General features: G+C 38.0%; 56 protein-coding genes and 1 tRNA gene (2 of these 57 running past the window's edge). 34 read left to right on the forward strand and 23 right to left on the reverse strand.

Going from position 1 to position 57,671, the window contains the following annotated elements; genetic code table 11:
- A protein-coding gene (locus tag A5482_RS07645; protein WP_446684743.1) for a CHAT domain-containing protein crosses the window boundary here: on the forward strand, positions 1 to 988 show its 3' end. Its footprint begins 3,230 nt before the window's first position; 988 of the gene's 4,218 nt are visible here — the last part of the coding sequence; its start codon lies off the left edge, out of view; the stop codon is at positions 986 to 988.
- A gap of 113 nt (positions 989 to 1,101) precedes the next feature.
- Complete coding sequence (gene hrcA, locus A5482_RS07650; RefSeq protein ID WP_069791907.1) at positions 1,102 to 2,199, forward strand: heat-inducible transcriptional repressor HrcA; 1,098 nt, start codon at positions 1,102 to 1,104, stop codon at positions 2,197 to 2,199.
- Between the two features lie 9 nt (positions 2,200 to 2,208).
- On the opposite strand, the gene A5482_RS07655 is transcribed toward hrcA, so the two are convergent.
- Both A5482_RS07655 and A5482_RS07660 read right to left on the reverse strand, forming a co-directional pair.
- On the reverse strand, positions 2,209 to 2,394 hold the full coding sequence (locus A5482_RS07655; protein ID WP_069791906.1) for a hypothetical protein: 186 nt from the start codon (positions 2,392 to 2,394) through the stop codon (positions 2,209 to 2,211).
- Between the two features lie 73 nt (positions 2,395 to 2,467).
- The gene (locus A5482_RS07660; RefSeq protein ID WP_446684744.1) at positions 2,468 to 4,663 is read right to left on the reverse strand and encodes an amino acid permease; all 2,196 of its coding nucleotides are present in this window, start codon (positions 4,661 to 4,663) and stop codon (positions 2,468 to 2,470) included.
- A gap of 228 nt (positions 4,664 to 4,891) precedes the next feature.
- Between A5482_RS07660 and A5482_RS07665 the strand changes: the two genes are divergently transcribed.
- Entirely contained in the window at positions 4,892 to 6,112 is a 1,221-nt protein-coding gene (locus tag A5482_RS07665; RefSeq protein WP_069791905.1) for an NAD(P)/FAD-dependent oxidoreductase, read from the forward strand.
- A 107-nt stretch (positions 6,113 to 6,219) separates the two neighbouring features.
- Here the strand turns inward: A5482_RS07665 and A5482_RS07670 are convergent, their stop codons facing one another.
- Together A5482_RS07670 and A5482_RS07675 are read right to left on the reverse strand one after the other, a co-directional pair.
- Positions 6,220 to 6,456 (reverse strand): NifU family protein, encoded by a 237-nt coding sequence (locus A5482_RS07670; RefSeq protein WP_069791904.1) that lies wholly within the window; start codon positions 6,454 to 6,456, stop codon positions 6,220 to 6,222.
- 92 nt (positions 6,457 to 6,548) lie between these two features.
- Positions 6,549 to 6,635, reverse strand: a tRNA-Ser gene (locus A5482_RS07675).
- A gap of 167 nt (positions 6,636 to 6,802) precedes the next feature.
- Between A5482_RS07675 and A5482_RS07680 the strand changes: the two genes are divergently transcribed.
- Entirely contained in the window at positions 6,803 to 8,077 is a 1,275-nt protein-coding gene (locus tag A5482_RS07680; protein ID WP_069791903.1) for a serpin family protein, read from the forward strand.
- A gap of 37 nt (positions 8,078 to 8,114) precedes the next feature.
- Here the strand turns inward: A5482_RS07680 and wecB are convergent, their stop codons facing one another.
- Entirely contained in the window at positions 8,115 to 9,224 is a 1,110-nt protein-coding gene (gene wecB, locus A5482_RS07685) for a non-hydrolyzing UDP-N-acetylglucosamine 2-epimerase (RefSeq protein ID WP_069791902.1), read from the reverse strand.
- A gap of 115 nt (positions 9,225 to 9,339) precedes the next feature.
- Entirely contained in the window at positions 9,340 to 12,159 is a 2,820-nt protein-coding gene (secA, locus tag A5482_RS07690) for a preprotein translocase subunit SecA (RefSeq protein WP_069791901.1), read from the reverse strand.
- Positions 12,160 to 12,365: 206 nt separating this feature from the next.
- Here secA and sixA point away from each other — a divergent pair, with 206 nt between their 5' ends.
- From sixA to acnB, 5 genes are all read left to right on the forward strand, one after another.
- On the forward strand, positions 12,366 to 12,872 hold the full coding sequence (sixA, locus tag A5482_RS07695) for a phosphohistidine phosphatase SixA (RefSeq protein ID WP_069791928.1): 507 nt from the start codon (positions 12,366 to 12,368) through the stop codon (positions 12,870 to 12,872).
- A gap of 133 nt (positions 12,873 to 13,005) precedes the next feature.
- On the forward strand, positions 13,006 to 14,148 hold the full coding sequence (locus A5482_RS07700) for a citrate synthase (RefSeq protein WP_446684745.1): 1,143 nt from the start codon (positions 13,006 to 13,008) through the stop codon (positions 14,146 to 14,148).
- A 539-nt stretch (positions 14,149 to 14,687) separates the two neighbouring features.
- Positions 14,688 to 15,059 (forward strand): AAA family ATPase, encoded by a 372-nt coding sequence (locus A5482_RS07705; protein ID WP_069791900.1) that lies wholly within the window; start codon positions 14,688 to 14,690, stop codon positions 15,057 to 15,059.
- Between the two features lie 92 nt (positions 15,060 to 15,151).
- The gene (locus tag A5482_RS07710; RefSeq protein WP_446684839.1) at positions 15,152 to 15,526 is read left to right on the forward strand and encodes a DUF3226 domain-containing protein; all 375 of its coding nucleotides are present in this window, start codon (positions 15,152 to 15,154) and stop codon (positions 15,524 to 15,526) included.
- Positions 15,527 to 15,633: 107 nt separating this feature from the next.
- Entirely contained in the window at positions 15,634 to 18,237 is a 2,604-nt protein-coding gene (gene acnB, locus A5482_RS07715) for a bifunctional aconitate hydratase 2/2-methylisocitrate dehydratase (RefSeq protein ID WP_069791898.1), read from the forward strand.
- Positions 18,238 to 18,281: 44 nt separating this feature from the next.
- Here the strand turns inward: acnB and A5482_RS07720 are convergent, their stop codons facing one another.
- The 3 genes from A5482_RS07720 to A5482_RS07730 all read right to left on the reverse strand — a co-directional run bounded on the left by A5482_RS07720 (position 18,282) and on the right by A5482_RS07730 (position 20,761).
- Positions 18,282 to 19,415, reverse strand: coding sequence for a hypothetical protein (locus A5482_RS07720; RefSeq protein WP_141712721.1), 1,134 nt, complete (start codon positions 19,413 to 19,415; stop codon positions 18,282 to 18,284).
- Positions 19,416 to 19,452: 37 nt separating this feature from the next.
- Positions 19,453 to 19,755, reverse strand: a complete 303-nt coding sequence (locus A5482_RS07725) for a hypothetical protein (RefSeq protein ID WP_083260499.1) — start codon at positions 19,753 to 19,755, stop codon at positions 19,453 to 19,455.
- An 835-nt stretch (positions 19,756 to 20,590) separates the two neighbouring features.
- Positions 20,591 to 20,761 carry a hypothetical protein gene (locus tag A5482_RS07730; RefSeq protein WP_161486853.1) on the reverse strand — a complete coding sequence of 57 codons (171 nt, stop codon included), beginning with the start codon at positions 20,759 to 20,761 and terminating at the stop codon, positions 20,591 to 20,593.
- Here A5482_RS07730 and A5482_RS07735 point away from each other — a divergent pair.
- The 4 genes from A5482_RS07735 (at position 20,749) to A5482_RS07750 (ending at position 25,460) form a co-directional block, all read left to right on the forward strand.
- Positions 20,749 to 24,381, forward strand: a complete 3,633-nt coding sequence (locus A5482_RS07735; protein WP_446684746.1) for a hydantoinase B/oxoprolinase family protein — start codon at positions 20,749 to 20,751, stop codon at positions 24,379 to 24,381. The two genes, A5482_RS07730 and A5482_RS07735, sit on opposite strands and share 13 nt — an antisense overlap.
- Positions 24,382 to 24,519: 138 nt before the next feature.
- Complete coding sequence (locus A5482_RS07740) at positions 24,520 to 24,774, forward strand: SemiSWEET transporter (protein WP_069791895.1); 255 nt, start codon at positions 24,520 to 24,522, stop codon at positions 24,772 to 24,774.
- Between the two features lie 4 nt (positions 24,775 to 24,778).
- Positions 24,779 to 25,114 carry a hypothetical protein gene (locus tag A5482_RS07745; RefSeq protein WP_069791894.1) on the forward strand — a complete coding sequence of 112 codons (336 nt, stop codon included), beginning with the start codon at positions 24,779 to 24,781 and terminating at the stop codon, positions 25,112 to 25,114.
- Positions 25,095 to 25,460, forward strand: a complete 366-nt coding sequence (locus tag A5482_RS07750; RefSeq protein WP_069791893.1) for a hypothetical protein — start codon at positions 25,095 to 25,097, stop codon at positions 25,458 to 25,460. Before A5482_RS07745 ends, A5482_RS07750 begins: the two co-directional genes overlap by 20 nt.
- A gap of 111 nt (positions 25,461 to 25,571) precedes the next feature.
- On the opposite strand, the gene A5482_RS07755 is transcribed toward A5482_RS07750, so the two are convergent.
- Together A5482_RS07755 and A5482_RS07760 are read right to left on the reverse strand one after the other, a co-directional pair.
- Positions 25,572 to 26,516 (reverse strand): glutathione S-transferase family protein, encoded by a 945-nt coding sequence (locus tag A5482_RS07755; RefSeq protein WP_069791892.1) that lies wholly within the window; start codon positions 26,514 to 26,516, stop codon positions 25,572 to 25,574.
- An 11-nt stretch (positions 26,517 to 26,527) separates the two neighbouring features.
- A complete protein-coding gene (locus A5482_RS07760) occupies positions 26,528 to 27,142 on the reverse strand; it encodes a 2-dehydropantoate 2-reductase (protein ID WP_242412026.1) in 615 nt (204 codons plus the stop codon).
- A 119-nt stretch (positions 27,143 to 27,261) separates the two neighbouring features.
- On the opposite strand from A5482_RS07760, the gene A5482_RS07765 reads away from it, so the two are divergent.
- The 3 genes from A5482_RS07765 to A5482_RS07775 all read left to right on the forward strand — a co-directional run bounded on the left by A5482_RS07765 (position 27,262) and on the right by A5482_RS07775 (position 30,304).
- A complete protein-coding gene (locus A5482_RS07765) occupies positions 27,262 to 28,908 on the forward strand; it encodes an acetolactate synthase large subunit (protein WP_069791890.1) in 1,647 nt (548 codons plus the stop codon).
- 278 nt (positions 28,909 to 29,186) lie between these two features.
- Positions 29,187 to 29,918: a sirohydrochlorin chelatase gene (locus tag A5482_RS07770; protein ID WP_069791889.1), complete on the forward strand. Its 732-nt coding sequence runs from the start codon at positions 29,187 to 29,189 to the stop codon at positions 29,916 to 29,918.
- Positions 29,915 to 30,304 carry a hypothetical protein gene (locus A5482_RS07775; RefSeq protein WP_069791888.1) on the forward strand — a complete coding sequence of 130 codons (390 nt, stop codon included), beginning with the start codon at positions 29,915 to 29,917 and terminating at the stop codon, positions 30,302 to 30,304. The genes A5482_RS07770 and A5482_RS07775 overlap by 4 nt, the downstream gene beginning before the upstream one ends.
- 146 nt (positions 30,305 to 30,450) lie before the next feature.
- On the opposite strand, the gene A5482_RS07780 is transcribed toward A5482_RS07775, so the two are convergent.
- From A5482_RS07780 to ndhC, 3 genes are all read right to left on the reverse strand, one after another.
- Positions 30,451 to 30,981, reverse strand: a complete 531-nt coding sequence (locus A5482_RS07780) for an NAD(P)H-quinone oxidoreductase subunit J (RefSeq protein ID WP_069791887.1) — start codon at positions 30,979 to 30,981, stop codon at positions 30,451 to 30,453.
- 6 nt (positions 30,982 to 30,987) lie between these two features.
- Positions 30,988 to 31,731 carry a photosynthetic/respiratory NAD(P)H-quinone oxidoreductase subunit K gene (gene ndhK / locus A5482_RS07785; RefSeq protein ID WP_369816760.1) on the reverse strand — a complete coding sequence of 248 codons (744 nt, stop codon included), beginning with the start codon at positions 31,729 to 31,731 and terminating at the stop codon, positions 30,988 to 30,990.
- A gap of 149 nt (positions 31,732 to 31,880) precedes the next feature.
- Positions 31,881 to 32,243 carry a photosynthetic/respiratory NAD(P)H-quinone oxidoreductase subunit C gene (gene ndhC, locus A5482_RS07790; protein ID WP_069791885.1) on the reverse strand — a complete coding sequence of 121 codons (363 nt, stop codon included), beginning with the start codon at positions 32,241 to 32,243 and terminating at the stop codon, positions 31,881 to 31,883.
- 204 nt (positions 32,244 to 32,447) lie between these two features.
- Here ndhC and A5482_RS07795 point away from each other — a divergent pair, with 204 nt between their 5' ends.
- Positions 32,448 to 34,385, forward strand: coding sequence for a transglycosylase domain-containing protein (locus tag A5482_RS07795; protein ID WP_069791884.1), 1,938 nt, complete (start codon positions 32,448 to 32,450; stop codon positions 34,383 to 34,385).
- A 74-nt stretch (positions 34,386 to 34,459) separates the two neighbouring features.
- On the opposite strand, the gene A5482_RS07800 is transcribed toward A5482_RS07795, so the two are convergent.
- Complete coding sequence (locus A5482_RS07800) at positions 34,460 to 35,416, reverse strand: RNA polymerase sigma factor, RpoD/SigA family (protein WP_069791883.1); 957 nt, start codon at positions 35,414 to 35,416, stop codon at positions 34,460 to 34,462.
- A gap of 298 nt (positions 35,417 to 35,714) precedes the next feature.
- On the opposite strand from A5482_RS07800, the gene ribD reads away from it, so the two are divergent.
- Together ribD and A5482_RS07810 are read left to right on the forward strand one after the other, a co-directional pair.
- Positions 35,715 to 36,797: a bifunctional diaminohydroxyphosphoribosylaminopyrimidine deaminase/5-amino-6-(5-phosphoribosylamino)uracil reductase RibD gene (gene ribD / locus A5482_RS07805; protein WP_069791882.1), complete on the forward strand. Its 1,083-nt coding sequence runs from the start codon at positions 35,715 to 35,717 to the stop codon at positions 36,795 to 36,797.
- A gap of 272 nt (positions 36,798 to 37,069) precedes the next feature.
- Positions 37,070 to 37,597 (forward strand): phycobiliprotein lyase, encoded by a 528-nt coding sequence (locus tag A5482_RS07810; protein WP_069791881.1) that lies wholly within the window; start codon positions 37,070 to 37,072, stop codon positions 37,595 to 37,597.
- A 227-nt stretch (positions 37,598 to 37,824) separates the two neighbouring features.
- Here A5482_RS07810 and A5482_RS07815 read toward each other — a convergent pair whose 3' ends face one another.
- A complete protein-coding gene (locus A5482_RS07815; RefSeq protein ID WP_069791880.1) occupies positions 37,825 to 38,403 on the reverse strand; it encodes a DUF3727 domain-containing protein in 579 nt (192 codons plus the stop codon).
- Between the two features lie 256 nt (positions 38,404 to 38,659).
- Between A5482_RS07815 and A5482_RS07820 the strand changes: the two genes are divergently transcribed.
- The 4 genes from A5482_RS07820 (at position 38,660) to A5482_RS07835 (ending at position 40,585) form a co-directional block, all read left to right on the forward strand.
- Positions 38,660 to 39,397 carry a response regulator transcription factor gene (locus A5482_RS07820; RefSeq protein WP_069791927.1) on the forward strand — a complete coding sequence of 246 codons (738 nt, stop codon included), beginning with the start codon at positions 38,660 to 38,662 and terminating at the stop codon, positions 39,395 to 39,397.
- Positions 39,398 to 39,435: 38 nt separating this feature from the next.
- Positions 39,436 to 39,552, forward strand: coding sequence for a photosystem II reaction center protein I (locus tag A5482_RS07825; protein WP_069791879.1), 117 nt, complete (start codon positions 39,436 to 39,438; stop codon positions 39,550 to 39,552).
- A gap of 159 nt (positions 39,553 to 39,711) precedes the next feature.
- Positions 39,712 to 39,936, forward strand: coding sequence for a DNA-directed RNA polymerase subunit omega (locus tag A5482_RS07830; RefSeq protein ID WP_069791878.1), 225 nt, complete (start codon positions 39,712 to 39,714; stop codon positions 39,934 to 39,936).
- The gene (locus tag A5482_RS07835; RefSeq protein WP_141712720.1) at positions 39,929 to 40,585 is read left to right on the forward strand and encodes a hypothetical protein; all 657 of its coding nucleotides are present in this window, start codon (positions 39,929 to 39,931) and stop codon (positions 40,583 to 40,585) included. The genes A5482_RS07830 and A5482_RS07835 overlap by 8 nt, the downstream gene beginning before the upstream one ends.
- A 282-nt stretch (positions 40,586 to 40,867) precedes the next feature.
- On the opposite strand, the gene A5482_RS07840 is transcribed toward A5482_RS07835, so the two are convergent.
- A complete protein-coding gene (locus A5482_RS07840; RefSeq protein ID WP_069791877.1) occupies positions 40,868 to 41,161 on the reverse strand; it encodes a hypothetical protein in 294 nt (97 codons plus the stop codon).
- A gap of 496 nt (positions 41,162 to 41,657) precedes the next feature.
- Between A5482_RS07840 and A5482_RS07845 the strand changes: the two genes are divergently transcribed.
- The 5 genes from A5482_RS07845 (at position 41,658) to psaD (ending at position 46,564) form a co-directional block, all read left to right on the forward strand.
- Positions 41,658 to 42,788, forward strand: a complete 1,131-nt coding sequence (locus tag A5482_RS07845; RefSeq protein WP_069791876.1) for a quinone-dependent dihydroorotate dehydrogenase — start codon at positions 41,658 to 41,660, stop codon at positions 42,786 to 42,788.
- A 143-nt stretch (positions 42,789 to 42,931) separates the two neighbouring features.
- A complete protein-coding gene (gene purB, locus A5482_RS07850) occupies positions 42,932 to 44,227 on the forward strand; it encodes an adenylosuccinate lyase (protein WP_069791875.1) in 1,296 nt (431 codons plus the stop codon).
- Between the two features lie 225 nt (positions 44,228 to 44,452).
- On the forward strand, positions 44,453 to 45,067 hold the full coding sequence (gene hisH, locus A5482_RS07855) for an imidazole glycerol phosphate synthase subunit HisH (protein WP_069791874.1): 615 nt from the start codon (positions 44,453 to 44,455) through the stop codon (positions 45,065 to 45,067).
- Positions 45,068 to 45,138: 71 nt separating this feature from the next.
- Complete coding sequence (locus tag A5482_RS07860) at positions 45,139 to 46,020, forward strand: DUF6625 family protein (protein WP_069791873.1); 882 nt, start codon at positions 45,139 to 45,141, stop codon at positions 46,018 to 46,020.
- A gap of 109 nt (positions 46,021 to 46,129) precedes the next feature.
- Entirely contained in the window at positions 46,130 to 46,564 is a 435-nt protein-coding gene (gene psaD / locus A5482_RS07865; protein ID WP_069791872.1) for a photosystem I reaction center subunit II PsaD, read from the forward strand.
- Between the two features lie 38 nt (positions 46,565 to 46,602).
- Here the strand turns inward: psaD and A5482_RS07870 are convergent, their stop codons facing one another.
- The gene (locus A5482_RS07870; RefSeq protein WP_069791871.1) at positions 46,603 to 47,448 is read right to left on the reverse strand and encodes a hypothetical protein; all 846 of its coding nucleotides are present in this window, start codon (positions 47,446 to 47,448) and stop codon (positions 46,603 to 46,605) included.
- A gap of 247 nt (positions 47,449 to 47,695) precedes the next feature.
- Here A5482_RS07870 and A5482_RS07875 point away from each other — a divergent pair, with 247 nt between their 5' ends.
- Positions 47,696 to 48,136, forward strand: coding sequence for a YbjN domain-containing protein (locus tag A5482_RS07875; RefSeq protein WP_069791870.1), 441 nt, complete (start codon positions 47,696 to 47,698; stop codon positions 48,134 to 48,136).
- A 96-nt stretch (positions 48,137 to 48,232) separates the two neighbouring features.
- Entirely contained in the window at positions 48,233 to 48,736 is a 504-nt protein-coding gene (locus tag A5482_RS07880) for a hypothetical protein (RefSeq protein WP_069791925.1), read from the forward strand.
- A gap of 24 nt (positions 48,737 to 48,760) precedes the next feature.
- On the opposite strand, the gene A5482_RS07885 is transcribed toward A5482_RS07880, so the two are convergent.
- The 3 genes from A5482_RS07885 to A5482_RS07895 all read right to left on the reverse strand — a co-directional run bounded on the left by A5482_RS07885 (position 48,761) and on the right by A5482_RS07895 (position 51,437).
- Positions 48,761 to 49,417, reverse strand: a complete 657-nt coding sequence (locus A5482_RS07885) for a cofactor assembly of complex C subunit B (protein WP_069791869.1) — start codon at positions 49,415 to 49,417, stop codon at positions 48,761 to 48,763.
- Between the two features lie 309 nt (positions 49,418 to 49,726).
- Entirely contained in the window at positions 49,727 to 50,473 is a 747-nt protein-coding gene (gene rpaB, locus A5482_RS07890; RefSeq protein ID WP_069791868.1) for a response regulator transcription factor RpaB, read from the reverse strand.
- Positions 50,474 to 51,038: 565 nt separating this feature from the next.
- Positions 51,039 to 51,437, reverse strand: coding sequence for a hypothetical protein (locus A5482_RS07895; RefSeq protein ID WP_069791867.1), 399 nt, complete (start codon positions 51,435 to 51,437; stop codon positions 51,039 to 51,041).
- 93 nt (positions 51,438 to 51,530) lie between these two features.
- On the opposite strand from A5482_RS07895, the gene A5482_RS07900 reads away from it, so the two are divergent.
- Together A5482_RS07900 and A5482_RS07905 are read left to right on the forward strand one after the other, a co-directional pair.
- The gene (locus A5482_RS07900) at positions 51,531 to 52,229 is read left to right on the forward strand and encodes a DUF3318 domain-containing protein (RefSeq protein ID WP_069791866.1); all 699 of its coding nucleotides are present in this window, start codon (positions 51,531 to 51,533) and stop codon (positions 52,227 to 52,229) included.
- Positions 52,230 to 52,340: 111 nt separating this feature from the next.
- Positions 52,341 to 53,075, forward strand: coding sequence for a 2-phosphosulfolactate phosphatase family protein (locus A5482_RS07905; RefSeq protein WP_069791865.1), 735 nt, complete (start codon positions 52,341 to 52,343; stop codon positions 53,073 to 53,075).
- A 99-nt stretch (positions 53,076 to 53,174) separates the two neighbouring features.
- Here the strand turns inward: A5482_RS07905 and A5482_RS07910 are convergent, their stop codons facing one another.
- A complete protein-coding gene (locus A5482_RS07910) occupies positions 53,175 to 53,981 on the reverse strand; it encodes an ABC transporter permease (RefSeq protein WP_069791864.1) in 807 nt (268 codons plus the stop codon).
- Between the two features lie 190 nt (positions 53,982 to 54,171).
- Entirely contained in the window at positions 54,172 to 55,395 is a 1,224-nt protein-coding gene (locus A5482_RS07915; protein ID WP_069791863.1) for a CCA tRNA nucleotidyltransferase, read from the reverse strand.
- A gap of 67 nt (positions 55,396 to 55,462) precedes the next feature.
- Here A5482_RS07915 and A5482_RS07920 point away from each other — a divergent pair, with 67 nt between their 5' ends.
- Both A5482_RS07920 and ileS read left to right on the forward strand, forming a co-directional pair.
- Positions 55,463 to 55,711, forward strand: coding sequence for a Ycf34 family protein (locus A5482_RS07920; RefSeq protein WP_069791862.1), 249 nt, complete (start codon positions 55,463 to 55,465; stop codon positions 55,709 to 55,711).
- A 176-nt stretch (positions 55,712 to 55,887) separates the two neighbouring features.
- Positions 55,888 to 57,671, forward strand: partial view of an isoleucine--tRNA ligase gene (gene ileS, locus A5482_RS07925; protein ID WP_069791861.1) — the 5' portion only. 1,150 nt of this gene lie beyond the right edge of the window; only the first 1,784 of its 2,934 coding nucleotides appear in the window; its start codon is at positions 55,888 to 55,890; the stop codon falls past the right edge of the window.

A 57,671-nucleotide genomic window follows, 5' to 3' on the forward strand; every position in this document is an offset into this window, starting at 1 on the left:
GAGTAATTCGGTGAATAGTTTATGGCTAAATGTCTCCGATATTTTTGATCAAAACGATCGCTACAGGGCCGATGCTACGCAGATTTATCAATGGTTGATGGAGCCTTTGGAAGAATTGCTATCTGAGCGGGAGATTGAAAATTTGGTGTTTATGTTACCCAATGAAATGCGCTTTTTGCCTTTGGCGGTGCTATATAATCAAAAAACTGATGAGTATTTAGTCGAAAAATATAGTCTTTCCCTTACTCCTAGTATTAACCTTAATGATAATGATTATAGTCCTCTGGGCGATCGCAATTTACTCGCCATGGGTGCGTCCACTTTTGAAGATCAGTTAATTACCCCTCTACCAGCAGCTGGTATAGAATTACCCACCATCTCCCAAGTATGGCAAGGAGAAGACCAACTCAGACAAGATTTATTTACCAGTGATAGTTTTACCCTCGATAATATCCGCCGTAATCTCAGCCAAAATTCCTATGGCATAGTTCACTTTGGCACCCATGGAGAATTTAACACGATACAAGCCGATCTGAGTTATATTCAACTATACAACGATCGCCTTAACTTGAATGAACTACGTACCCTAGGACTCAATGACCTTGGAGTAGAACTATTAGTATTAAGCGCCTGTAACACTGCTTTTGGTAATGAAATGGCGGAACTAGGATTTGCAGGGTTAGCTGTCCAAGCAGGGGTAAAAACCGCCCTCGGTAGTGTGTGGCAGGTAAGCGATACTGGCACTCTAGCTCTGATGACCAGTTTTTATGGTCAGTTAAGGAATGATACCATCAAAGCAGAAGCCCTACGCCAAGCCCAATTGAACCTATTACGGGGTGATACACGCAAAACTGACGATGGAGATACCATTGTTACTCCTTCCGTTAATATTTCCCTAGGGGAATTGCCAGAAGTATCTCAACAGTCAGAAGATTTTTCCCATCCTTTCTACTGGGCGCCTTTTACTATGATTGGTAGTCCTTGGTAATTCATCATCAGGACGCACCCAAGCAGATCAAAAAAAGATAGAAACGCTATACTAGCAAAATATAAATATTTTATTAAACTCAGTTTTGTTCACCATAAACCAATGTTTAGAAGATGACTGTTCAAGTTAACCTTAATGAACGCCATCAAAGAATATTACAGGCAACCGTTAAGCATTATATCGCCACTGCCGAACCTGTTGGCTCAAAAACCTTAATTCAAGAATATGATTTTAGTGTAAGTTCTGCTACTGTCCGTAATGTGATGGGCAAATTAGAAAAGGCTGGTTTTTTGTATCAACCTTACACCTCAGCAGGGCGTATTCCCTCTGACTCTGGCTATCGTATTTATGTTGATAGGCTTTTACCTTCTCAGAAACCTCTTAAGAAGTCTTTGGCACAAAGTTTAAATAGTAAAGTTGGTTCAGTACAAAAAAATTATGAGATTCTTTTCAAGAAAATTACTCAGGTTTTATCAGATTTAAGTGGTTGTATTGCTTTGGTTACTCTCCCTCAAACTACTAGCAATATTATCTATCATCTACAATTATTGAGAATTGCGGAACAAAAAATAATGTTGGTGATGGTGATCGACAATTATCAGACAGAGTCGGTATTATTTGATCATCACGATTTTAATTTAGATCATGATAACCACATAGGGGAGGTAATTGATCAACAGTTGCAAATGTTATCTAATTTTCTTAATCATAAGCTCAAAGGGCGATCGCTCTTCGACATAGATGATTTAGATTGGAGTGAATTGGAACAAGGATTTAAGCAATATGCCCATTTTATTAACCATCTCTTGGAGAAAATTACCGAAAATTACCGCATTTCTAGCCATAGCCCCATTATGGTACAGGGTATCGCCAAAATGGTGCGCCAACCTGAGTTTGCCCAAATCGAACATCTGCAAATACTTTTACAATTATTAGAAGAGGAACAGGAGCAACTTTTTCCCGTAGTATTTAATTTAGATGAGCCACAAAAATCTTTTTCTAAAGTAAAAATTACCATCGGCTCAGAAAATCCTTTGCAATCTATGCACTATTGCAGTCTCATCTCCTCCAATTATTATCAAGGTACTTACCCCGTAGGCAGTGTGGGCATCATCGGACCTACTCGTATAGCCTACGAAGATGCGATCGCCCTTGTGGAATCCACCGCCGATTATCTTTCTCAAAATCTCAGTAACGTAATGGATAATTAATCAAACTTTTTAGTTACTTCTACCAGGAGGAATAAAACGAATTTCCATGCGTCTGCGTGTATCATCTTGACTACGATTTACAGAGGCAAAACTACCAGATGGCAAATATAATTGAGCTCCCGAATAGGCTCGAAACTGGACATTTTTAAACTCCCCTTGTCGTTGCAACTCCTGCACCACAGCTAAAGCTCTCATTAACGCCAAATCAGCATTAATTAATTTAAAATTTCTAGTTTAGATGGAGAATCAAAAATTAAGGTGAGCTTAATCATCCTTCTTTTTGTAAGACTTCCTCAAAGGGAAAATCATTAGCCGCCATGACAAAGGCAATGGTAGGTAAATTTTCCGTTCTTTTCAACCAACTATGATAGTATTGGGCAAAATTTTCAGCGGGAGAGGCTAATCCTAAAAATATTAAATCAGCACCTTGAGAGTTTTCTTTTAAAATAGTCTCAAAGGAGCTTTCATCACTAACAATAATTTCGGGGATTAATTCTATATTTAATTTTTCAATAAGTGCTTTAATGTTATTTTTGGTTGATTTTAAGGCATTAGGATTACGGACGACTAATTTGAGGTAAATGTTTGCCCGTGACCAATCCCAGTCATTTTTGAGCAGGTAGGCGAGTAAAATCATCAGACTACCATTAGCTTGAATTCCGCCCCACCACACATCAATGCGACGATATTTTTTCAATTGCTGTTGGGGGTTTTGTTTCAAGATAAGAATATTTCTTTTTAGCTCATGGATTTGAGTTACCATCTGACTATATTGTTGATGGGTTTCCCAATCTTCTTTTAACCAAGCGGTGCTACTGCCAAGGATGATTGTATTAGGAATTAAAGCACCGATACCGTAGCTTTCTACTAATTGAGGGATTACCCCAAAGGTGTCATCAGAGCGAATAATTTTGACTAATCCTTGTACTTGATTTTTGGTTAAATACTCTTTGACTGTATTTTCCAAGTTTTGTTTACTTTGATAGTCTCTCCTTTGGGGAATCACACTGGCAACGGTTAAGAAGCCTTTATGGTTAAAACTATCGGCTAGTTTGACTAATGACCAATTTTTTTGGGGGGAATGGAAGAAGGTAAGGATATGGGGGCGCCAATTTTTGGGATCGGCAATTTCTTCTTCTACTTGATAAATGCCTGTGCGTAGAAGTGCCATCCACATTCCCCTACGGCTGTCTCCCCATGTTACTTCTAATTCTTGTCGTTGCAGATATAGGTAAATGCCTAAGACGATAATGGCGGCGAAAATAGTGGCGATCGCATTTATGAGAAACATTACTCCCAAACAACCCAAAGCACCCATCACCGACAAACTCCAATGTACTTTAAAGGTTGGACGAAAGGAGGGGGAATCAAGGAAACTTTCAATACCTGCGGAGGCATTCAATACTAAATAGGTGGTAAGAAAAAACATGGTGAGGATAGGGGCAATCAAATTTAAATCCCCCAAACATACCGCCGCCACCGCAATGCCCAAAGTAACTGCTGTACCTAGTCTCGGCTCATCATTTTTACCTGCCCCTTGCCCCAGAAAACTGAGGGATTTAGGAAAAATATTATCTCTGACGAGAGCTTGTAATACCCTCGGCGCCCCTAAAATACTACCAATGGCACTACTTAATGTCGCTCCCCATACTCCAAGGGCGATCGCCCCTCCCCAAAAAGACATCCTCGCCATGATAAAGGGTTCATCAATTAAAGTTTGAGCATTAGCCCTCAAGCCCAGAAAAATGGGAATAATCATATAAATAAGAAAACCAGTACCCACAGCGGCTAAAGTGCCAATGGGTAAGGCTTTGGTAGGATCTTTTAAATCCCCCGACATATTCACCCCCGCCATGATGCCCGTCACGGCAGGAAAAAAAACCGCAAATACTTGCCAAAAAGATTGATCTGTGCTTCTCCACCATTCCAGTTGAGTTTCTTCTACGGGTTGCCCAAAAAAGAAGGATAGCAAGGAAAGGGCGATCGCCACCATAATAAAATATTGAGCCTTGATAGCAATTTCAGCACTGGTGAGGGCTAAGATACCCACACCAATGGTGATAGCCAAAGCGATATACAGTTGATAATCTGCCCAAGCAGGAAAAATTTGCACCACACTTTCAGCAAAACCAAGGGTATAGAGGGCGACAGATAACGCCTGAGCCAGATATAAAGGAATACCTACCGCCCCCCCTGTTTCAATGCCCAAAGAGCGACTAATCATATAGTATGCACCCCCTGCCCTAACTACTCGATCCGTTGCGATCGCACATACCGAGAAAGCCGTTAAAAAGGTAATCAGACTTGAAAGGATGACAATTAAAAACGTTCCCAACAAGCCCACATTACCCACTACCCAACCAAAGCGGAGATACATAATTACCCCCAAAATGGTCAAGATAGAAGGGGTATAAACACCACCAAAGGCACTTAAACCAGAGTTTTTTTGCTCGTTAACATTCATGAAAAATTTTTATAGTGACTAATCCAGTGTTTTCCTATCCTAGTCTATTGTCTTTGAGCATTTTTTTGACCATAAAAACCATTAATCGTTCATGGTTTTATCCATATTTTGATCATTAAATCTCAAAGAAATATGAAGAAATAACCACCTATTTGGGGGGATCTTTTACACTAAAAGAAAGTAAATATGATTAACTAGCCTGTTGCTTCGGCAACTTTTTTATTTTTTATGAGTAACAAGTCTTTTCAAATATTAATCATTGGCGGAGGTGCCGCAGGAATTACCGTTGCATCTCAACTGATGAGGAAAAATAATAGTCTTAATATTGCTGTCCTTGAACCATCGGAAAATCATTACTATCAACCCGCATGGACATTGGTAGGCGGTGGAGAATATGAATTTGAAGACACCGTCAAACATGAGGATAAGTTAATTCCCCGTGGAGTAACTTGGATTAAAGATTTTGCTGAAAATGTTGACCCTGAAAACAATCAAGTAACCACCAAAACTGGTCAGGTTTTTAGCTATGATTATTTGGTAGTATGTCCCGGAGTGCAAATAAAATGGGATAGTATTGCTGGTTTTAGGGATACTGTGGGCAAAAATGATGTCACCTCCAACTATGTCAAAGAAGTAGTTAATTACACTTGGGAAACCATTAATAATTTCAAAGGTGGTACGGCGATTTTTACCTTTCCTGCCGGGGCAATTAAATGTCCAGGTGCTCCCCAAAAAATTATGTACATGGCAGAAGAAACCTTCGCTAAAAATGGGGTTAGGGATAAAACAAAAATTATTTATGCCAATGCAACGGGTAAAATGTTTGGTGTACCTGCCTACTGTAAACCCTTGGAAGAAATTGTCGAGCGCAAAAATATTGATGTTAAATATGGTCATAACCTTATCGAATTAAAACCCGACACCAAAGAGGCTGTTTTTGCTGTTAATGGGAGCGAAAATGTCACTATTAAATATGATATGATCCATGTATCTCCTGCCATGAAAGCTCCTGATTTTATAGCTTCCAGTGCGATCGCCAATGACGGTGGATGGGTCGATGTAGATCAATACACCTGTCAACACCATAAATATCCCAACATATTTGCCCTCGGAGACGCTTCCTCCATTCCCACCTCCAAAACCGCCGCCGCCATTCGTAAAGAAGCCCCTGTCGTGGTCAATAACCTTCTATCATTAATGGCAAAACAAAGCCCCGCTGATAAATATGCAGGTTATGCCTGTTGCCCCCTCATTACTGGGTACGGTAAAACCATCATGGCAGAATTTGACTACACCAAAGAGCCTACCCCTAGTTTTCCCCTCGATCCTACCAAAGAAAGAGCTAGTATGTGGATGGTCAAAAAATATGCCTTACCTTGGATTTATTGGAATAGGATGTTAAAAGGTAAACCTTTTGAAGCCGATAGTTGGCGTTTCTTGCTCAAATAGCAAGTTAAGACACCCATTGGCTTTTAACCACAACTCCTAAAAATTAATTTGCGATCAAAAAAAATACCCTCGCCTTTTTGGGGATGAGGGTGAGGGTATTAGAAGTGCTATATAACCTGTTCTACTTCTGCAATTTCGGGGATATATTCCCTTAAACGACGCTCGATGCCCATTCTTAAAGTCATAGCAGAACTAGGACAAGAGCCACAAGCCCCTTGTAATCTTAGTTTTACCGTAGGACCATCAATTTCGACTAATTCGACATTACCACCATCCGCCATTAAATAAGGGCGCAAATCATCCAAAACTTGTTCTACATTGTCATTGGTCAAAGCTAAAGCCATAAATATCTCCTTTAATAAAATTCGATCCAATATATACTCATCATAACTAATTTACTCGCACCCGACTAAAACTAAAATGTCGGACTAATAAACGGAGAGGGGGGGATTCGAACCCCCGAAGGGTATTACCCCTTAACAATTTTCGAGACTGCCGCATTCAACCACTCTGCCACCTCTCCATGTCCAACCATCAATTATAACAAAAAGTTAAATTATTGGGAACTCAATCTATAATTAATGAGTCTTAGTAATAGTATATATTGTACAATTTTATGGTTTTATCAAAACTATTTTGATGTTAGGATATTAACTATTATTATGAATAATAATTAACCAAAAAAAGACTATGCTAAACAATAATCAAGGCAAAATATTACTAGCAACTTTTTTACTATTAACCGCTAGTTTCGTGGCAATTAATCCTAATTTAGATAAAATTTTTACCACTAATAACGCTGTCTATGCAGAAAGAGATAATTCCAGTATGACCGAATCTGAAACTGAGCAGTTAGATGAAAAAATTGTCAATGCTAATCGTAATTTTGCTTTCAAGTTGTTTTCGGCCATTCGAGAAAAAGATGATACGGAAAATATTTTTATTTCTGCTCCCAGTATTTCCATTGCTTTAAATTTGTTAAATAATGGTGCAGATGGTGACACTAGGGAAGAAATTAAGCAGGTTTTAGAGTTGCAAGAAATTAGCCTCCCTGAAATTAATCAGCAATATAAAATTTTACAAAAACTATTACAAAATCAAGAAGAAAGTACCCTTTCTATTAATAATTCTCTTTGGATTCGTGAGGGTTTTCCTGTTAAGCCAGACTTTTTGAGCCAAAATAGGGAATATTATGAGAGTGAAGTTTCAGCCCTAGATTTTGATAGCCCTGATGCGGTAGATACCATCAACAATTGGGTGAGTGACGCTACGGAAGAAAAGATTACCAGTATCATTGAATCTATCTCCCCTGAAGATGTTTTATTTCTGATTAATGCTATTTATTTTAACGGAGAATGGCAACAAGCATTTGATCCTGAATTAACCCGAGAGATGGATTTTACCCAATCTAATGGGGAGGTTATTCAGCATCCTCTCATGAGTCGAGAGGGGAATTTTACTTATGTAGAAAATGATGATTTACAAATGATTCGTTTACCCTATGGTGAATCGGAGGATTTGGCGATGTATGTGGTTTTACCCCAAGAAGATTCTAGTTTAGATGCTGTGATGGGAGAATTAAATGCGGATACATGGCAGGAGTGGACTGCTAGTTTAAACCGTCGGGAAGGGACTATTCGTTTGCCAAGATTTACCGTGGAATATGATATTTCATTGAATGATGTGCTTCAAAAGTTAGGCATTTCTAAGGCTTTTACTAATGAGGCTGATTTCACTAATTTAACTGATGAACCTGTCTCCATTGATCAGGTAAAACATAAGACTTTTATTGATGTAAATGAGGAGGGTACGGAGGCAGCAGCTGTTACTTCTATTGGTGTTAGAGTTACTTCTCTCCCCGTAGATCCTCCTTTTGAAATGTCAGTAAATCGTCCTTTCTTTTATGCAATTCAGGATGAAAAAACTGATACTATTTTATTTATGGGAACAGTTAATAATTTGTAGTTTTTATTATTAATTAATGGGAGCAAATGGCTCCCTTTTAACTTAAATAATTTCTGGTAATTTGTAAAATGCGATCGCCCGCTTTACCATCCCCAAAAGGATTAATTGCCCCCGCCATTTCTTCATAACTGTTTTTATTAGTTAACAATTCTTGGGCTGATTTAAAAATTGTATCTGAATTTGTACCGATCAGTTTAGCTGTTCCTGCGGTGACAGCTTCTGGTCTTTCCGTCGTTTCCCGTAAAACTAACACAGGTTTTCCTAAGCTGGGGGCTTCTTCTTGTAAACCGCCAGAATCAGTTAAAAGGAAAAAACAACGCTTAATTGCTCCTACTAATTCTTGATAGTCTAAGGGTTCGGTTAAAAATACCCTTTCATGGTTATCAAAAGCCTGTTTGATGGGATTTCTCACCGTGGGATTACGATGGAGGGGAAGAATTATGGCAACATCAGGAAATCGATCTAAAATTAACTGCATTCCCTTAATAATGTCCTGCAAAGGTTCGCCCCAATTTTCTCGGCGATGGACAGTCATTAGCAATACCCTATATTGACCCCAATTTAACCCCTCCACATCACAGGGAGGATTTTTGTCCGCCACGGATAACAAAGCATCAATAACCGTGTTGCCCGTATGGTGAATTTCCCCCGTTACCCCCGAATTTTTCAGGTTTTCCACCGCTAGGGTAGTGGGAGCAAAATGGAGTTGGGTAATTTGGGAAATTAGGCGACGGTTGGCTTCTTCGGGGAAGGGATTATAAATATTATTAGTACGCAATCCTGCTTCCACATGACCTATGGGTATTTGTTGATAAAATGAAGCGAGGGCAGCGGCAAAAGCGGTGGTAGTGTCCCCTTGGGCAATTACCAACTGAGGTTGTATTTTTTGAAAGATTTTTTCTAATCCCTGCAAACTGCGACAGGTGATGTCGCTGAGGGTTTGATTAGGTTGCATTATATCCAAGTCTTCATCGGCACTCAAGCCAAAAATGTCCATTACCTGAGCAACCATTTCCCGATGTTGCCCTGTCAAAATTACTTTGGTGTCAAAGTCAGAGGCTTGTTGAAAGGTTTGAATAACGGGAGCTAGCTTGATGGCTTCTGGCCTTGTACCGAGGGTAATACAGATAGTTTTTTGGGCGGACATTTTAAATCGTCTTTTTATCTTTTGTGATTATATTATTGCTCATGTTATCAATGTTTGCCCCCCAAATCCCCCAATACTGGGGGACTTTTATTCGGAGTGTTAATCAAAACTGAGATTATACAGCTTGGGGTTGGGCTTGGGGTTGGAATTGGAAAAGAGAATAAACGACGTTACGACGAATATCAATCATCATTTCCAAGAACATTTCGTAACCCTCTTGTTTGTATTCAATGAGGGGATCTTTTTGTCCATAACCCCTTAAACCAACGGCTTCGCGTAATCCGTCCATGTTTTGTAAATGTTCACGCCAGAGGGTGTCGATTTGTTGGAGGATAAAGAAGCGCTCGGCTTGACGCATTAGGCCTGGTTGTAGTTGTTCGATTTGATTTTCTTTTAAGTCGTAAGCCTTGTGGACTTCTTCTCTTAAAAAGGTTTTCATTTCGTTTACGGTCATGTCTTCTAAGTCTTTGACGGTGACATCTTGGAGCAGATAAATAAATTCTTTGGCTTTATCTACTAGGGCTTCCACGTTCCACTCGTCGGGGGGTAATTCTGGATTGACGTAGGCATCTACGATTTCATCCATGGTTTTTTCGGCATATTGGATTACCTGATCTTTTAAATCTTCCCCTTGTAATACTCGGCGACGTTCGGCATAAATGGCTCGTCTCTGGTTGTTCATGACTTCGTCATATTCAAAGACGCTTTTACGGGCATCGTAGTAGAAGGTTTCTACTTTTTTCTGGGCGCCTTCGAGGGAGCGGGTTAACATTCCAGACTCGATGGGCATATCTTCTTCTACTCTAAAGGCGTTCATGAGTCCAGCCACACGATCGCCCCCAAAAATCCGCAGTAAATTGTCTCCTAAGCTCAAAAAGAAGCGAGTAGAACCGGGATCCCCTTGTCTTCCTGCTCTACCTCTTAATTGGTTGTCGATACGGCGAGATTCGTGTCTTTCTGTACCAATTACGTGTAAACCCCCTGCTTCAATTACTTCGTCATGTTCTTTGGAGGTAAGGGCTTCATATTCCCCATGGATGCGTTTGTATGCTTCCCGAAGTTTGATCAAAACGGGATCTTCGATGGGAGCTTTTTCCGCTGCGATCGCAATTTTTTCATCAGCATCTAACTCTGATAAACTTTGGAAACCGTAATTATCAACGGCCAACTTCACCGCTTCTTTTAAATGAGCTTCTGTTTCAGGGGATAATTCACAGGGAAAAATATCGGAAGTGGCTTTCCACGTTTTGGGTTTTTTACCACTGCCATTACTATTAAACCCTTGTCCTTTAGCTTTTTTGCCCGTATCAATACCAGCAACACTAAATTTTAATTGATCATCCTCTGGACGCACCACCTGGGGCATAAAATATTCCCGAATTTTCAGCCTTGCCATATAGTCAGAGTTACCGCCAAGGATGATGTCCGTACCACGGCCTGCCATGTTGGTGGCAATGGTTACAGCGCCTTTTCTTCCTGCCTGAGCCACAATTTCCGACTCCCTTTCCACGTTTTCAGGACGGGCATTGAGGAGGTTATGGGGAATCTTTTTCTCTGCCAACAGGGCCGATAATAATTCAGATTTTTCTACGCTGGTAGTACCAACCAATACAGGGCGCCCCGTTTCGTGCATTTCTGCACATTCTTCCGCCACCGCTTTCCATTTAGCCTCCTCGGTTTTATATACTACATCGGGTAAATCGTTACGGTCATTTGGTCTATTGGTAGGGGCGATGGTTACTTGTAAGTTGTAAACCTTCTCAAATTCTGTTTCCTCAGTTTTGGCGGTACCCGTCATCCCTGATAACTTTTCGTATAGAAGGAAGAAATTTTGGTAAGTAATACTGGCAAGGGTTTGGGTTTCCCGTTGAATTTCAACCCCTTCCTTGGCTTCCATGGCTTGGTGCAAACCATCGCTCCATCGTCTTCCAGCCAATACCCGCCCCGTAAATTCATCAACGATTACCACTTCATCATTACGAATCATGTAGTTAACATCACGGGTAAATAATTCCTTGGCTTTAATGGCATTGAAAACATAGTGAGCCCAGGGGTTTTCCTGATCATACAAGTCTGTGACCCCTAAAAGCTCTTCCGCCTTAGCAAAACCTTCATCGGTTAGCAAGACATTACGGGCTTTTTCATCCACTTCATAATGTCCACCATCACCTTCTTCCTCTTGTTTGGTGAGCATTTGGGCAATCTGAGCCGCCATTTGATATTTTTCTATGGGGCGATCGACTTGTCCCGAAATAATTAGCGGTGTACGGGCTTCATCCACCAAGATAGAGTCAACTTCGTCAATGATACAGTAATGGGGCGATCGTTGTACCACTTCCTCAATGGAAGTCGCCATATTGTCCCGCAAATAATCGAAACCTAACTCACTATTAGTGGCATAAGTAATATCTGCCAAATAGTTTTTACGACGCTCTACCGAAGTCATACCCCCTTGAATCAAACCCACCTCTAAACCCAAAAAGCGATGAATTTGCCCCATCCACTCCGCATCACGACGAGCCAAATAATCGTTTACCGTCACCACATGAACCCCTTTCCCCGTCAAACCGTTAAGATATGCAGGTAGAGTCGCCACAAGGGTTTTACCTTCCCCTGTTTTCATCTCTGCAATTTGCCCCGTATGTAATACAATGCCCCCCAAAAGTTGGACATCATAATGGCGCATACCTAAAACTCTTATTCCAGCTTCCCTTACTAGGGCAAAAGCCTCCACCAAAATTTCGTCTAGCAAATCGTCTCTTTCTTCTTTGGTTTTGGTTTTAGCAAACATCTCCTTAAAAGAAGCTGTTTTTGCCCTCATTTCATCGTCTGATAAATTTTTAAAATCTTCCTCTAATAAGTTAATCTCGGCAATCAGAGGTTGTAACTTCTTTAATTTCCTTGTGTTGGGATCGCCAAATATTTTTTTAAACATACTCTATTTTTATAATTCTTTCCACTCATTTATATATTTCTTAATCATATCATTTTGAGGAAAATAACCTATGTAGGTTAATTACTATATAGCCTGTGATAAAAAAGTGCTTGAATAATGATAAAAAATAGGAAAATGAAGGGCTACAATGAGCAAAACAAAATGAATTAAAGTCTCATTGCCTATTGTTACTAGCCCTAATCTTTATGAAAATCTATTTAATTCGTCACGGCATCGCCCAAGAAAGAGTGGGAGGAGAAGATAACCCCCAAAGGGCATTAACTCCCAAAGGAATAGCTAAAACTAATCAGGTGGCTCAAAAATTTAAAGCCATAGAAACCCTGTGTAATCTCATTCTTTTCAGTCCCTATGTTCGGGCAAAACAAACCGCTCAAATCCTTTTAAATTATAACCTTGCTCCTACAATGGAAGAAAATACCGCTTTGCTTCCTAATGGTGATATTCAATCATGGATTCACTGGTTACAAAACTCGGATTATACTGAAGAAGATAATTTAATTTTGGTCGGTCATCAACCTGATTTGGGTAACTGGGCAGAAATATTAATATGGGGTAATAGTAACGGAAAGATAACCTTAAAAAAGGCAGGGATAATTGGCATTAACATTTTGGATATGGGTAATCCCATTGGTAATAGTGAACTATTTTTACTTACCTCTCCTAAGTGGTTGTTAACACCAATTGACAGTTGACAGATGAGGGTTAACAATGGAATTTAACAAGAGTCCCTGATACTTTAACACCTGTTTAGTATCTCTGATGACTTATGAGAAACTTAAAATCATCTATTTTCATTCAATATATTTATTTGTGTAAGGTATAAAAATGGCACAACCAGCTTGTGAGTACAAACCAGGTTTAGAAGGAGTCCCCGTCGCCAAATCTAGCATTAGTTATGTGGATGGGAAGGAAGGTATATTAAAATATAGAGGTATAAATATTGAGGAATTAGCCACAAAAAGTACCTTTTTGGAAACTGCATTTTTATTAATTTGGGGCCGATTACCTAGTAAGGAAGAGTTGGACAGTTTTCAGGTTGATATAAATAACCATAGACGAATTAAGTATCATATTCGGGATATGATGAAGTGTTTTCCTGAAAGTGGTCATCCCATGGATGCTTTGCAAACTTCAGCGGCGGCTTTAGGTTTGTTTTATTCTCGTCGTGCTTTGGATAAGGAGGAGTACATTAGGGATGCGGTGGTGAGAATTATTGCTAAAATTCCCACCATGGTGGCTGCTTTTTCCCAGATGCGTGAGGGTAATGATTCTGTTAAGCCTAATGATGATCTGAATTATTCTGCTAATTTCTTGTATATGCTCACGGAAAAAGAGCCTGAACCTTTGGAAGCACGTATTTTTGATGTTTGCTTAATGCTTCATGCAGAGCATACCATGAATGCTTCTACTTTTTCGGCTATGGTAACATCTTCTACTTTAACGGATCCTTATGCGGTGGTGGCATCGGCGGTGGGTACTTTGGCAGGGCCTCTTCATGGGGGGGCGAATGAGGAAGTTTTGACAATGTTGGAGGAAATTGGCTCTATCGAAAATGTCCGTCCTTATATTGAGGATTGTGTTGAGAATAAGAAAAAAATTATGGGTTTTGGTCATCGGGTGTATAAGGTGAAAGATCCCCGTGCTAGAATTCTACAACAGTTAGCGGAGAGACTTTTTGAGCTTACGGGTCATGATGAATATTATGATATTGCTTTAGAGGTAGAAAAAGTTGTCGCTGAAAAATTAGGTCATAAAGGAATTTATGCCAATGTGGACTTTTATTCTGGTTTGGTGTATCGCAAGTTAGGCATTAAGCCTGATTTATTTACTCCTATGTTTGCCATATCCCGTGTGGCAGGTTGGTTGGCTCACTGGAGAGAGCAATTAGCGGTTAACCGTATTTTTAGACCTACTCAGATTTATGTGGGTGAGAAAGATGGGATTTATATTCCCATAGAAGATCGTTAATTGAAACATAAAAAAACCCTTGGACATTCCAAGGGCTTTTTTTTAAGGATTCCCTAAAAGGTTTAGGTGTAACTGCTGGATGAAACTTTCAAATAACTCTCAGAACGTACCAATGACCAAATCAGAATTATGATTTAAAGAATAGCTCCAGAACTCAGTTCACTTTGTCCAGCTAGGGAACCCAAAGTTTTACTACTATCAACCATGGGCATCACCTCCTTTCTTCCTGAACGGTTAAACGTTAATGTTTAATTGATAATAATTTAACATAATCATTTTCAAAGTGTCAAGTTTTTCTAATAAGATTCCTCTGGGGAAAAGGCTAAGGGCGATCGCGCCTTAAAACACCTATTGCGCTGTTAATTCTGACAAAAATTCAATAGCTCTTATTAGCTCTTTGGAGCTTATTAATGACGGCTAAAGCCATCACTACAAATGATCGCACTTACTAAATGGAAAAATAGAATTATTGCTTAAAATAACTTATACTTTATCTTAGTCATGATAGGCTTAATAGCTATACTTTTTATCTGTTCTGCATGAATCAAATTTTAGAAAATTTAACAATTTGTGGTTTTCGTGGTTTTCGAGAAATTAATCTATCCGATATGGGAACGGTTAATATTATCGTGGGAGATAATAATTCAGGTAAAACAAGTATTCTGGAAGCTATTGCACTTTTTTGTAACCCTTTAGATCCAGTTCGCTGGTTTGAAATATCAAAACGTAGTTTCTATTCAGGTAGAATTTCTCGTTATAGGCCTGATTTAGAATCTATTAAATGGATTTTTCAAAAACAGAAAATGTCATCTAAAAATGAAGATGAATACTACGATAAAGTATCAATTACAGCCAAAGGTACAACTTCTATTAAAAAATTAGATGTAGAAATAAGACTTGTTGCGAATTAAATATCTGCGTATCTGAAACCCTTGTTAAATTAGGACTGAATCTTTCAAAAAACCTATTTCGCAACAACTCTATTAACTTTCAATCATTACAAATAGGTCAAGTTAGTAAGATGAGTAACCCTCGATTTGGTGTTTTTATCTTACCTGATAATCAAAATCAAGGTACTTTGGAATCGATATTGATTGAATGTGCAGAAACTAAATATTCTGACTTGTTGAAATCAGCAACAAAATATATTGAAGAGATTGATCAAACTAAACTAACAACAAAAGACTTGAAAGACTTTCATAAACCTGCGGGGAGAAATAAGGCAATTATATCTACTATTAGTAGTATTTTAAAACCAGGAAAAGCCATACAAGTTTCCATACAAGATAATAAATGGATAAATGAAGAAAGTGTTAGATTACACAGTATGACTCTTATAAAAGATTTTATTAATGATTTAATCAATGGGAACAATTAAAATATTGATCGCCCCTTAATCAACTCGATACATTAAATACAAAATCAGAGTCTCGGATCTTGATATGCTTAAAATAGTAGATTATGGTAAAAATTAAGCAAAATATTATGACTTGGTTAGAAGAATATCATCAACACGTGGAAGAAAGAGCAAAGTTAGGCATTCCTCCCCTCCCTCTCACTGCCGAGCAAACATCGCACCTATGCGAAATGTTGCAAAATCCTCCCGAAGAATTGAAAGAAGAATTAATGATGTTGCTTCGCGATCGCATTCCCCCCGGAGTTGACGAAGCATCCTACGTTAAAGCTGGATTTTTAACGGCGATCGCCAAGGGGGAATTAACCTCCCCTATCATCTCCAAACAAGGAGCAGTGAGCCTTCTGGGTACCATGATGGGCGGTTATAACGTGCAATCCCTCGTTAACCTGCTCAAATCTCCCGATGCCAACATCGCCTCCGAAGCAGCCAACGCCCTTAGCAAAACCCTGTTGGTATTTGATGCCTTCAACGACGTATTGGAATTGTCAGAAACCAATCCCTACGCCAAACAAGTAATTGACGCATGGGCAGAAGGTTCATGGTTTATCAGTAAACCCAAAGTACCTGAAACCATTACCGTCACAGTATTCAAAGTGCCGGGGGAAACCAACACCGACGACTTATCCCCCGCCCCCCATGCCACCACTCGCCCAGATATTCCCCTCCACGCCTTGGCGATGCTCGAATCAAGTATGCCAGAGGGATTGGAAACCATTGCCAGACTAAAAGAAAAAGGGCATCCCGTCGCCTATGTAGGTGATGTCGTTGGTACAGGCTCATCTCGTAAATCCGCCATTAACTCCGTATTGTGGCATCTAGGGGAAGAAATACCCTTCGTACCCAACAAAAAAGCAGGGGGTTATATCCTAGGTGGTAAAATCGCCCCTATCTTCTTCAACACCGCCGAAGATTCTGGTGCCCTACCCATCGAATGTGACGTTAATCAATTTAACACTGGGGATGTTATCACCATTCACCCCTATGAAGGAAAAATTACCGCTGAGAATGGCGAAACCCTAACCACTTTCACTGTCAAACCTGAAACCATTTTAGATGAAGTGAGAGCAGGGGGACGTATTCCTTTATTAATTGGTAGAGCTTTAACCGATAAAACTCGTCAAGCGTTAGGATTAGAACCTAGTACCCTATTTGTACGTCCTACTCCCCCCGTAGATAGCGGTAAAGGGTTTACCCTCGCTCAAAAAATGGTAGGAAAAGCCTGTGGAGTGGAAGGTATCCGCCCTGGCACTTCTTGCGAACCAATTATGACTACCGTAGGTTCTCAGGATACCACAGGGCCTATGACAAGGGATGAGTTAAAAGAATTGGCTTGTTTAGGTTTCAACGCAGATTTAACCCTACAAACCTTCTGCCATACCGCCGCCTACCCTAAACCTGTGGACATCAAAACCCATAAGGATTTACCCGACTTTTTCGCTACCCGTGGCGGTGTATCTCTCAAACCGGGGGATGGCATCATTCACTCTTGGTTAAACAGAATGTTATTACCTGATACTGTCGGCACTGGAGGCGATTCCCATACCCGTTTCCCCTTGGGTATTTCTTTCCCCGCAGGTTCTGGTTTAGTGGCTTTTGCGGCGGCATTGGGTGCTATGCCTTTGGATATGCCTGAGTCGGTATTGGTGAAGTTTACTGGGGAGTTACAACCGGGGGTAACTTTACGAGACATCGTTAATGCCATTCCTTGGGTAGCCATGCAAGAAGGCAAGTTAACCGCTGGAAAGGGTGACAAAATTAATGTCTTTAATGGTCGTATTATGGAGATGGAAGGTTTACCCGATCTCAAAGTAGAACAGGCTTTTGAATTAACCGATGCAACGGCAGAGCGTTCTTGTTCTGGTAGTACCATTAAACTAAGTGAAGAAACGGTGGCGGAATATCTGCGCTCTAATGTTAGTTTATTAAAAAACATGATTGCCCGTGGTTATCAGGATGCGCGTACCATGTTACGTCGTATTGCCAAGATGGAGGAATGGTTAGCAAATCCTTCCCTGATGTCTGCGGATGAGGATGTGGAATATGCTGATACCATCGTTGTTAATCTCGATGAAATTAAAGAGCCTATCGTAGCGGCACCCAATGACCCTGATAATGTTAAGCTCATGAGTGAGTGTGCTGGGGATAAGGTGGATGAGGTGTTCATCGGTTCTTGTATGACAAATATAGGACATTACCGCGCGGCGGCGAAAATCCTTGAGGGTGCTGGTACTGTGAAAGGGCGTTTATGGATATGTCCTCCTACCCGTATGGATGAGCAACAGTTGCGCAATGAGGGGGTTTACGGTGTGTTTGCGGCGGCTGGCGCTAGAACTGAAATGCCGGGTTGCTCTCTGTGTATGGGTAATCAAGCCCGTGTGGAAGATAATGCCACGGTATTTTCTACTTCTACCCGTAATTTTAATAATCGTATGGGTAAGGGTGCAAGGGTTTATCTTGGTAGTGCGGAGTTGGCTGCTGTGTGTGCTTTACTTGGTAAGATTCCTACTGTGGAGGAGTACATGGCGATCGTTTCTGAGAAAATTGATCCTTTCAAGGATGACTTATACCGTTATTTGAACTTCAATGAAATTGATGGTTTTGAGGATGAAGGGCGCGTTATTGCTTTAGAAGATATGCCGAAAATCGAGGACATTTTAGGTATGCCTGTATAATCTATAGGGTGGGCATTGCCCACCTTTTCTTTTGTTTATTTATTTTATAAAGATGCTAAATTTATTTTTGTTATTAATGAATTTTGTATTTCCTCTAAATTAGGCACAATTCCAATTTCAGGGTTTTGTAAAGTTTGATACTTAAACTCAGTGAGATAGTCTAAGATATTTTGTCGTAAAATAGGACGAGAGTTTGTTACCATATTATTATAATCCCAAACATCCCAAGCAATAAATCCGATAGCGAGAATAGGATCAATTAATTGAGTAGCAGAGATGGCAACGGACGCACCACCTTTTACTGCCAATTTACTCCCTGCTTTTAAAGCAACATTGCTAAATAATTTTGCACCAATGACAGTGGCACCGACAACGGTGGTTTGTGTTAATAAAGCACTACCAAAATTATCCGCCGATAAACCAGATTTACTATTGCCAGTATTGTAAATTAAATTAGCTAATTCGCCTAAATGACCATCCCAATCTTCGTCTGGTATTTTATATAAATTCTTCACTTCAGCAACACCTATCTCTACGGAATGACCATATAAATTACCAGTTCTTTCAATAATTTTAATAAACTCTTTTTGGGATGATTTTGTAAAGACTAATTCTTGAAATTTATTGTAAAAATCTTCTGTTAATCTTTTTTGTATAACTTCAGAAGAATTAAGGTTTTTTTCATCTTCTTTTCTAAACACTTTTAAAGGCTCGTCTAATTTAAAAACAATCCAACTTAATGCTCCACCATATTCTATAGCTTTCTGATACCAAAAATTAAAGTACCAATTTAAAAATCTTTCATCTACATTTACCATGAGTTTATCAATATAATTATCTAATTCTTCACTGGCAAAGTCTTCCGCACTTTTCAAACTTTTCTTCATATTTTCTACCAGACGTTTATCAACGTCATACCAGTCTGTTAATTTTGCATCTGCAATAGCAATATTATTTTTATTTATTACTTCTGAATAAGCGATTTTAACGTCAATCAAAAACTGAGAAAAAATTAAACAAATAATAACGAGAATAATCGTAGCTTTCTTCGCTAATTGATTAAATATAGTCAACATAATTACTTCTTTCCTTGCAAAATTTATGGGTAAGATTAAGCTATTAGATAAATGTGTCAACTCAGGTAAATCAAGAGTTTTTGAGGGTTGAAAAATGTTCAACCCCTATGAATTTGACAAAGGAACAAAATAGGCTGTTTTAGGTGACACTTAAAGCGATACTTTCTTGAAGTTGATTGATAATCGCCATAATTCCTGTTTGTGGATCATAGATAAGAGAATCCTTGACTTCTTCTAAGTAATCCGCTAAATTTTCCTTCAGAATAGGTCTTTCTACTTGAGCCGTATGGTTAATGTCCCACATATCCCATAAAATAATACCAACACCGACTGTGGCATCTAAGAAGGTGCTACCTATTTTCGTAGCGATTAATCCTCCCGTTTTAGTGGCTACTTTAGCTCCAGCCTTTCCTGCTAGTTTTAGAGTAACTTTACTACTCACTGTAGGTATAAGTTTTACCATCAGAGGTTTAAGGACGACATAGGCTGTGCCTCCTGTAAATACTTTTAACGGAGTATTAGAAATGTTGCCCTCGGTGTCATAAATACTAACAGCAATATCCTTTAAGTAGTTATTCCATTGGTTTTGAGGAATTTTGTATTTGACGGGAATGTTGTTAACATTGTGTTGGACTTGATCTAGATAATGTCGTACTATTTGATTGGTAATTCTTTCTATTTGTAATTGAGCAATTTGAGGGCGTAAAACCCTTTTTGCAAATTCGGTTTGAAAATCAGCTGTTATTTGTTCAGCTATTTGTTGGTTAATATCTTTATTATTAAATCCTAATAGTTTAAAAGTTCCCGCTTTTAATGCGGTAAAAAAACCTTTATATTCTATCTGTTTTTGATTAAGATAGCCAAAATACCAGTCTAAAAAGTCGGGATCTATTCTACTTACTAATTCATCAGTCCATGTTTCTAATTCTTTCTCTGCATATTGATTCGTATTTTCATAGGCTGATTTTAAACTATCTTGAACCGCAATATCTATTTTTTGCCAATCAATTTTAGTTTCTTTTATGGTAATTTCTTTGGCTGGCTTTGCTTGACTTTGACTAAAAGAATTAGCGATAATTCCTTGTCCTATTAGGGGAATAATTACTAAAATGACAACTAAAGCCCATAGATAAGGGGCAAAAGATTTTAATATACTGGCGATCGCAACTAAAAAATTACTCCACGCATTAATTTTCTCAGTGGCACTTTCCGGAAGTGAAATATTTTTTATGATAACTTTGCTTATTCAGAAGTATTGGATATTAAAGGAGCTATTCTTATGGGGGTGCAGAACGATTCTGATAAGCTAAATTAGGTAGAATTAAAAAATGAAAAGTATAGTCATGGCGATCGCACCTTTGTTGAGAGTATAGAGTGCGATCGCCTTTTATACTATTTATAGCAAGATTTTTACTGTGGAGAAGTAAAGAGGAAAATGGCGATCGCACATAATAATAAATGGCAGTTTTGGATTGATAGGGGTGGTACTTTTACTGATGTTATTGCCCTAAATCCAGAAAAAAAGCTAATCACCCATAAATTATTGTCAGAAAATCCTAGTCAATATTCTGATGCTGCCGTGGAGGGTATTAGAGTTTTGATGGGTTTATCCGAAAGGCAACCCATGCCCTTAGAAAACATTGAAGTGGTGAAAATGGGAACGACGGTAGCCACCAATGCCTTGTTAGAAAGAAAAGGGGAAAGGGTGGTTTTAGTTACCAATGAAGGTTTTCAGGATGCGTTACGCATTGGTTATCAACATCGCCCCAATATTTTCGCCCGTGAAATTATTTTGCCTTCTATGGTGTATGAGGGGGTAATCGAAGTCTCCGCTCGTTATTCGGCTCATGGTGATGAGTTAATCTCCATAAATGAGGAAAAAGTTATTCAAGATCTACAACAGGTATATAACCAAGGAATTAGGTGTTGTGGCATTGTCTTGCTCCATGGTTATCGTTACCCAGACCATGAAAAACGTATAGGGGCGATCGCCCGTAACCTCGGATTTACACAGATTTCCCTCTCCCATGAAGTTAGCCCCCTGATGAAATTAATCAGTAGAGGAGATACCACCGTCGTCGATGCCTATTTATCCCCCATCTTACGCCGTTATGTAGAGCAAGTGCAACAGGAAATGACAACCAGAGGACAAAAAGACACCTTACCCAAACTAATGTTTATGCAGTCCAATGGAGGGTTAGTCAGCGCATCTCAATTTCAAGGTAAAGATAGCATCTTATCAGGCCCTGCGGGGGGCATTGTGGGCGCAGTGAAAACCTGTCAAAGAGCAGGAATTAACAAAATTGTCACCTTCGACATGGGAGGTACTTCCACTGATGTCGCCCATTTTAACGGGGAATACGAGCGCACCCTAGACATCGAAATTGCAGGGGTAAGACTACGCACCCCCATGATGGCCATCGACACCGTAGCCGCTGGAGGAGGCTCTATTTGTACCTTTGACGGGTTAAATTATCGAGTGGGGCCAGAGTCAGCAGGAGCAAATCCAGGGCCTGGTTGTTACGGCAAGGGGGGAGATTTAACCATAACTGATTGTAATTTATTTTTAGGTAAAATACAACCTCAATTTTTCTCACAAATTTTTGGGATGGATGGTAAATCACCCTTAAATATAGAAGTAGTTAAACAGAACTTTATTGATATACAAAATCAATTAGATAATCCCATTTCTACTGAAACAATTGCCTCAGGATTCCTACAAATAGCAGTAGAGAAAATGGCGATCGCCCTCAAAAAAGTATCCCTACAAAAAGGCTATAACATCAGTGAATATACCCTCTGTTGTTTTGGGGGGGCAGGAGGACAACACGCCTGTTTAATCGCCGAATCCTTGGGTATCAAAAATATCATTATCCATCCTCTCGCTGGAGTTTTATCTGCCTATGGCATTGGCTTAGCAGACATTCGCATCATCAAAGAAAAAAGCCAAGAAAAAACCTTTACCCCTTCCCTAATAAGCTCATTAAACCAAGATTTTGAGCAACTTAAACAAGAAACTTTCACCGAACTATCTCACCAAGTAAACAAAATTGAGCCCAAAAAAATTACCTATAAACAAAAAATATATCTCAAATATCAAGGCACAGATTCACCCCTCGAAATAGACTATTATAACTACTCAGAAATTATACAACAATTTAACCAAGCTCACAAAAAATTATATGGCTTTATCCTCGAAAATAAACCCCTGATAGTTGAACAAATTTCTCTCGAATTAATTAACCCTACCTATGAAGATACATTACCAGAAATAGAACAAAAAACAGTAAAACAATTAACTCCCATTACCCATGTACAACTTTACAGCAAAAATCAATGGCATAATACCCCTGTTTTTCAACGGCAAGAAATTCCCCATCATCAACCTATTATAGGTCCAGCATTAATTATCGAATCCACAGGCACAAATGTGATCGAATTAGGTTGGCAAGGACAAATTAATCAAGATAACAATTTAATTATCACAACAGTCAATAATCAAGTAAAAAATAATAACTTATCTTCCGAGAAAAAAGCAGTTGAAAAAGATTTAATCTTACTAGAAATTTTTAACAATCTTTTTCGCTTTATCGCCGAAGAAATGGGTATTACCTTACAAAAAACTAGCTATTCTGTCAACATAAAAGAAAGACTAGATTTTTCCTGTGCAATTTTTGACAAAAAAGGGCAATTAGTCGCTAACGCTCCCCATATTCCTGTCCATCTCGGTTCTATGGGGGAAACAGTAAAAGCCCTAATTAATAGTAAGGGAAGCCAACTAAAAAAAGGAGATGTTTATATTACAAATAATCCCTATAATGGTGGAACCCATTTACCCGATATTACCGCCATCACTCCCGTATTTATTAACTCAGAAAAACCAGACTTTTTTGTAGCTTCTAGGGGACACCATAGCGACATCGGGGGAATAACTCCCGGTTCCATGCCTCCTATGAGTAAAATCATCGAAGAAGAAGGCATTTTAATCGATAATTTTTGTTTAGTAGAAGCAGGAAAATTACGGGAAAAAGAACTATGGAAATTACTAACAAACCATCCCTATCCTGTACGCAATTATCAACAAAATTTAGCCGATTTACAAGCACAAATTGCTGCCAATGAAAAAGGCTTACAAGAGTTAATAAAACTGGCAGACTATTACGGCTTAGAAACCGTTAAACAATATATGGACTTTGCCCAAGAAAATGCCGAGGAATGCGTAAAAGATGCCATCAAATTACTAAAAGATGGTCGATTTACCAGTCACTTGGACAATGGCGCCAAAATCAGCGTGACAGTAACTATCAATGAAGAAAAAGATCGAGCTACCATCGATTTTACAGGCACATCAGCGCCCCAGGACAACAATTTTAACGCCCCCATGTCCGTATGTAAGGCAGTGGTTTTATATGTATTTCGTACCCTTGTTGATAAAGATATTCCCCTCAATTCAGGATGTCTCAAGCCCCTAACAATTATCATCCCTTCCAACTGTTTTTTAAATCCTCAATATCCATGCGCCGTGGTAGCAGGAAATGTGGAAACCTCCCAACAAATAACTAATTGTCTCTATGGCGCTTTGGGTGTCATGGCAAACTCCCAAGGCACGATGAATAATTTTACTTTTGGCAATAACAAATATCAATACTATGAAACCATCTGCGGAGGTTCAGGGGCAGGGTATAATTACCATGGTACAGATGCCATTCAAACCCATATGACTAACTCCAGATTAACAGATCCTGAAGTGTTGGAGTGGCGTTTTCCCGTGCGTTTAGACTCTTTCTCTATCCGCAGGGGTAGCGGTGGTAAGGGAGATTTTCGAGGGGGTGATGGGGTAATCCGTCAAATTCGCTTTTTGGAATCCATGACGGCGGCTATTTTATCGAGTCATCGCAGGATACTTCCATCGGGTTTAAATGGTGGTGGTAAGGGTATGGTGGGTAAGAATTATGTGATAAGAGAGAGTGGAGAGGTTGAAACTTTGGGGGCAACAGCGGAAGTGCAAATGAATGTTAATGATGTCTTTGTTATTGAAACTCCGGGGGGAGGAGGAGTAAATAATTGATAATTAATAATGGATAATATTCGGAGAGTTTAAAAGGTTCATTATAGCTAAACTTTTAACTATTTTAATTTATTAATTCTTAAAGATTTTAAGTAATAATATGATAACTTAATCAAATACTTCTGCGATACCTTATTTATGGATATTATTACAATTGTTGGTTTGATGGCTGGTACTCTAACTACGATTTCTTTTCTTCCTCAAGCTCTCAAAACTTGGCGTAGCAAATCAGCGAAAGATATTTCTTTAGCCATGTTTCTTTGTTTTTGTATTGGGGTAATTCTTTGGATTATTTATGGTTTTTTTGTTAAAGATATTCCTGTGTTGTTAACTAATTTAGTGACTTTAATTTTGGCAGGCAGTATTCTTTTCTTTAAACTGAAGTTTAAGTAATTTAATGATTCTTATTATTACAGTTTGTTCTATAAATGTTTTAATGGCGATCGCCCTTATTTTAATATTTATAAAAATAATAAAAATTAATAGTAAACTAAAAGAAATCAATCAATTATTAGAAGGAATAGAACCAGAGTTAAAGCTGGTATTAAAACAAATTCCTCTGTCAATTTTAACCGTAGGCTTAGAAGTAAAAAAATCTAAATTAAAATATCAACAGTGGAAGTATAACTATCAAAAAATCCAAAAAATTATTATAATTGCGAGAATAATTTATACTGTTACCCGCAAAGCAAACATTTCGATAATATCTAACCATGAAATCACCACAATTTAAAACAAATCTTGACTATGAAAAAGCAAATCTACTAATGCAACCTGTCTATATCAGAGTAGTAGATAACATTAGAAAACAAGCAGAGATAAATAATTGGGATGTAACCTATAAGGAAATTAATGAACCCTTTCCCAGTCATATTTTAACCCAAAAAAAACGAGATATAGTAAAAGAAACTAATGTTTGGTTTATCTGTTTTCAAGTTTGTTTTAAAGAGTTTACCACAGAAAAAAATGAACCCGTCGAAATTGATTCCATGTTAGTAAATGAGTCTGGAGAATTAAACTGGGATGAAATAGAAAAGAAAACTCGATTAATTGTCAGTAGTTGTTTTTCTGATAATTAATATAGCATTTATCATAGTGATGAAGAATGCTTATTATTTCCAAGTTTACCGAATTTGTGGGGGAGTTAGGCGAATTACTTTGTATTTGGTGAGCATAGTAATTGCTACATCTTAATCTTGATAATTTGGTACACCTAATGGGATTATTCCCCCTGGGTTGAGGGGGAAAAGATTACCATAATAGTCTTGTTTTATAATTTGAAAGTTGCACGTTTCCTTAACTCCCTCTAAGTTATATATTTCTTTACAATAACGAGAAAGATTTGGATAGTCAGTAATTCTCTTAATATTACATTTAAATAAACCAAAATAAACTAAATCAAAACGTATTAAAGTAGTAAATAAACGAACATCTGCAAGGGTTAATCTATCTCCGCACAAATAGCGATTATTCTCTAATACTATTTCTATTTCATCTAAGAGGTTAAATAATCCGTAACAAGCATCTTCATAAGCCTGTTGAGTTTGAGCAAAACCACAACGATAAACTCCATTATTAACATGGTGATATATTTTTTTGTTCCAATTATTTATTATTTTGCCTAATTCATCAGGATATAAATTTAATTCAGGATAAGATGCAAATTGATTAAAACAATTATTAAGTAAAACAATTATTTCTGAACTTTCATTATTAACAATAGTTTTAGTTTTTTTATCCCATAAAACTGGCACGGTGCAACGCCCTTGATAGAATGAATTAACTTTAGAATATAATTGTCTTAGGGTATAACAATTTTCTGAACCTTGAGGAATTATCCATCCTCCATCGGCTGGAGAAGGGGTAACAATTACTAAGTCAATGACTTCTTCCAAACCTTTTAATTTTCTAACAATGAGGGTACGATGAGCCCAAGGACAACTTAAACCAGCGTAGATGGTGTAACGATTTTTTTCTGGTATATAATCGCCATTTTCATTAACTGTATTGCTGTAGGTGCTTGAAGGGCGCTGATAGTTACCATTTTCACTAGGGGCTAAATTAGACATCATTAATTGCCACATGGTTTTCCATGTCGTTTGGGCAATTTGAATTAACCATTTTTGATTTAACATACATTTATGTTTCAGACATTAACGGCAATTAAACCTAAGTCTATATATTTTTTTATTACTAATTTATTGTCCTCTAAAATAGCATCAAGACTATAAAAGTGGTGAATAGAGTTATTTTCAATATTTCCTTTTAATTCTAGTTTGAAAAATCTTGATTTTTTGCCTTGAATTCTTCTATTAAAACGTATTTTTACAATAACTTTTTCTGCTTTTCTATTGAAATATAAGATTTCTCCTCGGATAGAAAAATAATCTTTTTTGAGACTTTTTTCTGATACAGTATGATTTGAGTCTTCGGGAGGAGAAATACCGACTATTTGTAAGTAGAGTTGCTCACTATTGCGAATTTTGTGGGGATAAACAATCCAGCTTTGAGTTGTATTAGTGTCCACATGATTTTTTATAGAGCCAATAGCCCTTGACAAAATTACACTATCACATTTTTGTCCATCCCTTGTTTCCATCACCCCTTTAGTTAGTTTTCCTTCGAGAGGAGTGTATTTTCCTTGTATTATTCCTATGGCCCGATATTGTTTAGGATGACTGGGGATGGGAATCGGATTATAAGAAAAGCCATCTAATTCGGGTAAAAATTGATTAGGATTAGATAAGGGGGGATTACTCAAATTCACTCTAATTATTAAGATTAAGGATTAATAGAAAAAATTATATATTCAGTTACCTTTAGGATAGCTTTTTCTGAGGCACGGGGAACAAATTAACCATAAAAATGTGAGGAGTAGATATGTCTCAACTAAACACAGCAGAGTTATTAATTAAATGTTTAGAAAATGAAGGGGTAGAGTACATTTTTGGTTTACCGGGGGAGGAAAATTTACATATCCTCGAAGCACTAAAAAGCTCTACTATCCAGTTTATCACTGTTCGTCATGAACAGGGGGCAGCGTTTATGGCGGATGTTTATGGACGTTTAACGGGTAAGGCGGGGGTGTGTTTATCTACTTTGGGGCCAGGGGCTACTAATTTAATGACGGGGGTTGCGGATGCGAACCTTGATGGGGCGCCTCTGGTGGCAATTACGGGGCAGGTAGGCACGGATAGGATGCACATTGAGTCTCACCAGTATCTGGATTTGGTGGCGATGTTTGCCCCTGTGACAAAGTGGAATAAACAAATTGTGCGCCCTGGTATTACTCCAGAGGTGGTGCGTAAGGCTTTTAAGGTGGCACAGAAGGAAAAGCCGGGGGCTGTACACATCGATTTACCTGAAAATATTGCGGCTATGGTAGCTGATGGAAAGCCCCTCAGAATTGACCAAAAAGAGAAAATTTATGCGTCTCACCGTAGTCTCAATGGGGCGGCTTTGGCGATCGCACGGGCAAAAAATCCTTTAATTTTGGCAGGAAATGGCACTATTCGGGCAAGGGCAACGGAATCGTTGACGGAGTTTGCTACCCGTTTAAATATCCCTGTGGCGAATACTTTTATGGGTAAGGGGGCTATTCCTTATATTCATCCTCTATCTTTGTGGACGGTGGGTTTACAGCAACGGGATTTTATCACCTGTGGATTTGAACAGGCAGATCTTATCATTGCGGTGGGTTATGATTTAATTGAGTATTCCCCGAAAAAATGGAATCCTGACGGCACGACTCCCATTGTCCACATTGGCACCCATTCGGCGGAAATTGATAGTAGTTACATCCCTGAAGTGGAGGTAGTGGGTGATATTGCCGATGCCCTTGATGAAATTGGTAAAAGGTGCGATCGCACTGGTAAATCAATTCCTTTTTCTGCTACTCTAAGGAATGATATTCGAGAAGACTACGAACAATATGCCCATGATGAAGGCTTTCCCATCAAACCCCAAAAAATAATCTACGATTTAAGACAGGTAATGGGTTCAGAAGATATAGTTATTAGTGATGTAGGCGCCCATAAAATGTGGATGGCTAGGCATTACCACGCAGAAGCCCCCAACACCTGCATTATTTCTAACGGCTTCGCTGCCATGGGTATTGCCATTCCTGGGGCATTGGCCGCTAAATTAGTCTATCCTGACAAAAAAGTTGTGGCTGTCACAGGGGATGGAGGATTTATGATGAATTGCCAAGAATTAGAAACCGCCGTGAGAATAAAAACCCCCTTTGTTACTCTCATCTTCAATGACAATGCCTACGGCTTAATCGGCTGGAAACAAAATAATCAATTTGGCTCATCAAGTTTTGTTGACTTTACTAATCCAGACTTTGTCAAGTTTGCCGAAAGCATGGGTTTAAAAGGTTATCGAGTTACTTCTAGTGAAGATTTGATTCCTATTCTCAAAGAAGCCCTCGCCCAAAATGTTCCTGCCGTTATCGATTGCCCCGTGGATTATGCCGAAAATCTACGTTTTTCTGAAAAAGCAGGGGATTTAAGTTGTCCTATTTAACGGCTTATGACAAGGCAAAAGATTATTAAAAATAAGTAATTGATAATGAAATTTTGCCGTTGTTTAATGATGGTATGAAATACTACTAAATTATTCAATCAATCTCTTTATTGTTACTGTTTTTTACTTATAGCAATTATCATGGTTATGGGGTACAAAATGATCCCCCTAAATCCCCCTTAATAAGGGGGACTTGAAAATCATAAATGTATCTCATAATTATAAAAAACGCTATATCTCCTGAATTAAAGCACTTTTTTATTAAACTCTAAATATAAATGAATAATGACACAGGCTATCTTTTGGTAGTGCATGGCAGTAGAAATTCCCAATATCAAATTTATCTTGATACCCTCGCTAATTTAACTCGTCAAGCATTGGAAAAAAAAGCCATAAAAAGCCATTTGGAAACTGCATACCTCGAACTTTCTCAACAATCTTTGGGGCAAAAAATAACAGAATTTGCCCACTTTTGCCATGAAAAAGGATATAAACAAATCAAAATATTACCTTTATTTCTCTTTTCAGGCACCCATGTAATGGAAGATATACCCGAAGAAGGTGCGATCGCCCTTAAAAATACTTCCAAGATTGGTATAGATATAAAAATATTACCCCATTTAGGCTCAGAAGATTCAGTAACAGACTTATTAGAACAAAAATATCAAAAATATCCTAATCATACTCGACTATTAATAAGCCACGGTACAAGACTAGAGAAAGGAAAAAAAGAAGCTCAATTATTAGCACAAAAAACCTCCGCAAAACTTGCTTTTTGGTCAATGAATCCTTGTTATGATCAAACTATCATACATTTACTTGAATCAGGTACTAAAAACATCGCGATGCTTCCTTACTTTTTATTTCCTGGTAAAATTTTAAAGGCGATCGCCCTTAGAGCCGAAGAGATAAAAAATCAGTATGATAATGTTAATATACAAATTATAGACCCTTTGGGAGCTACCCCCGAATTAGCCGATATAATAGTAGAAAATCTCCTCAAACAATGATCATAAAAGCCCTCATTATATGGTTATTAATAGCTTTAGCAGAAACTATACAGGGTATTATCAGAATTAAATTTGTGAGCCGAAAAATAGGAGAACCTTTAGCAAAAAAACTCGGTATAATTAGCGGTTGTTGTTTAATTTTTATCATTAGTTGGTTTACAATTCCTTGGATACAACCCACTACTATTATTGATAGTTTATTAATTGGTTTATTATGGTTATTTTTAATGCTCAGTTTTGATATTTTACTGGGTAGATATGTTTTTCACTATTCATGGAAACGAATTGGCTACGACTTCAATATCTATCGAGGAGGTTTTTTAGCAATTGGTATGGGTTTTTTATTCCTCGCCCCTACTTTAGTATTCGTCATGAGAATAAATTAATTGATCACGATCTTAATTTAGTCGGGATTACTAGAGATAAAATAAATTATCCTATTCATTATTATAAAGCCATAGAAAAGGGCGATCGCCCTGCGTCCCATAAAAACGCAAAGAAATCACCCAAAAATTGATTAATAACAAAGGTGTTAATAAGCATCCTGAAGCTCATAAAAATCAGGAGAAATATAATCCTTTCGTAAAGGCCAACCTACCCAATCCTCATTCATCAAAATACGTTTAAGATTAGGATGACCCTCATAGATAATGCCATACATATCATAACTCTCCCTTTCTTGCCAGTCTGCCGCTCTCCAAATCCAATATACAGAAGGAACCTTGGGCTCTTCACGACTGAGGAAAACCTTAATTCTGACCTCTTGGGGAGTATCCGCATTATCACTAACCCTTGTCAGGTGATAAAAACTAACCAACTCCTTACCAGGCCCTAAATCATAAGCCCCCTGACATTGAAGATAATTAAAACCATAGGCATATAGAGCCGTGCAAATAGGTAACAAATATTCAGGCTCAACTTGGATTAACTCAATACCAGAATGATCTTTTTCCAAAGATTGATGATCAAAACCATTCTCCGTCAACCACTTAGAAGCTACTCCAGCCTCAACAATTTCAGCATTTTCAGTGGTTTCTACACTTTCTTGATTTTCTTCACTCATTTACTCTTAAGCCTCCTCATTTTCTTTACTGGTTTCTAATGCTGAGTTTACGGGCATACCCATAGCCGCAGCCAATTCCGCTGGGGGATTTTTCAACAACTCATTGCGAAGATATTTACCATCTAAAATGGGTTTAACCATCTTCAGATTATGGGTTGTACTATAGTAACGATTAGTCTGACTTTGTACAGTACCCCTCTCTTGGATAGATTCATTCGCCACCTTTTTCCTTAACTTGATAATGGCATCAAAAATCGCTTCAGGGCGAGGAGGGCAACCAGGAATATAAACATCCACAGGGATTAATTTATCAACCCCACGCACAGCGGTGGTAGAATCACTGCTAAACATTCCCCCAGTAATGGTACAAGCACCCATGGCAATAACGTATTTAGGCTCAGGCATTTCTTCATACAATCTAACCAACGCAGGAGCCATCTTCATGGTGACAGTACCAGCAGTGATAATTAAATCAGCCTGACGGGGGCTAGAACGTGGTACTAAACCAAATCTATCAAAATCGAAGCGAGAACCGATCAAAGCCGCAAATTCGATGAAACAACAGGCAGTACCGTAAAGCATTGGCCATAAACTAGATAGCCTAGCCCAGTTGTGCAAATCATCAACGGTGGTTAAGATGACGTTTTCTGATAAATCTTGAGTAACCTGACTTCTGGCAATGGGATTAAGAATTTTGTCTTTGGCTGTTTGTTCCAAAGTTGCTAAATCAGGAGTTGAATTGTTCATAATAATTTTTTATTTTAATAGCTGTCTTTGCTTCCATCTCAATTTTAACCGTACTCTTGAACTTCTTATGCTCGTACAGAGTAGTTAAAAGCATTTTATCTTGACTGAATCTTTGATAATGGTGTGGATCATGAAAAATAATTATTCATTACTTAAGACCATTCTAAAGCACCCTTACGCCAAGCATAGACGAGAGCAACGACCAAAATAGAGATGAAAATAAGAGCTTCTACAAAGGCAAGTAATCCGAGGGTATTAAAAGCCACAGCCCAAGGGTAGAGGAAAACAGTTTCCACATCGAACACCACAAACACAAGGGCGAACATATAATAACGGATATTAAATTGAATCCAAGCGCCGCCAATGGGTTCCATTCCCGATTCATAGGTGGTGCGTCTTTCTGGTCCCCCAGTTCTAGGTCTAAGTAATTTTGAAGCAGTTAAGGCTAAAATAGGCACTAAACTACTGACAAGTAAAAATCCGAGAAAATATTCGTAACCGCTAAGAACAAACATGAGTTAAGTTAGACTAAATTTTGCTTTAAAATAATTGTAATTAAATGTCAAGTCATATCTTGATACATTATAAAGTGTTTGTGTTAGAATCATGCGCAGTTATTTTTAATGTTATTCATTGCCAATATTTATCCATGGCTGTTCTAATGCTTTTTTTGACCCAGCTTTATTAAAAACCTGTCCTATCGCTATATATAAATCACCGTGTCATCTTCTACTACTTTTAAACTAAAAACTAAACGACCAAAAATAAACGCAGCCAAGGAGTTTGTGTTGGGTGTCACCAAGGTTGCGGGGGGAACATTCCTCAGTTTAACTTTGTTGACTACCTCTGTGGTGGCAGGGGGGTTGGCGGGGTTGGCGATTAGTTTTCGGAATTTACCTGATGTGAGGGTTTTACGAGGTCATGTTCCTGCCCAAACCAGTTATGTATATGATGTAAAGGGAGTTTTACTGGCTAGTTTTCATTCTGAGGAACATCGGCAGACGGTGGAGTTAAATGAAATTTCCCCTGAGTTAAAAAGGGCTGTACTGGCTATTGAAGACAGTAATTTTTATTACCATGAGGGCATTAATCCTACCAGTGTGGCAAGGGCTATTTTGGTTAACTATCGTAGCGGAGGAGTTGTAGAGGGGGCTTCTACCCTGACTATGCAGTTGGCCAAAAATATGTTTCTTTCTCACCAAAGAAGTTATTCTCGGAAATTAGCAGAAGCGATTTTGGCCTTGCGTATCGAGCAGGTTTTTAGTAAAGATGAAATTCTTGATATGTACCTTAATAATATCTATTGGGGTCATAATAATTATGGGGTACAAACCGCCGCCAAAAGTTATTTTAATAAACCCGCTTCAGAATTAAATTTGGCAGAGTCGGCCATGATGGCGGGTATTATTCAGGCTCCTGAAGCCTTTAGTCCTTTTGCTAACTATGAAATAGCTAAAAGAAGACAAGCGTTAGTTCTCGATCGCCTAGTGGACTTAGCTTGGATTACCGAAGAAGAGGCTCAAGCGGCTAAGGTAGAACCCCTAGGAGTGGGAAAACCTCAAGCATGGCAAAGAAGCCGACTTCCTTTCGTAACTGATGCGGTGCGGGAAGATATTATTAATCGTTTTGGCAGTGATATGTTGATTAAAGGGGGTTTGAATGTGCAAACAACCCTTGATTATAATATGCAAATTCGGGCAGAAGAAATTGTTCGTAACGCCCACCAAAATATACGTCGTTCGGGGGTTCAAGCGGATCAAATGGCCCTAGTGGCGATCGATCCTCGTACCCATTTTGTCAAAGCTGTGGTCGGGGGCATCGACTACGAAACCAGCCAATTTAACCGAGTGTTACACTCTCGTCGTCAACCTGGTTCAGCTTTTAAACCTTTCGTATTTTATGAAGCCTTTGCCAGTGGCAAATATACTCCGAGCAGTAGTGTGGCTAACTACTCTAAAGGCTTTCGAGATGGCTCGGGTATGTATCGCCCCGAAAACTATGGCGGTGACATGGGAGGGGGTGATGTTAGCATTAACCAAGCCCTCACTGTTTCTTTAAATATTCCGGCGGTGGTTGTAGGTCAAGAAATAGGTCTTGATAGAGTCATTGATTTGACTCGAACTTTGGGTATAGAAAGCCCTTTACAGCCCGTGGTGTCTCTTCCCCTTGGCCCCATTGGTATTACCCCCATGGAAATGGCGAGTGCCTATGCAACCTTTGCCAACAATGGCTGGAAGTCTGATACCACCATGATTCTACAAGTTACCGATAATAATGGCAATGTTATTATTGATAACACCCCCAAACCCCAATTAGTCTTGGACGAATGGTCAACGGCATCCCTCACCACCATATTACAAAATGTACTGCGTCCGGGGGGAACAGCCCCGGCGGCTAATATTGGCAGACCAGCGGCGGGTAAAACGGGTACCACTAGCGGAGAGCGAGATGTTTGGTTTGTGGGTTATGTACCCCAACTATCCGTAGCGGTTTGGATTGGCAATGATGACTTTAACCGTACCCTAGGGCGAGGAGTCACGGGAGGAGGAACAGCAGCCCCTGTATGGCGACAATTTATGAATATGGCTTTAGAGAATGAACCTGTGCTTCCGTTTCCTGCGGCTTCTCAATTTAAGCGTCCTGAGTCTAAAGATTAGATTTTTATGGGGCAGATTTTGTAAAGGTATTCTCTGCTACAAAAAAACCCCCAATGTGGAGGTCAAAAAATTATTTAACTGGCGATATATTCTTGGATTACTTCTTTGCGCTTTCTCAACTTGGTGAGGGCTTCTCTTTCGATTTGCCTAACTCTTTCGCGGGAGATGCTGAGAATGTCACCGATTTTTGAAAGGGTAAGAGGTTTGCCGTCTTCTAACCCATAACGTAATCTAATTACGTCCTGTTGTTGTTGGGTTAATTCAGACATCATTTTTTTGAGGTCAAATTGAAGACAGGAATAGTCGGTGAAGTCTTCGGGAGATTGTCCTTTATCTTCTAATAATTCTCCCAATTCAGTGTCGTTATTGTCTCCTACTTTGAGGTCGAGGGAGAGGGGTTGACGGGCTTTGCCAAGATATTCCCTAACTTGTTCAGGGCTTAAGTCTAGCTCTTGGGCTAATTCGGCAATGGTTGCAGGACGACCTTTTTCTTCTGATAATCTTCTTTGAGTTTGGCGAATTTTGTTTAATTTTTCAGTAATATGTAAAGGTAAGCGGATTGCTCTACTTTTCTCTGCGATCGCCCTTGTAATAGCTTGACGAATCCACCAATAAGCATAGGTAGAGAAACGATAACCTTTGGTGGGGTCAAATTTTTCTACACCCCTTTGCATCCCAATGGTGCCTTCTTGGATTAAATCAAGGAGATCTAAATTACGTTTGAGGTATTTTTTGGCGATGGATACTACTAAACGTAAGTTGGCTTCCACCATGCGACGTTTAGCTTTTTCGCCCTGAGTAATTTTAATATTTAAATTTTTTTCAGAAATTTTGGCAGCCTTCGCCCACTCTTCCAGAGTAGGTTCTTTTTCAAGTTTTTTGGCAAGGGCTTCTTTCTTTTTGTCTAGGGCGACTAGCTCTTGAATATGTTTAGCATAAATAATCTCTTCCTCTTGAGTTAATAGAGGAATTCGACCAATTTCTTTCAAATAAACACGGATCGTATCAATATTCTTGGGTAAAGGTTGCATAAGACAATAATTATCTATACTAGATTAGTTAATAAGATCTAGGGATTTAAAATTATACATAATAGTGCGTAAATCTTGGTCATTTTTTTGAGTTTTTCGCATAATAAACTCGCCTTTTACTATTACCGACCTTGTCTTTCATGGATTAGTTACGGCATAATAGTAAAGTTGACCACTAATCAATCATAAGGCATAAGGGAAAGTTTTGTAAAACTTTTTTTTGAAAATCACTACAACTAATGTTACGTAAAGGTTACAGACTTTTTAATGTTTGATTTATCCTCTTTCTCATTCAGTTATGACGAACTTTGACCAAAAAATGATCCGTGAGTGCTTAACCTTAGCAAAAAAAGCACTGGGAAAAACTTCTCCTAATCCTTTGGTAGGTGCAGTGGTGGTTAAAAATGGTCAGATTGTAGGCAGGGGCTTCCATCCTCAGGCGGGATTACCCCATGCCGAAGTTTTTGCCCTAAAGGAGGCTGGAGAGGAGGCTATGGGGGCGACTATCTACGTTAACCTTGAACCCTGTAATCATTATGGAAAAACTCCCCCTTGCACAGAGGCTATTATTCAGGCAGGAATTAGTCAGGTGGTGGTGGGCATGGTGGATCCCGATGAAAGGGTTGCGGGGGGTGGTATCAGGCGTTTGATGTCCGCTGGTATAGATGTTAAGGTGGGGGTTGAGGAAGAAGCCTGTGGACAATTAAATGAGGCTTTTATTCATCGGGTAATTCATAAGCGCCCCTTTGGTATTTTAAAGTATGCCATGACCATGGATGGCAAAATTGCTACGGCGACGGGGGATAGTAAGTGGATTACGGGGCAAAAATCTAGGGATTATGTACATTTTTTGCGCTCTAGTTGCGATGCGGTGGTGGTGGGAGGAAATACTGTCAGAAAGGATAATCCTCGTTTAACTACCCATGGGGTTAGTCGTCACAATCCTTTGCGGGTGGTGATGTCGGCTAGTTTTGATTTACCTTTTGATTGTAATTTGTGGGATACGGCAATGGCAGCGACGGTGGTTTATACTCTCCCGCAAGGGGATGATTCTGCCCTCAAGGCACATTTATTGGCACGGGGGGTGGAGGTGTTGGAATTGGAAAATCTTTGTCCTACGGTGGTGATGGATAATTTATATCATCGTGGTTTTAATAGTATTTTTTGGGAATGTGGTGGTATTTTGGGGGCAAGGGCGATCGCATCTGGTAATATACAAAAGGTATTGGCTTTTATGGCACCAAAAATCATTGGTGGACAACAGGGCTTTAACCCCGTAGGAGATTTGGGCATCACTGCCATGAAGGATGCTTTATCATTACAAAATATTACCTTGCAAAGATTTGATGATGATTTTTTGATAGAGGGATATATTCAATAATTGAGAATGGATAATTATTCTTTTTTTGATTCTCTCATTGAAAGAAATTTAACCTGCAACCCTTAACCTGCAAATTTATTCAACTTGGTATATCTTAACCATAGTATAAAATATAATTGAATGATACCAGAAATTCTGAGTTCAAAATATTGTAACCGTTGCCTGTTCCCCGTTCCCTATTCCCTTAAATGATATAATTAATTTTGCTAATAACTACTATTTACAGTTAAAGGCGATCGGTTTATTATAAAAAATAACTAGATATAAGATTAATGGATATAAATACCTTTATAGAGAAGACTGCAGGGAATTGGTTTTCTCAACGTACCACCTACAATATAAACAAAGAAGCTGTAGATAACAGCAAAGCTAACTTAAACATTAACTTATTAGAACAAAATAGCGACCAAGCAAAAGCTATTTATCAACAAAATGGTATAAACCCAGAAAATCATATTATCATCACCTCCCATTGGGATAACTCCCCCGACTGGGGAAAACCCAAAAAAACTGGTAATAGTACCATGATTATTCACCATCAAGACAACGACCTAAAAAACGGTAAAATTTGGCGTTTAGTTGATAATAAACACGTATTAGAAGGACAATATACCATCGCCGATGATGACTCTTTAACTTTAACTATCACTGCAGACAATCAATATGTAGAAGAAAGAATTTGGTTTGCAAATGACAACTTACGAATGAGAAATACTGTCGTAAAAAGTAAAAATCAAGTCATTGAAACCTCTTTTTATTCTGAGATAAAAAAAATAAAAGTAGAAGAAAGTAAAAGCTAAACCGTCAATAAAATTTGATTACTTTTCTATCTAAAAGACAACTCACATTCTCTGAAGTAAGATTACTAATTGTTATTATTTTTAGATTATTTTAACTCCATTAAAATTAACTCAAAATACGGCTACATTAGCTAATGGGTAGAAAATAGTTTTGATGGGTTTCAAAGCAGGGGGTGTAATCCCCCTTGTCAAATATTGAATTTAATATTTTCTGTAAATATCAAAAACTAATCATCATCATTAAAATCTAAAAGTAACTCCCCGACAATTCCTTGCAACTCTGGCTTGTCTGGATTAAACAATGTTACTTTACTAGAGGATTTTTGCTCACCTATCAAGAGAATAGGAGCAAGGGGAGTACAAATATCGTATCGTTGTTCTAAGCTATAAAAACTAGCTAAAAATTGTAATTCCTCTACCTCTAGCCCTTCTTCCTCATCATCTAATTCTAAACTAATGATGTCATCATCCTCTTCGGGGGGTAATTCTCCACTAGCGGTAAGGCTAATTCCCGAACGTTTTAAGGATAAATTTAACTCCCCTAACACAGCCTTGGCATCATCGAAAATAGCATCGATTTCTTCATCATCCTCCACAATGACAGTTTCGGTAGAATCAGGATCATCCTCATCAACCACATCATCAGTTAAGATAATAATAGTGCTATCAACGGGCATTAGTAACAGATATTTGTTACCTTGATAGTTAATTTCGTTTTCAACATAACATTCAAGAAACCTTTCTTCATCATCATGAATGATAACAATTTCTTTGTCGTCATATTGCCCAAATTGGGAAGGAGACATAATTGGTTTTACTAGGATTTTGATTGATTTTTATTTGTACCATAAACGATACCATGATTAGTTAATTTTGTCTCTACACATTCCAAACCTTATGGATTATTTTATGGGCAAAAATTTATTGAACTTCCTTGTGGTTAAATAATTCGATGTTCGTTTTGCAGAAGGCAAAAATCATTAAACTCTAAAACTGCTAAATTAATGATTAATATTGATAATTCCGTGTATATCATTGATAAGTAGCCGAACTTTTATGTCAATTAAAATATTGTTAGTGGAAGATGAAAGGCAACTGGCTGATAGTCTTGCCCATGTATTAAAAAAAGAAGGTTATCAGGTGGAAATTGCCTATGATGGTGAACAAGGATGGAGTTTTGTTTTAGACGATTCCTTTGATCTTTTAATTCTGGACTGGATGTTGCCTTATAGGACGGGATTAAGTATTTGTGAGTCTTTGCGTGATTTCAAAGGTACAAATCTAGCTAAAACTGAAGCTGATACTCCTGTGTTGTTTTTGACGGCTAAGGATACTTTGGATGATAGGGTTTTGGGATTGGATGCTGGGGCGGATGATTATTTGATGAAACCTTTTGAGTTGAGGGAATTATTGGCTAGGGTAAGGGCTTTATTGAGAAGGGGTAGTCCAAAGGTTGAGATTCTTCGAGAGGAGACGGATAAAAAGTTATTAACCATGGATGATTTGGAGTTAGATATGGATAGTAAACTGGCTTACCGTCAGGGGAGGTTACTTAAACTTTCGGAGAAGGAAATTCGACTATTAGAATTTTTTTTGTTGCACTCGAATCAGTTAGTTACCCAAGAACAAATATATCATCATCTTTGGTCGGAGGAGCAAGCGCCAAGTAGTAATGTGGTGGCTGCGGTAATCAGACTGTTACGCAGAAAGATTGAAATGAAGGGGGAAAAAGCCTTGATTCATACGATTTATGGAAAAGGATATTGGTTTGGAGTTCAAGAAAATCTGAAAGAGGTGTAAAATATAGTAATGTCTGTTAATAATTAGGAGAAAATAAAATGTTAACTTTAAAAATTGTTGTCAATATAGTGGTTGCTTCTTTCATTTTAATGTTTATTTTTGGCTTCCTTTCTGGAGACCCTGCGCGTAACCCTGGACGCAAAGATGCGGAATAATATTACTATAATACAATAATAGACTTAATTTACCCGTTATCATCATTGCTATGTAACGGGCTTTTTTGTGTTTATGGGAGCTTAAGATGGTGTGGTTTCCCAAAACTTGGTACAATTAATGTTAGTGTGTTTTCTTCACAAAAACTATAAAAGCAAAGAATGTTAAAAAACAACTTTGAATCTGGACAAGTTATGTTTCGTAGTGACGAGTTAATGGAGGCGGCCTCCAATCGTTACAAGATTACGGTGCAGGTTGCAAAAAGAGCTAAACAAAGACGTTATGAAGATTTTGATAATGTGGAAGAAATCATGAAGCCTGTTTTAAGGGCTATTATTGAAATGTCTGATGAGCTTACTCAACCTGAAATTATTAGTGATGACTAGGTTATTAAAGAATTTTTCTCGGTGGTACCGTCTTTTTTGCGGTACTCCTTTTAAGGTGTTTGGTTATGGTGCGATCGCACTTGTAACTTTTTTTGGGGTATATTTTATTCATGGCGAAAAAATCATCGAGCAACCATCGGCGAGTTTGTCATGGAATGCCCCTGCATTTGCCCAAAGATTTACCCCCGAAACCATTGCTCAACAAATATATGAGCAAATGCCAGAAATCCCCAAAAATAATCAATACATCTCTAGCAATACTGGGGATGTTACCCCCCAACATACTCTAATAAGTCGCTTTATTAGGTACCACGAATATATAAAATCTCGTCCCGTAGTTTATCGCCTCGATTGGAAACTAACCCTCGCTGATTACCTAGGCTACAACGAAACCATGACACAAGAAAGGTATCCTGGTTTTAGTACCCTAACCCAAAATCCTTTTAACGAAGATAGAGAATTAATCAGAAGTTTGACGAGAAACCAAAGAAATCAATTAGTAGATATGTTGGTTAGTATCTATCAACCTCCCACTCCACCATCAGAGGAAATAACGGACTCTCCCCCCATAGAAAATCCTCCCTCCGACAACAACAATACCCCCTCGACACTACCTCGCAGGGGGGGTGCAAATTTATTAATGCCTTAAGATTTAAAAATGGATACCAGTAAATTAGACGCTGTACTAGGAATTATCGCTTTATTAATCGTAATAGGCGGTTTGATAATGCTCTTTAGTGGGGTAAACAACATGAATGACTAACTTGTTGTGATGGTTGGTTACATAATGTATGGTTTCCCCTAAGGTGATAAAGAATTGGTAAAGATGTTTTAATTATGGTGTTATTTTAATGGTGCGACCATATACTTTTGAAAAAGTTAGATACCAAAAAATATAGGAATCGAGATAAACCTACTAAGTTCTGATAAATTACAGAGTAGCTTCTACTTTTGTAGGAGTATTTTCTGGTAAGTATTGGGTGATTTTGGGAGTGTTTACTTCGATGTTGGGGGTAGCACATCCGAGGGAAAAGGATTTTTCTAGTAAAACAATTTCTGGCATGGTTTCCCAAGACTCTCCGAAAGCCAAAACTGCTAAACTACAAGATTTCCATGCACCTTGTACTGAAACATTTAATTGTTCACACATTCCGCCCCTCCTACCCTCTGGATGGTAAAAGCGACAATATCGACAAGCTGAAGCACATTTATTATTAGGTATCATTTTCTTTCTCTATATTTTTTTTATTAAAACCTTCTCTTTTTATTATTAACTATCTGGGATCAAGGCTTTTTTGCTTATAAGCTAGACAGAATGAGGAAATCGACTATATTTATAAGTATTTATTTTTTATATTGTCTTAACTATTGCTTCATACAAAGACATATTTACAAACATTTCTAAATGCTGTATATTTAATAATTTTGCGTTTTTCTTGTTATGGAGGAAAACAAACAGGGATCAAGATAAAAAGACTTCTTTTTACATTAAATATATATTTATCTATAACCATGTAATCAAACGGTTATAGAATAAGACATATTTTTATACAATAAAGAATATTGATATGATGTGATTTACTTAGTTTACTGAGAAAAAGTTACTTGGTGAGATAAATTTTCTCATTTTTTGATTTAGTGTAAAAGTGATGATGAAAATCGGGGTAAAATGAACTACAATCAATATTCTTCAAGATTGTCTTTTTTAAAAGCTCTGAACTATGCTTAATGTGTTTCGCCCTCTCTATCCCTTATTTTTCGCTTCTTTGAAAGGTAATCCTGAAAAAGCCCATCTACAAAGTTTGGATATTTTGGCGAAAATTGACCACCATCGGCATAAGTATTGGGGAAAATGGACAATCAAAGAACTTGAAAAGTCTTTTTGTGTAGATATACCCTCCCTCAAACAATCCCTCTGGGGGCTAGATTTTGACCATCCCATGGGACTTGCTCCTGGTTTTGATAAAAATGGGGTGGGGGCTGGAATTTGGGCTAACTTTGGCTTTAGCTTTGCGGAATTGGGGGCAGTAACTCTCCATGGGCAACAGGGTAATCCTTTACCAAGAATGTTCCGCATTGAGGGGGATAAGGCTATTTTGAATAGGATGGGGGCGAATAATGAGGGGGCAGAGGCGATCGCCCTTAGACTAAAAGAAACATGGGAAAGAAGCCCTAGAACCATTCCTGTGGGCATAAATCTGTGTAAATCAAAGATAACCAGCTTAGAAGAAGCCCATCAAGATTATTTAGGCAGTTTTGAAGCATTACGCCCCTATGCCGACTATTTTGTCATAAATGTTAGTTCTCCTAATACTCCTGGGTTGCGATCGCTTCAGGGGGAAGAACAATTAGAACCCATTTTAAGAACCCTACAAGAAGCAAATCAAGGGGAAAAACCGATTTTAATTAAAATTGCCCCTGACTTAAGCTGGGATGATATTAAGGCTATTTTAGACCTATCTAGGCAGTACGATTTATCTGGTATCGTTGCCACTAATACCACCATCAAAAAAGAGCAACTAACCACCAAAATCCTCAAAGAGACAGGAAATCTATTAATAGATGAAGCAGGGGGAATCAGTGGTTTACCTCTCAAACAACGCTCCACCGAAGTAATACGTTTTATTTACAAAGAAACTCAAGGACAGTTACCCATCATCGGGGTGGGTGGTATCTTCAACGCTCAGGACGCTTGGGAAAAAATCACCGCAGGGGCAACTCTTTTACAAATGTATAGCGGTTGGGTATATGAAGGCCCTTGGGCAGTGAAAGATATTATGACAGGGCTACAAACGAGGTTACAGGGAAAAGGTTTAAGTAATATTAGTGAAGCGGTGGGAATGGATAATTGATAGTTGATAATTGATAATTGATAATTGATAATGTCAATACAAACTTGACTATAATTGATCATCTTCCATTGTCCACTCTTTTGGAGTTGTCCAACTTAAGGTAAAATATAACAGTCGTATTTGCAGAGAAACAAAGAATTGCAGTGATTGAACGCTATACATTGCCCGAGATGGGCGAAATTTGGACTGATAACTATCGACTGAAAACATGGTTACAGGTGGAAATTGCGGTATGTGAAGCTCAAGCAGAGTTGGGCAACATTCCCAAAGAAGCCGTAGAAGAAATCAAGGCAAAGGCAGCTTTTGACGTTAACAGGGTGTTGGAAATTGAAGCGGAAGTGCGCCACGATGTCATCGCTTTTCTGACCAACGTTAATGAATATGTGGGAGATGTAGGGCGTTATATCCATTTGGGCATGACTAGCTCTGATATGCTAGATACGGCTTTAGCTTTGCAGATGGTTGCTAGTCTGGATCTCATTTTAGAGGCAGTGGAAGACACAATCCAAGCAATTCGCTATCAGGCACAGCAACACCGTTATACTGTCATGGTAGGACGTTCCCATGGTATCCATGCCGAACCTATTACCTTCGGTTTTAAGTTGGCTGGTTGGTTGGCAGAAATGCGCCGTAACCGTGACCGTTTAGTAAAATTACGTCAGGATGTGGCAGTAGGTCAAATTTCTGGGGCAGTGGGTACCTATGCAAACATTGAACCTAGGGTAGAGGCGATCGCTTGTAGCCTTTTAGGACTCAAACCTGACACCGCATCAACTCAGGTAATTTCCAGAGATATACACGCCGAATTTGTCCAACAAATAGCCCTTGTAGCCGCTTCCCTAGAAAGATTTTCTGTGGAAATTCGTAATATGCAACGCACGGACGTTTTAGAGGTAGAGGAATATTTTTCTAAAGGGCAAAAAGGCTCTTCTGCCATGCCTCACAAACGTAATCCTATCCGTAGTGAGCGTATTACGGGGATGGCAAGAATTATCCGTGGTCATGCGGTGGCAGCCCTTGAAAACGTTGCCCTCTGGCATGAAAGAGACATTTCCCATAGTTCTGTGGAGAGGGTTATCTTACCAGATACTTGCATTTTGATCCATTTTATGCTCAAGGAAACCACTAATTTGGTTCAAAACTTGTTGGTATATCCTGAAAATATGCTCCGTAATATGAATGTATATGGTGGGGTAATTTTCAGCCAAAAAGTTTTACTGGCTTTGGTGGAAAAAGGTATGAGTAGAGAAGAAGCCTATCGTATTGTACAAGGGTGTGCTCACCAAGCATGGAATACCCAAGATGGCAATTTCCGTAAGTTAATCGAATCTAGCCCTGATATTCAGAAGCATCTATCGGCAGATGATTTGAAGATTTGTTTTGATCCTAATCAGCACTTGAAAAATCTTGATCAGGTGTATGAAAGACTAGGTATTTAATTGATAATTGATAATGGATAATTGATAATAAACAATATATCAGTTTGAATCTTTGTTAACCTAGCACAAGGTAGGGTTTGATCCCCCCTAACCCCCCTTAATAAGGGGGGAATAAATACAAAAGATTTAGAAAGTCAACCTTCCTACCTCCAAGTTTGGGGGAGATAAGTAAGATATTGTTTGTAACCACCCATTAAATATAAAAAATCACTTTTCTATAAAACCATGAAAATTGCTGTAATTGACTATGATATGGGTAACTTGCACTCGGTGTGCAAGGGCTTGGAAAAGGCGGGGGCTATTCCCGAAATAACGGATTCTGCGGATGTAATAGCTCAAGCTAAGGCGATTGTGTTGCCGGGGGTTGGTTCATTTGATCCTGCCATGGAACATCTACGGGCAAGGAATTTAGTTGAACCGCTTAAAAGTGCGATCGCCTCTGGAACACCATTTTTAGGTATCTGTTTAGGGTTACAAATCCTTTTTGAATCCTCGGAAGAAGGGAAGGAGCAAGGGTTAGGGGTAATAAAAGGTAAGGTGCGTCGTTTCCAATCTGAGCCTAATTTAACCATTCCTCACATGGGATGGAATACCATGGAAAAAACTCAGCCTAATCATCCTCTGTGGGCTGGTTTGCCCCCTGAAACCTATCTTTACTTTGTGCATTCATTTTATGTCGATCCTACCGATAAAAGCGTCATTGCAGGGGAAGTTACCCATGGTAATCAAAAAGTTACCAGTGCGATCGCCCATAAAAACCTTATGGCAGTGCAATTTCACCCCGAAAAATCCTCGGACTATGGTCTAAAAATTCTTTCTAACTTTGTTAACTTAATTTAGATAAAAAATTCATTAACTTACGTATTAATTAGCTAGAATCATAGGATTATAATTAGCATTAATGTAGCGTGATGAAAAAAATTTGCTTTATTCTTACATTTTTTAGTAATAAAAGTCCGTTAAAGTTTTGGAAAGAAAAAAAATTCCCCTTGTATTTTAACTATTTTATTAACACCTTTGATTACAACAAAGAAATAGATTTAAAAATTTTTACAGATATTTCTTTCCAAGAATATTCATTCATAAACGAACACATAAAATTTTATCCAATGAGTTTTAGTGCATTTAATAAAAAGGCTTCTAAGGCTCTTGGTTTAAAAATAAATCCAGATAAACCGTATAAAGTTTGTGATTTAAGACCTAGTTATGGAATCATATTTGAGGAACATCTAAAAAAATATGATTTTTGGGGATATTGCGACACAGATATGATAATGGGAAATCTTCGTCGTTTTATATCCGATGATCTTTTAAATAATTTTGAAGCAATAACTTCTGGTAGTGGTGCGAACAATCCTCACTACCCCAATGGTTATATGATGCTCTATGAAAACTGTGGAAAAATGAATAATTTATACTCTAAAAGTAAAGATTATCGATGGATTTTTGAAGATAAAAAAAATTATAGATTTGATGAGAATGGTGGCGATCGCAATATAGTATCAATGTGTGATGTCATTGAACAAGAACAAATAAAAATTTGTCATGTACCTGGCTTAGTGCATAATGATGGGGGAAGTTTTAATAACAACCGCCCTTGGCTTTATGTGTGGGACAAAGGTCAATTGGTTGATACTTTAACTGATTCAGAAGTGGGTTCATTACATTTAATGAAATCTAAATCCAGGTCTAATTTTCAACTAAATTATTTAAACTTAAGAAACGAAGCACTGGCAAATAGTTTTTATATTTCAGCAGAAGGAATCTTTCCCCATTCCCCAAACTTTAAATAACAAAAGGTAACAAACTGTTACAGTTCATAACAGACATAGTAAATAGGGGTTAAGTCAGTGATAGCATTGCCTAGATAGTAAATGTGATTTCTATAAAAGCAATATCTCTATGAGCGAAAAAATCCAATTAACAGGTCAAATGCCTAAATTTGGCGGAAGCACGGGCGGTTTACTCTCTGCAGCTGACAGAGAAGAAAAATACGCCATCACCTGGACTAGCAGCAAAGAGCAAGTATTTGAAATGCCTACTGGTGGCGCTGCAATCATGAATGAAGGTGAAAACCTATACTACTTTGCCCGTAAAGAGCAATGTTTGGCTTTAGGTACTCAATTACGCACCAAATTTAAGCCCAAAATGGAAGATTATAAAGTTTACCGTATATATCCTAACGGTGAAGTTCAATATCTCCACCCCGCTGATGGTGTATTCCCTGAAAAAGTGAACGAAGGGCGTGAATTCCACGGCAAAAAAGATAGAAATATCGGCAGAAATCCTGAGCCTGTCACCCTCAAGTTTTCTGGCAAAAACCCTTATGATGTTTAATCATCAACATTAAAAACTGCCATAATAATAGTCCCTTCTCAAAACTTAGAGAGGGGATTTTTTGTATATTTTCCCTGCCAATTATCGATAAATTGTTGACTTAGTAAGTCTATATTTTTCTCTTTGACGATGGGTATTAGTTGAAAGTATTTTTTCAAAGAGAAAGGAAGGGCATGATAACCGTTATGTAAGCCTAATAAAAATCCCGTCAGAATTGATGTAGAGGACTTTTGATTTTTAAAGTTAGTGCTTCTGAGTAGTGACAGTTCGACATAATTAGATAGGGATAAAAAGCTATATATTCCTTGATAAAGACCAATTTCTTGTTGATGATAGTGTTGCTTAAATTCTTTTTCTAGCTCGTTAATATTTTTTTTGTGATTAATAAATTGTTTTATTTTTTCTATCTTTTCACTACTATTTAAATCAAATACTTGAGTAATATTATTGTTGTTATGGGTAAGGATGCAGTTAATAATTAAGTGTAAGTTAAAAATGTTTTCTCGATTGTCATTATTAATATTTAAAGATAAATCTAACTGATCGAGATTATGTTCTAATTTATTCTTGCTTTCATAACAGGATAAAATTAGAGGTAAAAGAGCTATTTCTAAGGGAATTACTATATTCTGTTCATTATCAGCTATAATCAAACCTTGAATGTAACAATTGTTATTTTTCATCTCTTTAACCCATGTTTCTACATTAAAAGAATTATCTTTAATAATCCTTTCAAAGCCTATAAAGATAACTTCTAAATAAGGAGAAAAAGATTCTAAATCATAATTTAAATATAAATCTTGGTGGGGATAACGCGCAAAAAAATCTCCTGCTAAAGCTCCCCATAAAGCCCCTTTTAAGGTAGAAATATTTAGATGTGGCACAAATTTAAAATATAATAATTAACTTAAAAAGTAATATAAAATAAAGCACTGATCATAACCTAAGTTTCGCAGAAAGTATTTATAGATAATACTTTGGTCTTAATTATCAATGGTTTTAATAATCCCTATTCTGTGTTATGACATACAAGATTGTCAAATAATTGTCAATTTGGTTTAATATTTGAGTGGTGCTAAATCAGAAATTAGCCTTCATCAGTAGAGTAACGTTAATAAGAAAAAATTTATTATGGAAGACAATTTAATTATGGATGATTATAAGGTTAATCATAAGGATGAAATCGAGACAGTTATTTATAGCCTAGAAGAAAATGACAGCGCTATGGTGCTGAAAAATGATGAGGGTTATCTGTGGAAGTTTCAGTATGGTAGCGTGGAGGTATTTGTACAACTGACGGGGGAAAGTGAAGATGATTTGTTAACGGTTTGGTCAGTGGTTTTACCTTTACCTGCCAAAAATGAACCTGAATTGATGAGACGGTTATTAGAAACAAACTGGAGTGGTACTTTTGAGACTTGCTTTAGTATTTTTGATAATCAGATAGTGGTTTCTGCCCAACGTACTATTGCTGATCTTTATCCTAGTGAGATTTCTCGCATAATTACTTTAGTAGCCAGTATTGCTGATGATAATGATGATTCTTTGAGAGAGGAATTTGGTAATAATTGATTGTCAAATCAATCAATCAAAAGTGTACAATCAACTATACACCCTAAATTTTGATTATTGGGGTGATTAATGTAGTTTTTGAATCAATTAACCATTGTGAACTCTTTTGCACAGGAAGAATTTACCAAAAGATATAGTCAGGGCAAATCGGCTTTTGAGTCTGGGCAGTATCGCCAGAGTGTTAAATATTTGGAGGATGCTTGTAAGTTAGTATCCCTTAATAGTGGTTTGGGAGGAGAAGTCCAGATGTGGTTAGTAAATGCCTATCAGGCCATGGGGGATGGTGAAAGTGCGATCGCCCTTTGCCAAAGTTTATGCGCTCATCCCTATACAGATACTAGAACTCAGGCTCAACGTTTGCTATACATTCTCAAAGCCCCTGAATTACAACGCCCCAAGGAATGGATGACCGAAATTCCAGATCTCAATGCTAAATCTAGTTTACCTGTCAATCGTCGTGCTAGTAGCCCTCGCAAAATTGAGCCGAAAAGGCAAATAGAGTTGGTAGATTTGAGTACCGTTAACACCAAGGATAATCAGTTTCTTTTACTTAGTTTAATTATATCTCTAGGGGCGATCGCCTCTTTATTTATACTTTGACACCCATCATAATAAAAGCAACGCTTAGGTATATTCTTCCTTTAACGTAAGGGCAATTTTGGCTCCAATACCATTAATCCAATTTTCATTTTGTTTTGTATAACTACGGGGAATATTTGTGGCTACCATCATAACTCCCCCATCATTCAACGGTAAACAAATTAAACCCTGTATATTTTCGGGAAAATAATCAAACTCAACCTTACCAGGATAGTGTTTTAAATCCACCAGATAAACAGGCTTTTGTGTTTTGATAACCCTATCTACAATTTGTCCAACTTTTATTTCCTTTTCTGTACCTAGAATACCTCTTCTTAAAAGAGTCTTTCCTTGATAATAAATAAGCACTGATTTACTAACCGTATTAGTAAGAATTAAGTGACTAGCCCAAGCCAATTCTATCTTTATTTTATCAGATAAATCATCTATTAACTCAAAACCCTCTGCCCCTTCTAATACGACACTTTGAGGAGGTTCAGGCTGAATTTGTCTAGCTAAAATACTGGTTAGTAATAACATAGCACATAGAATAATACCCAAAGCATCAGAACGAGCCTGAGAATCTAATAGAGTGGGAGTAACTAAGCGATTTATCATTAACAAAGTTCCCCCCAATATACCAGCAATTAAGGGTAAATTTTTTAAGAGACTATTTTCAGAAGATTTTATTTTTTCTGGCATTATTTTTTATGAAAATATTTCCATTACTCCGTTGCATTATTACAAAGCTAAGACATGGATAACAGATTAATAATTGAAAAGTTAAGACAAAAACAGGCAGAAAAATAACTAATAACAGATAGTTAATAACACCTATACTTGATTCTAATTTTTAAATTAAAATATGTTTATAGTTAAGGGGTTTAAACCCCTCATTAATTATTAATAGATTCGTTTTCTTGCTACTTTCTAATATTCCGTAAATAAAATAGAATGGGTGTAATAACTTAAAAAAAAAGATAACTAACTATTATTAAATGTAGTTAATTATTAACTACCACTAGAAGCCCTTTTTTCTCCTGGTTCTAAAATACGTTGAAATAAATATCCTGTACCTCTAGCAGTTAAAATCAATTCAGGATTACTAGGATCCTCCTCTAGTTTAGCCCGTAAACGAGAAACATGGACATCTACCACCCTAGTATCCACGTGACGCTCAGGAGTGTAACCCCATACCTCTTGGAGAATTTCGGAACGAGAAAAAGGCTCTCCAGACTTACTCACTAGCAACTCTAACAGACTAAATTCCATTCCCGTGAGGCGAATTCTTTGATCTCCTTTATAAACCTGTCTTTTATTTGTATCAATGCGAATAGAATTAACCGAAATAACCCCAGAGCTAGGGATACCAGCGACTCCATCCTTATCTACCCGTCTCAATACAGAGCGAATTCTGGCTTCTAATTCCTTGGGAGAGAAAGGTTTTACTACATAATCATCGGCTCCCAATTCTAGTCCTGTGATACGGTCAGCCACATCTCCTAAAGCTGTTAACATGATAATGGGAATGTCCGATTCTTTGCGTAGTTCTTGACATACCCCATAACCGTCTAACTTGGGCATCATCACGTCTAATACCACCAAGTCTGGTTGGGTTTCGTGGAAAGTGGCGATCGCATCTTCCCCATCGGCAGCCGTTACCACATCATAACCAATCATTGATAAACGAGTTTCAAGAATTCTTCTAATACTAGCCTCATCATCAACAACTAAAATTCTTTCTTTTTGTGTATCCAATTTACAAAACTCCTCGATCCCTATATAGTGTACTCTTATAAATATCTGTTCATGGAAAAGATTTCCTCAAAAAATCAAAAAATTAAGTAGGAAACCTTAAAATTATTTGTTTGTGTCTCTAGGTTATGTATCCAGAGTGGTTTTTTAATAATCATAATATTAATTTACAATAATTTTAGCCTCTCAACATAACGAATTACTTTTACCCAAGACGAAAGGTAATGAGACAGTCTCTCTGTTTGCAGAATTTCCCCACTAGAAATAAATTTTAGAATCATTGATTATTGATAAAAAAACTATTGAATGAAGATTTTATCTTTTTCCAACCAAAAGAAAAATTTATGAGAAGTTTGAGTCAGAATTGTGTAGAAAAGTATATTTTTTTATCTATTTATTAGAAATATAACACACAAACAAACCAAGTTTTTCTTTTACTTTCTAAGTAAGTAAGTGGGCATAATTAAATCGATTTAGGCAAGGGGTTTAAACCCCTTTTTCATAAGAGTCTTAATAAAATAAAAGCTATAATTGATTTAACAAAGCTATTTACGCCTATTTACAATCTTTAAAATCGTTTCAAATATTGATACCATTTTCCTGCCAATGTACCTTGAGTAAAAGGAATAATAATAGAGTTATTTTCCTTAGTAATAAACTGTAAATTTGCTTCTTGTTTTTCTGATAAATCTGCTTCTGAGACGACTTTATCTTTGCTCAATAGATTAATTTCTTGAATGTCATCTAAACAAAACTGACTCTCATTGATAATTCCCTTTGCCGTCGGTTTGCCCCAAGTAATGATATTTCCTTTTTTTCCTAATACCGAGTAAATATCATATTTAGACTTATCAAAGTTTTCCGCCCAAACTTTATAATTTTCTAACTTTTGGTATTCATTTTTACCGCTCCATGCTAACCAAAAAAAGAGTATTAATAACGGCAACCAAAACAAACCACGTTCCATGTTAGAATTTAGCAACTCAAATTAAGATTAGATTACCATAGAATAAGATCAACAAGATCAAAATTATAGATAATAGTTAAGTAAAATAATTATATGACTTCTTATACAACATCCTCCGCCAGAGCAGAAATGAATGAACTAAGAAGATTAAAAACCCTTTTACCCCCAGAGTTACAAAGTTGGGTAATGGTTGAATCTTCCACTGAAGTTAACCCTCCCCTAATCCGCAGTGAAGAGTTAGGCAAAGATGAGGTAGAAATTCAAATCGACTTAGCAAAATGGGAAAACTTAGCTATTGACCAACGAAATCTGATGTTTTGGCATGAAGTTGCTAGAATTCAGAATGATACTATTCCCAAGGAAGGATGGGAAATGGCTGCCCTTGCCATTGGTTTAGGGGGTGCTGTGGGTGAGCTTTGGGTGCAAGATGGTTTATTGTTATTGTTGGCTTTATCTTTGTGTGGTATTTCTGGTTATCGTCTTTGGCAAAAAAATAATGGTGAAAAGAATCTCAAGGATGCTATGGAAGCGGATGAAAAGGCAATTATTTTGGCAACCCGTTTTGGTTATTCTTTGAAAAATGCTTATCAGAGTTTAGGTAGCGCCCTTAAAACTTTAATTGAGCAAACTCCTAAACGTAATCAACGGAAGAAATATGAAGAGCGTTTACAGGCGTTGCGTCGTAGTGCGACAAAGGCTAAACAACGGGAGGCACAAAATACGGGCAATCAACCTTTACAAACTCCCCCTTCTCCTCGCTCTCGTAGTAGTGCGAGAATGCGCAATATTTAATTAGGATTGAGGGGTAGATTCTTTTTTATCCCTCACGAATAGTTGAACTAACGGAGATTCCCTCGGTGATATATAATTGCTGATTGTGAAAGCATAGGTAAAATAATCATCGTGAAAATTTCTGTTTATCATACTCCTGAGTCAACTCCTGAAAATCAAGTGCCTGATTGCGCTGTGGTTATTGATGTACTTCGTGCCACTACTACCATGGCGACGGCGATAGATGCAGGGGCGGAGTCGGTAAGGGCTTTTAGTGACATTGATTTATTGTTGGCGCAGAGTGAGTCTTTGTCTTCTGAGAAAAGGTTGAGATTAGGGGAAAGAGGAGGAAAAAAGGTTGAGTCTTGTGATATGGGTAATTCTCCCCTTGATTGTACCCCTGAAGTGGTAGAGGATAAGCAGTTGTTTATCAGCACAACTAATGGCACTAGGGCTTTGCAGAGGGTGCAGGATGCTGAGGTAGTAGTCACTGGGGCGATGATTAATTTTGGGGCGGCAGTTGATTTTTTGGAGCAAACAAAACCCGAAAATGTCTGGTTGGTGGGCTCAGGTTGGGAGGGGGGTTATTCCCTTGAGGATACTATCTGTGCAGGAGCGATCGCCTCTAGGCTCATTTCCAACTATGATATGGATATGATTGGTAATGATGAGGTTATCAGTGCGATCGCACTTTACCAACAGTGGCAACATGATTTAGTAAAATTATTTTCCCTTGCCAGTCATGGACAAAGATTAGTAAGACTTAATCTCGTAGATGATTTGAAATACTGCGCCCAAGAAAATATTATGAATTGCCTACCCATGCAACAGGGTAAAGGTACTTTACTTTTTAAAAATCATTTTTAACCGCTAGGGCTTTAGCCTTTACTGTGGTGCTTATTAAACTTAATACCTAACCCCTAAATCCTACTACCTAACCCCTAAATCCTACTACCTAACCCCTAGTTATTCTTGTTGATGGGAAAATTGATAAGCACCCACAAAAGCCAGTGCGATCGCAATTACTAATAGTACAGGAATACTATACCAAGGAAAAACGCTGATGGGTTGATAAGCCGCTGCCCGTAAAGCAGTGGTGGTGTAGGTTAGGGGTAGTAAATAAACAATCACCTTTAAAACCATCGGTAGGCTTTCGGGGGAGAAAAAGGTACCTCCTAAAAATGACATCGGCACGATCAAAAAGTTGTTGTAAAGCCCCACAGATTCAAGGGATTTGACCCTTAAACCGATAATTACCCCAATTCCAGCAAAAACAGCACAATTGAGGATTACAACTAAAATAAACAGGGGATTAATAAAACTGAAAATCTTCCCCGTAAACAGAATCGCCACCAGTATCACAGAAAATGCCGTCATTAAACCCCTCACAATTCCTGCCAATACTTTCCCTAGGTGCAAAGCAAGGGGATGTACTGGTAATAATAACAATTCGTCAAAGGTTTTGCTAAAAAGGCGATCGCCACATATAGAAAAAGTAGTTCCCCCAAAACTAATCGTCATAGAAGACAGGGCAACCATCCCCGGCAAAATAAACTCCAAATAATTATCCCCCACCGCAGGAGTGCTAACCCTATCAATGGTATTGCCCAAACCCAACCCAAAAGCAAGGACATATATTAACGGTGAAATCAAACCTGTGGAGGCAATTTGAGCCATTCTTGCCCGTAAATCTAACCATTCAGCCCAGAAAATAGTTAGGGTATCTTCTAAGATAGCTTTTAAAGGTAAATTATCTATTTTTTTTGACTTCATAGGTATTATTTTTTTTAGATTTAATATTTTTCTATTGTCCTTTATTTGGTTTAACAAAATCAATAATCACTATGCAAGGCTTCATGAAAAGATGAATTAATTAGATGAATAAGAGACAAGAAAGAGGGAGTGATGACAAGGCAAGGGGCTTAAGCCCCTTGTTAGAGATATGACTAATATGGGTAAATAATTAGAGATTTTTAGTGCAATATTTTTGAGCAAAAATAAGGGCTTCTTGTTTATCATGAATTTTGTTTTCTAAATGGGCAATTTGTACCTCTGTTAATATTTCTTTTATTAATGGACTTGGTTTAAAATTTAGTTCATTTATGAGATCATTTCCTGTAATTAATGATTGAGGATGGGCTACTAGATCATTTTGGTTAAAATAACGCTCTATTAATTGATATATTGTTGATTTATTTTCAGGGTTAGAAGCGATCGCCCGAAGAGCTATTAAAGGGAAAGTATCACCAACATTGAGGAAGAAAAAATACTGTTCTCGAAGGGTAGTATTTGAATTAAAATCTAGTAATGCTGGTAAATATTTTAGAATAGTTGTTACTGTTTTTATTTCATTTTTAGAACACTTTAATTTTATTAATTCTTCTTGAGCTAAATCTGAATTATTAGCAGTCAAACAAGATAATTTTGCTAAGGCCAAAAATTCTGAAGATAGATTTTTAAATGGGTGATATGTTTCTTCAAGATTAATTAAAGTTTGATCTATTTTAGATAAATTAATAATACTTTTTGGGGTAGTATTTTTTAACCAATAAGACAATATATTATCTTCATAGGCTAGTTGTAACCACTGAAAACCAGCTTCACATTGTAAAAGATAATCTAATTCGCTCTTTACCCTTTCCGCCGCCACTTGCCTGAGAAGAGGAGCTAGTTTTTGCAGGGTTTTACGGGTGTCAGGGGTAATTTGAAAACCTAATTGGGAGGCTTGACGATAAGCCCTTAAAATTCGGAGGGGATCATCTTCAAGGTTTTTTGGTGATACCATTCTGATGATACCTTTTTCTAAGTCCTTTTGACCTTCCAAGGGATCTACTATTTCCTTAGTATATAAGTTAAGGGCGATCGCATTTAGACAAAAATCACGACGGTGTAAATCATCCAGCAAACAACCCCCCTCCTGCCTAGCAAAATCCACCGTTGCCGAAGGAAAAACCACCCTCGCAATCTCGCGCCCCGCATCCAACACCACAAAACCAGCCCCATACTTATTAGCGATAAACTTAGCCGTTTGAATAGCCCCAGTGGGTAAAACAAAATCTAAATCAATATAATTCCTTCTCCTGTGTAACAAAGCATCCCTTACCACTCCCCCCACCAAATAGGCATCAGGGGGCAACAAATCTAAATCAAAGGGCAATACTTGTCTTAAAAAATCCGCAATATACATTAACAAATAACCAACCTTATTAAAATTAAGCTAGATTAGGAAATAGAGACAGTCGGAGAAAAAGCCTATGTGTATCTGTGTAAACTGTTACTACGTTGATCGTTGCAATACTTATAATGCCGTAGAAACTCAACATGAGCAACCCCATTTAACAGACAATCCTAGTTTTGAGCCAGAAAATCCTTCCATAAACGTTAATATTCGCACCCGTGAAGACTATATAGAAACCGAGTGGGATGTTGTCGGTTGTGATAGCTTTACAGAAGAAAAAAATAAATGGGCAAAACTACGCCCCGGAGAAGCAATTCCCACTTAGATAACAGCAAAGCTGATTAATTTTTTCATCACAGAGGGATAATCCCTCTTTTTTTATAGTCAAAAATAATTCGATTAAGTCTTTCTTCGTCAATCTTGACATTGAGAGATAACCCCTATTCGCAATACAATAGCAGAAGTAAAAAGTTATATTAATTAATCTCTCTTATCTATTCTATGAGTGAACCTAAAAATTATAAAGATACCGTCAACTTGCCCCAAACTAGCTTTAATATGAGAGCTAATGCGGTACAAAAAGAGCCAGAATTGCAAAAATTTTGGGCAGAAAATCAAGTATATGAAAACCTAGCCGAGAATAACCCCAAAGAATTATTTGTCCTCCATGATGGCCCACCCTATGCCAACGGTGACTTACACATGGGCCATGCCCTCAACAAAGTTCTTAAAGATATTATCAATAAATATAAACTATTACAAGGGCATAAAGTTCGTTATGTGCCTGGTTGGGATTGCCACGGTTTACCCATCGAATTAAAAGTATTACAAAGCATCGAAAAAGAAAAAAGGGCTGAGTTAACCCCCATTAAACTAAGGTATAAAGCCCGTGACTTTGCCATTAAAACCCAAAAGAAACAAGCAGAAGGATTTAAACGTTATGGCATCTGGGGAGACTGGGAAAACCCTTATCTCACCCTCAAGCCTGAATATGAAGCAGCCCAAATGGAAGTATTTGGCAAAATGGCCCTCAATGGTTATATTTACCGTGGTTTAAAACCTGTCCACTGGAGTCCTAGTTCTCAAACTGCTCTCGCTGAGGCAGAATTGGAATATCCTCAAGGACACGTTTCTCGCAGTATCTATGCTAGTTTTAATATTACTAAATTAAGCGAAAAAGCATCTAATTTAGAACAATATATGCCTAATTTGGGAGTTGCCATCTGGACGACAACCCCTTGGACAATTCCTGGTAACTTGGCAGTAGCTGTTAATAGCAAGTTAGATTATGCTGTGGTGGAAGTAACCCCCCCTAGCCCCGCCTTAAAAGAGGGGGAATCTACTAATTCTCTAGTAAAAGAGGGGCAATATTTGATTGTTGCTCAAGATTTGGTGGAAAGCCTTGCTAATACCTTCGGTGTCAAACTGGAAGTTAAAACCACCATCAAGGGTGCAGATTTAGAATTATCTACCTATCAACATCCCCTTTTTGACAGAGAAAGCCCTGTCGTTATCGGCGGTGACTATATCACCACAGAATCTGGTACAGGATTAGTACATACTGCCCCCGGCCATGGACAAGAAGACTATATGACAGGGCAGAAGTATAATTTACCAATTCTTTCTCCTGTGGATGACAAAGGGAATCTTACGGAGGAAGCAGGGGAATTTCAGGGCTTAAATGTCTTAAAAGATGCCAACCGAGCCATTATTGATGCTCTGACAGGTAAGGGTAGCTTATTAAAAGAGGAAGCCTACGAACACAAATATCCCTATGATTGGCGTACCAAAAAGCCTACTATTTTTAGGGCAACTGAGCAATGGTTTGCCTCAGTGGATGGTTTTAGAGAGGAAGCATTAAAGGCTATCAAAGAGGTTAACTGGATTCCTGCCCAGGGGGAAAATCGCATTACTCCTATGGTGAGTGAGAGAAGCGATTGGTGTATCTCCCGTCAACGTAGTTGGGGTTTACCTATTCCTGTGTTTTATGATGAGGAAACCAATGAGCCTTTGTTGAATGAGGAAACTGTTAACCATGTGAGAGATATTATCAGGGAAAAAGGCTCGGATGCTTGGTGGTTGATGTCGGTGGAGGAGTTATTGCCTGAGAGTTACCGCAATGATGGTAAAACCTATCGTAAAGGTATGGATACTATGGATGTTTGGTTTGATTCTGGCTCGTCCTGGGCGGCGGTGGCAAATCAGAGGGAGGAGTTGAAATACCCTGTGGATCTATATTTGGAGGGATCTGATCAACATCGAGGCTGGTTCCAATCTAGTCTTTT

Source organism: Cyanobacterium sp. IPPAS B-1200 (assembly GCF_001747005.2).
Lineage (GTDB): Bacteria > Cyanobacteriota > Cyanobacteriia > Cyanobacteriales > Cyanobacteriaceae > Cyanobacterium.

Excerpts from the sequence above, each read along its gene's own strand:
- hrcA (WP_069791907.1), top strand. The coding sequence starts at position 1,102 with ATGACTGTTCAAGTTAACCTTAATGAACGCCATCAAAGAATATTACAG.
- A5482_RS07655 (WP_069791906.1), bottom strand. The coding sequence starts at position 2,394 with ATGAGAGCTTTAGCTGTGGTGCAGGAGTTGCAACGACAAGGGGAGTTT.
- A5482_RS07660 (WP_446684744.1), bottom strand. The coding sequence starts at position 4,663 with ATGAATGTTAACGAGCAAAAAAACTCTGGTTTAAGTGCCTTTGGTGGT.
- A5482_RS07665 (WP_069791905.1), top strand. The coding sequence starts at position 4,892 with ATGAGTAACAAGTCTTTTCAAATATTAATCATTGGCGGAGGTGCCGCA.
- A5482_RS07670 (WP_069791904.1), bottom strand. The coding sequence starts at position 6,456 with ATGGCTTTAGCTTTGACCAATGACAATGTAGAACAAGTTTTGGATGAT.
- A5482_RS07680 (WP_069791903.1), top strand. The coding sequence starts at position 6,803 with ATGCTAAACAATAATCAAGGCAAAATATTACTAGCAACTTTTTTACTA.
- wecB (WP_069791902.1), bottom strand. The coding sequence starts at position 9,224 with ATGTCCGCCCAAAAAACTATCTGTATTACCCTCGGTACAAGGCCAGAA.
- secA (WP_069791901.1), bottom strand. The coding sequence starts at position 12,159 with ATGTTTAAAAAAATATTTGGCGATCCCAACACAAGGAAATTAAAGAAG.
- sixA (WP_069791928.1), top strand. The coding sequence starts at position 12,366 with ATGAAAATCTATTTAATTCGTCACGGCATCGCCCAAGAAAGAGTGGGA.
- A5482_RS07700 (WP_446684745.1), top strand. The coding sequence starts at position 13,006 with ATGGCACAACCAGCTTGTGAGTACAAACCAGGTTTAGAAGGAGTCCCC.
- A5482_RS07705 (WP_069791900.1), top strand. The coding sequence starts at position 14,688 with ATGAATCAAATTTTAGAAAATTTAACAATTTGTGGTTTTCGTGGTTTT.
- acnB (WP_069791898.1), top strand. The coding sequence starts at position 15,634 with ATGACTTGGTTAGAAGAATATCATCAACACGTGGAAGAAAGAGCAAAG.
- A5482_RS07735 (WP_446684746.1), top strand. The coding sequence starts at position 20,749 with ATGGCGATCGCACATAATAATAAATGGCAGTTTTGGATTGATAGGGGT.
- A5482_RS07740 (WP_069791895.1), top strand. The coding sequence starts at position 24,520 with ATGGATATTATTACAATTGTTGGTTTGATGGCTGGTACTCTAACTACG.
- A5482_RS07745 (WP_069791894.1), top strand. The coding sequence starts at position 24,779 with ATGATTCTTATTATTACAGTTTGTTCTATAAATGTTTTAATGGCGATC.
- A5482_RS07750 (WP_069791893.1), top strand. The coding sequence starts at position 25,095 with ATGAAATCACCACAATTTAAAACAAATCTTGACTATGAAAAAGCAAAT.
- A5482_RS07755 (WP_069791892.1), bottom strand. The coding sequence starts at position 26,516 with ATGTTAAATCAAAAATGGTTAATTCAAATTGCCCAAACGACATGGAAA.
- A5482_RS07765 (WP_069791890.1), top strand. The coding sequence starts at position 27,262 with ATGTCTCAACTAAACACAGCAGAGTTATTAATTAAATGTTTAGAAAAT.
- A5482_RS07770 (WP_069791889.1), top strand. The coding sequence starts at position 29,187 with ATGAATAATGACACAGGCTATCTTTTGGTAGTGCATGGCAGTAGAAAT.
- A5482_RS07775 (WP_069791888.1), top strand. The coding sequence starts at position 29,915 with ATGATCATAAAAGCCCTCATTATATGGTTATTAATAGCTTTAGCAGAA.
- A5482_RS07780 (WP_069791887.1), bottom strand. The coding sequence starts at position 30,981 with ATGAGTGAAGAAAATCAAGAAAGTGTAGAAACCACTGAAAATGCTGAA.
- ndhC (WP_069791885.1), bottom strand. The coding sequence starts at position 32,243 with ATGTTTGTTCTTAGCGGTTACGAATATTTTCTCGGATTTTTACTTGTC.
- A5482_RS07800 (WP_069791883.1), bottom strand. The coding sequence starts at position 35,416 with ATGCAACCTTTACCCAAGAATATTGATACGATCCGTGTTTATTTGAAA.
- ribD (WP_069791882.1), top strand. The coding sequence starts at position 35,715 with ATGACGAACTTTGACCAAAAAATGATCCGTGAGTGCTTAACCTTAGCA.
- A5482_RS07810 (WP_069791881.1), top strand. The coding sequence starts at position 37,070 with ATGGATATAAATACCTTTATAGAGAAGACTGCAGGGAATTGGTTTTCT.
- A5482_RS07815 (WP_069791880.1), bottom strand. The coding sequence starts at position 38,403 with ATGTCTCCTTCCCAATTTGGGCAATATGACGACAAAGAAATTGTTATC.
- A5482_RS07825 (WP_069791879.1), top strand. The coding sequence starts at position 39,436 with ATGTTAACTTTAAAAATTGTTGTCAATATAGTGGTTGCTTCTTTCATT.
- A5482_RS07830 (WP_069791878.1), top strand. The coding sequence starts at position 39,712 with ATGTTAAAAAACAACTTTGAATCTGGACAAGTTATGTTTCGTAGTGAC.
- A5482_RS07835 (WP_141712720.1), top strand. The coding sequence starts at position 39,929 with ATGACTAGGTTATTAAAGAATTTTTCTCGGTGGTACCGTCTTTTTTGC.
- A5482_RS07840 (WP_069791877.1), bottom strand. The coding sequence starts at position 41,161 with ATGATACCTAATAATAAATGTGCTTCAGCTTGTCGATATTGTCGCTTT.
- A5482_RS07845 (WP_069791876.1), top strand. The coding sequence starts at position 41,658 with ATGCTTAATGTGTTTCGCCCTCTCTATCCCTTATTTTTCGCTTCTTTG.
- hisH (WP_069791874.1), top strand. The coding sequence starts at position 44,453 with ATGAAAATTGCTGTAATTGACTATGATATGGGTAACTTGCACTCGGTG.
- A5482_RS07860 (WP_069791873.1), top strand. The coding sequence starts at position 45,139 with ATGAAAAAAATTTGCTTTATTCTTACATTTTTTAGTAATAAAAGTCCG.
- psaD (WP_069791872.1), top strand. The coding sequence starts at position 46,130 with ATGAGCGAAAAAATCCAATTAACAGGTCAAATGCCTAAATTTGGCGGA.
- A5482_RS07875 (WP_069791870.1), top strand. The coding sequence starts at position 47,696 with ATGGAAGACAATTTAATTATGGATGATTATAAGGTTAATCATAAGGAT.
- A5482_RS07885 (WP_069791869.1), bottom strand. The coding sequence starts at position 49,417 with ATGCCAGAAAAAATAAAATCTTCTGAAAATAGTCTCTTAAAAAATTTA.
- A5482_RS07895 (WP_069791867.1), bottom strand. The coding sequence starts at position 51,437 with ATGGAACGTGGTTTGTTTTGGTTGCCGTTATTAATACTCTTTTTTTGG.
- A5482_RS07900 (WP_069791866.1), top strand. The coding sequence starts at position 51,531 with ATGACTTCTTATACAACATCCTCCGCCAGAGCAGAAATGAATGAACTA.
- A5482_RS07910 (WP_069791864.1), bottom strand. The coding sequence starts at position 53,981 with ATGAAGTCAAAAAAAATAGATAATTTACCTTTAAAAGCTATCTTAGAA.
- A5482_RS07915 (WP_069791863.1), bottom strand. The coding sequence starts at position 55,395 with ATGTATATTGCGGATTTTTTAAGACAAGTATTGCCCTTTGATTTAGAT.
- A5482_RS07920 (WP_069791862.1), top strand. The coding sequence starts at position 55,463 with ATGTGTATCTGTGTAAACTGTTACTACGTTGATCGTTGCAATACTTAT.